This is a genomic window from Paraburkholderia sp. GAS32, assembly GCF_050434225.1.
GTDB lineage: Bacteria > Pseudomonadota > Gammaproteobacteria > Burkholderiales > Burkholderiaceae > Paraburkholderia > Paraburkholderia madseniana.
The window spans coordinates 113,986-171,177 of the sequence record NZ_JBNPVS010000015.1; the positions used below are offsets into that span (position 1 = coordinate 113,986).

Sequence of the window (57,192 nt, forward strand, 5' to 3'; positions counted from 1 at the left end):
CGTACGGAATCGCCGAGTACCAGCCAAGCCGGATCGTATCGTTGACGCCTTGCGACTTCACGATGGTAGGCAGCCAAAAGCTCATGGCATAGATCGACGCGATGATGCAGAAGTACGCGCACGCCAGCAGATAGATCTTGGGGTTGCGCAACACAGCCTTGAACGAGTGATCTCCAGCCGGGATCGCCACGAGTTCGGCCTCGAGCAGGCGCTTCTCGTCATCGCTCAGCCAGCGGGCCTGCGCGGGCCGATCCGACAGGACAAACAGCGTCAGCACACCCAGCACAATGCATGGCAAGCCTTCGGCGAGAAACATCCACTGCCAGCCGGCGAGACCCGCTGTGCCGGCGAAGGTGGTCATCAGCCAGGCCGAGACGGGGCCACCGACAATGCCGCCAATCGGGCCGGCGAGAAAAACGATCGCGATGGCCCGGGCCATACGCGAGGGACCGTACCAGCGCGACAGGTAAAAAATCATGCCCGGCGCGAAACCCGCTTCGAAGATGCCAAGCAGAAAGCGCATTCCGTAGAACATGTGAACGTTGCGCACAAACAGCATGCAAGCCGATGTGATGCCCCATAACACCAGGATTCGACAGAAGGTTTTCCGTGCGCCGACTCTCGGCAGCATGAGGTTGCTCGGCAGCTCGAACAGCACGTAGCCCAGAAAGAAGATACCGGCGCCCACACCGTAAGCGGCATCGGAAAACCCGAGGTCGCTTTGCATCTGCAACTTGGCAAAGCCGACGTTGACGCGATCCAGATAAGCGAACAGATAACACATCAGAAGAAACGGGAGTAGCCGCCAGTTAAGCCTGTCGTAGAGCGCGGAAACATCGTCCTCGTCGATTGTGGTTTGAATTGCTGCCATGCCTGTCTCCCTGTTCACCGTTTCGTCCGGCTCGTCTTCCGGATGAATAGTGGCAACGCCCAGCCGAACTAGCAACAGCAACTAAGTTCATGTATCGTTGCTCACAGGGCAACGGCAGCAATGAAAGGACAGCCGACATGCGAGAAATCAACCAGCAACGCCTCCGGTATTTCCATGAAGTACTGACTCACGGAACGATTCGCGGCGCCGCGGATAGCCTCAACACGTCCCCTTCCGTGATTACGCGGCAGATCAAGCTACTGGAAGACGAACTCGGCGTGATGCTGTTCGAGCGCCAGGCCCGCGGCGTCAAGCCCACTGAGTCGGCGGCGCATCTGCTCGAATTCTGGCGAGGGTATCGGTCACAGCAGGAGAAACTGGAAGACCAGCTTCATGCCTTGCAGGGCCTCCAGCAAGGCCATGTTCAACTGGCCATCAGCGAAGGCTATGTCGATGCGCTGGTCGATGAAGTGCTCACCCCGTTCTGTGCGCGGTATCCCAAGCTGGACATCGGCGTGGAGATCCTTGCTGTCGACGACGTGCTGAACGAAGTGGCCGAAAGCCGCGCGCATATCGGTCTTGCCTACAATCCGCCGCCGCATTCGCGCATCGAATATCGCGCGAGTTCAGCGCAACCCGTCGTTCTGCTGGTCCGCCCGGAGCATCCGCTGGCGGTGAGAGGCGGGCCAGCAAGCATCGAAGACGTGCTCGCCTATCCGCTGGCATTGATGCCGGCCACCTTCGGAATCGGTCACGCGGCAAAGATGTTGGCGTTCGCCGAGAACATCGAGATCCGTCCGACGCTCACCACGAATTCGCTGAGCGCGCTCAAGCGCTTCGTCGCGTCGGAAAACTTCGTGACGCTCGTTGGCGAATTTGCCGCGTATCGGGAGATCGCGGCGGGCGAATTAACCGTCGTGCCAATCGACCATCCCCTGTTCCGCGGTATCAAGGCGCGGCTGCTCGTCAAATCCGGCCGGCCGCTCGCGGCCGCCCCGCAGGAGATGCTCGAATGGATCCTGCGCCATATGACCATGTTCGCGGAGCCGGATAACGCCTAGTGCGTCGACGCATTCGCATCTGTCCCTGCTAGCGGAAAACCCGCGCTTCGTATCGCAATGTATCTGGGCCTCCAGGTGATACAGAACATTGCAATTGACCCGGTTTCTCGACACAAGTCAGATACGTCGGCACGTTTTAATGCATCAACGCCGGATGCAAGACACAAGCAAATCGCAGATGACGGACCGAATTGCTGCCCTTGCTCCTGACATCGCGGCGCCTTCCTTTTAATTTATTGGTTCACGGAGAACGACATGAAAACCTCAATGATCGCTTTGGCATTCGCTGCATTCGCTACCGCCGGCTTCGCTCACGCCTCTGAAGCTCCCGCAACAACCGCTGCTCAATCGGCCGCCACGCAAGTGCAGCAATGGAACCCGAGCCAAACCGGCGCGACGCAAAAGACGCGCGCAGAGGTCCGCCACGAACTGGTGCAAGCCCAGCGGGATGGTCAGCTCGCCCAGCTCAGCAGCTTGTATCGCGGTAGCTGATAATCTGAGCGCCGCAAGATTGAACTATGCTTCCAATACGGTAAGCAATCCTCTTGGTTCAAGATGCTTCACACGTTCCACTACGCCCATACCGAGCACGCTCGGCGTGGGCGTATCGCGTTCAATGACTCGTGAGATCACGCTGCTATTGATCAGGAACCTCGCTTTATCGCCCATCGGAAATGCCATGTCAGACACCATCCTTCCCCAATCGCCGTCTCGCCGTCGTTTTGTTAGCGTGGCAGCGGCAGCCGTTGCCGCGGGCTCGCTGAGTCAGCTCGCTTTTGCAGAAACGAATCATGCGATTACTGAGGTTGCCCAGCCGGCCGGCGGCGACAAGACCGCTATTCGTCCATTTCGCGTGCATGTGCCGGAATCGCAACTGATCGACCTGCGCAGGCGCATCAAAGCCACGAGATGGCCTGACCGCGAAACTGTTACGGATGACTCGCAAGGCGTGCCGCTCGCGATGATTCAGGAATTCGCGCGCCATTGGGCGACCGATTACGATTGGCGCAAGTGCGAGGCGAAGCTGAATTCGCTGCCGAATTTCGTGACCGAGATCGACGGGCTGGACATTCATTTCATCCACGTTCGCTCGAAACATGAAAATGCGATGCCGCTCATTGTCACGCACGGGTGGCCCGGTTCGGTCATCGAGATGTTGAAGATTGTCGATCCGCTGACCAATCCCACGGCATACGGCGCAAGCGCATCGGATGCTTTTCATCTGGTCATTCCGTCTTTGCCGGGCTACGGATTTTCAGGCAAACCTACCACGACCGGCTGGGGTCCTGAGCGTACCGCCCGTGCGTGGGTCGTACTCATGAAGCGCCTTGGATACGAGAAATTCGCGGCGCAAGGCGGCGATCTGGGTGGCGTCGTCGCGAATGTGATGGGTAAGCAGGCGCCGCCGGAATTGCTGGGCATCCACGTCAACTTCCCTGCGACTGTTCCGCCCGAGATTGCAAAGGCGCTCGCAGCCGGCGATCCGCCGCCATCCGGTCTATCGGACGATGAAAAGCACGCTTACGAGCAGCTAAGCAGCGCGGCCAAGAAACGGCGTGCCTATGCATTGGAGATGGGAACACGCCCGCAAACGCTCTACGGACTGGCGGACTCACCCGTTGGACTGGCAAGCTGGCTGCTCGATCACGGCGACGGGTATGTTCAGCCGGCGGCGGCGCTGACTTCGGCCGTGTTCGGGCGACCCGTCAACGGAGAATCCGCAGGCGATCTGACACGGGACGATCTCCTCGACGACATCACGCTCTACTGGCTGACGAACACGGGAATTTCCGCGGCGCGCTTCTATTGGGAGTCCCACTTCAACTTCCTGGCCGCCGCCGATGTATCCGTGCCGGCTGCCGTAAGCGTCTTTCCTCGCGAGAACTATCAGGCCCCGCGAAGCTGGACGGAGCGCGCGTATCACAACCTCATCTATTACAACAGGCTCGATAAAGGCGGACACTTTGCGGCATGGGAACAGCCGCAATTATTTGCCGAAGAGGTTCGCGCCGGTTTGAGGCCGCTGCGCAAATAGCGGATCATTGCCAGCTTTGGACCGACCTGGATGGCCGCACTGAGCGCCGCTGCTGCGCACCATTTGCATCGCCCCACCGCGACGGCTTCAAGTAACCTTCACTTTTTGGCCGGTTAACTGGAAAAAATGAATCTAAACGGCAAAAATTTGCCTGTTAGCAGGCAAGGTTCCCGGTGAATTGCTGGCGGAAAAACCCTGATTCGCATCGCAATGTATTGCAGAGGAGGCTAAGCGAGTGTCGAGCCCGCGTAGAATCACCCACTCGTTTCCAGCCACGCACACTCTCCGCACACATCGGACCCGACATGGAAATCAAGTGGATCGAGGACTTCATTGCGCTCTCCCAGTATCAGAGCTTCTCGCGGGCGGCGGAATTTCGGAATGTCACCCAGTCGGGGTTCAGCAGGCGCATTCAGTCGCTTGAGCAGTGGGTGGGCGCGGACCTCATCGACAGAAGCAGCTTCCCCCCAACACTGACGCCTGCCGGACAACTGTTTCGGGAAGCAGCGGTAGATATTCTTGGGAAGCTGTTCGATACGCGAGCCATCATTCGCATCGACCAACGCATGGCGGGCAAAGGCTTGCAAATTGCAGCGGGCCATACGATCGCGCTAAGTTTTCTGCCGGCCTGGTTGAAGGCACTCACTGCCCGTTTCGGCGAGGTACGTGCCCGGGTGATACCCACCAATGTCCACGACTCCATCCTGATGCTCGTGAACGGCAACTGCGAATTGATGTTTGCCTATCATCACCCGGAGCTGCCTCTCCATCTCGACCCAATCAGGTACGAGCATCTCACCGTAGGCGTCGATGTACTGATGCCTGTCTGCCGGCCAAACCCTCGTGGCGCTCCCATCTTCCGGTTGCCGGGAACGGCGGCGCGTCCATTGCCGTTGATTACGTACACGGAAACCAGCTATTTCGGCCGCTGCCTCGCACTCCTCCTGAGCCGGGTCGATGCCACCCCGGCTTTGCGGCCTCACTACGAGTCCGACATGGCCGAGGTCCTCAAGAAACTGGTCCTGGAAGGCGAAGGCGTTGCCTGGCTGCCAAAAAGCTCGATCGTCGCCGAGCTCGAAGCGGGCGAACTCGTCCCGGCCGGCCGGGATGCGTGGCATCTCGAAGTTGAACTTCGCGTCTACCGGGATGCATCCAATCGCAGCGAGTTTCTGGACACGCTCTGGCGCCACCTTCGCGCCGAATCGCAGGCTGTCGATTAAGGGTAATCCCGCGTTATGCGAGTCTCGCATATCCCCATGCAGGACCCGCATTGAGTCTTTTTTGATCATCTCTATCATCCGTCCATACACAGAAACGTCGCTCCTCTAGCGGCGTTTTTGCCCCCCTGCCAGCGTACGGTGGTCACGTCAGACCTTTGTGCGCCTTCCTCGGACTGATGGAAATGAAAAACCGCCTAACGTTCTATATTGTGGTCGGCATGGTGCTCGGCGTGATTGTCGGTTACGTGTGCCATCGGACCGTAGCCGATGCTGCGGAAGCCAAGACAATCGCCGGTTACTTCTCGATCATTACCGACATCTTCTTGCGTCTCGTGAAGATGATTATCGCGCCGCTCGTCTTCGCCACGCTCGTGTCCGGGCTCGCCGGAATGGAAGGGACGAGCGACGTACGCAGAATCGGGTTCAGGTCGGTGGGTTGGTTCGTGTGCGCCTCGCTTTTCTCGCTCGCGCTTGGCCTCGTCCTGGCGAATGCGCTGCAACCCGGCGCCGGCTTGCATATGACGCAGACCAGTTCCGATGTTGCCACCGGTCTCAACACCGCGGGTCTGAACTTCAAGGACTTCGTCACGCATGCGTTCCCTTCCAGCATCATCGATGCGATGGCTCGGAATGACATTCTGCAAATCCTCGTCTTTTCCGTGCTGTTTGGCGTGGTCCTAAGTGCCATCAAGACGGACCCGCGCGTCACACCGTTGATCGCAGGCATCGATGCGCTCGTCCCCGCGATGCTGAAACTGACCGACTATGTGATGCGGCTCGCTCCGATTGGTGTCTTCGGCGCTCTCGCCTCCGCGATTACGGTGCACGGCCTGGACGTGTTGACTACCTACGGCAAGCTCGTTGGAAGCTTCTACCTCGGTCTCGTCCTGCTGTGGGCTGTGCTTATCCTCGTTGGCCACGTCTTTCTGGGCAAATCGATCTGGAAGTTGCTAAAAGCGGTCCGTGAGCCCGCGATGCTCGCCTTCTCTACCGCGAGCAGTGAAGCCGCTTATCCGCGCCTGACCGAAAAGCTTGAACAGTTCGGCATCGACAAGAAGGTCGTCGGCTTCACGTTGCCGCTCGGCTACGCGTTCAACCTCGACGGATCGATGATGTACCAGGCGTTTGCTGCGATCTTTATCGCGCAAGCTTTCGGCATCGACATGCCGCTCAGCGCTCAAATCATGATGTTGCTGGTGCTTATGTTGAGCAGCAAGGGGATGGCCGGCGTCGCAAGAGGCTCCGTGGTGGTGGTGGCGGCCGTTGCCCCGATGTTTCATTTGCCCCCGTCCGGCGTGGTTTTGATCCTCGCCATCGATCAGATTCTCGATATGGGGCGAACCGCTACGAACGTGATCGGTAACAGCATCGCGACGGCCGTTATCGCGAAGTGGGAGGCCAAGCGGGTTGCCAGGCAGAACGACGCAGAGAACAGCGTTGTCCTGGGCCAACTGCAAGGCGAAGCAAAATGATCAGCGCCAACGTGCTGAGCGGGAAGAGGTTCGGTGTGGTGGGCGGCCTGGGTCCACTGGCGAGCGCGGATGTCTTTTTCAAGCTCGTCAAATCGACGCCCGCCTCGAGCGATGCCGAACACGTCGATGTCATTTTCGAGCAGCATCCCTTCCGAAGCGCGGCCATAGGGAGTGAGGCGACGACTCAACGGAAACTCTACATTTTCGACATGATTAGCGGTTTCGAGAAGAGGGGTGTGACGACCGTCGTACTCCCCTGCTTTCTCAGCCACACGTTTATCGACGAGCTAAAGGCTAACTCGCCCTTGCAGATCGTCGATATGGTGGAAGCCGTCCGCAGTCATGTTCGAAGAAAATTTCCGGCTGCACGGCGAATCGGTGTGCTGACCTCGGACTACACCCGTCGAAAGGGGTTATTCGAAAAGTATTTCGCGGAGCCGGAATTTGAAGTCATTCATCCCCGGCCGCGCGACAGTGTCGATCTCATCACCGAAGCCGTCTACGGCGCGAACGGCATCAAGAGCGGAAATCTGTCTGGCCGGCCCGTCGCGCTTCTGCGCGAGGCGTGCGAGGACCTCATCGCGCAAGGTGCACAAATCATCGTGCCGGGTCTGACGGAGATTGCGCTCGTGGCGGAGGAAATGGGCTCGTTTCGAGTGCCACTGATCGATTCGAATCTTGCGTATGCGCAGTACGTGATTGCAGGCGAATACGGTTTGCCCGAATCCATTTTCAAAGTGGGTGTGGTCGGTGGAGTTGGACCTGCAGCGACGGTGGACTTCATGCAGAAGATCGTGCGCAATACGCCGGCGAATCGGGATCAGGACCATATCAGGCTTCTGATCGAACAGAATCCGCAGATCCCCGACCGCACCGAAAACCTGATCGGTGACGGACCCGACCCGACGATTTCGCTTTACGCGACCTGCAAGAAGCTCGAGTCGGGCGACGCGGACCTCATCGCTATTCCGTGCAACACCGCTCACGCATTTGTTGAACGGATTCAGCCGTATCTCGGCATACCGATCGTCAACATGTTGACGGTTACGGTCCGCCACCTGCGCGAAACGTTTCCGCTGCTGCGCTCCGTTGGCGTGCTGGCCACCTCCGGCACGATCGCAAGCGGCGTCTACGAGAAAGCCCTCGAATCGCAGGGTCTGCGGCAAATCGTTCCAACCGCGGAATTGCAGGCCCGCGTGATGGATGCGATCTACGGCAAGGAAGGGGTAAAAGCGGGATTCACTACCGGGCAATGCCTCGATGACATCGCCGCTGCCATTGACGGACTCATAGCGGAGGGCGTCGAAGTCATCGTCCTCGGATGTACCGAGTTGCCGCTTTTATTGCCACAGACGAGTTTCGTGGGGACGACCGGCGCACGCGTCAGTCTCGTCGATCCAACCGATGTCCTTGCACAGCAATGCGTGGCCCTCGCGACGGCGGCCACGGAACGCCCCGTTTCTTTGCGCTGTTAAATCCTTTTAGGAGACTGGATATGAACATCAACACCACCCTTCAACGGGTCGCCTGTCTGCGCAGTTCGAGCACAACGCTCACCGCTGCGCTTCTCGTATGCGCCAGCTGCTTGTGCGGCACGAGCGTGTGGGCTGCGGACACCACTTCCGATAGTGCGGCAGCTACCGAGGCGACGAGTCCGGCAGCCGGATCTCCCCGGATTCTTGTTCTCGCAACCGGCGGCACGATCGCCGGCACAACTGACCCGCGTTCAGCCATTGGCTACAACTCGGGAAACGTCAAAGGCCAGGAACTGGTTCGGGCGGTTCCGGGCATTGAAAAACTCGCGAGCATCAGCTCCGAGCAGATTTCCAATGTCGGGTCGCAGGATATGAACGACGAGATCTGGTTCCGGCTTGCGCGCCGTATCCAGGAGGCCTTCGATCGAAACGAGGCAGATGGGATCGTGATCACCCACGGCACGGATACGATGGAAGAAACGGCGTTCTTCCTGCAAAACGTGGTGCGCTCGGACAAACCGGTGGTCCTCGTTGGGTCAATGCGGCCGGGCGGGTCGACGAGCGCGGACGGACCCGGCAATCTCTACGAAGCGGTGGAAGTCGCGGCGAGTCCGAAATCCCGAGGCAGAGGTGTGATGGTGGTCATGAATGACCAGATTCACGCGCCACGCTGGATCACCAAGACCAATACGACTGCCGTGCAGACTTTTGCGTCGCCGAACGCGGGTGTGATCGGCTATGTCGATCCGGCGAGCATTCGTTTCGTCGCGCCTGCTCCTGCGTCTGCGCTTGCGTCCACACGCGATGTGCTTAGCTTGCCGGCGAACGGCCGCCTGCCGCGTGTAGAAATCGTTTATGCCCACAGCAATATGGACGGCACCCAGATTGATCACGCGATTGCCGATGGAGCAAAGGGGATCGTATTGGCAGGCGAAGGCGATGGCGATGCGTCCAAGGAAGCACTGGCTGCCCTCGACCGCGCGGCGAAGAAGGGTATTGTCGTCGTCCGCTCGACGCGTGTGATGTCTGGATTCGTCAACAGAAATGTGGAGGTCGAAGACGACAAACGCGGCTTCGTCGTCTCGTTCGATCTGAATCCGCAAAAGGCCCGCTTGCTCACGCAGTTACTTGTCGCAAACGGCATCACTAACCCCGGCAAGGTTCAGCAGGCCTTTTCGGCTACCTTTTGACCGTGGTCCGGCAAGCTCTGATTAGCGGCGTGCGCCGCTAATCAGGCAGCGCACGTCGATGCCGCTCGACGCTGTCGCCGTCAATCGACCTATCCGACATGCAAATCACGAGTCGGCGCATGCGTGCGTTGCCGCGTCTCCCACCCCTCTGCCAAACCCACATCGGCATCGGACGCGGGCAACATGGACACCGCGCGAACCAGGTCCGAAGCGCGTTCAGCGAGCATGATCGTCGGCGCGTTCAGATTGCCATTGGGTTCAGTCGGGAAAACAGATGAATCGATGACTCGCAAGCCTTCGATGCCGCGAACCCGTAACTCGGAATCGACCACGGCCATGTCATCCTCTCCCATGCGACATGAACCGCAAGGATGCATCGTACTTTCAAGGTTCGCCCTGACGAAGGCATCGATCTGTTCATCCGTTTGCACGTCCGGTCCAGGAGCGAGTTCAGCATCACGAAAGCGGTCCATCGCCGGCTGCCCGATGATCTCCCGGGTCAAGCGCACGCAGCGTCGAAATCCTTCCCGGTCCTCTTCCCGATCCAGGTAGTTGAAGCGGATCTCCGGATGCGTATAGGGATCGGCCGACACCGCTCGCACATGGCCCCGGCTCTTCGGCTTGTTCGGCCCGGTCAGCACCATGAATCCGTGTCCTTTGAACGGCTTGTCGCCGTCATAGCGCATGGCGGCCGGCAAGAAATGGAATTGAATGTCGGGCCAGCGCAACCCGGCTTCGGAGCGGATGAATCCGCCCGCCTCGAAATGGTTGCTGGCGCCCAGACCATCCTTGAAAAGAAGCCAGCGCAATCCAATCATGAATTTGCTAAACGGGTCCATTTTCGCGTTGAGCGTGACGGGCTCCTTGCACGCGTACTGGATATAGATTTCCGCGTGATCCTGAAGGTTTTCGCCTACTCCGGGCAGGTGGTGCCGAACCTCGATCCCCGCTTTCCGCAGTACGTCGGCCGGGCCGATTCCAGAACGTTGCAGCAAGTGCGGCGAACCGATAGGACCGGAGGCGATCAATACCTCAGAACGGCACCGCGCGACATGCGTGCGTCCGCCTTGATCGTATGCGACCCCAACGGCGCGCTTGCCCTCGAGAATCACGTGACGTGTCATCGCATTCGTCACTACGGTCAAATTCGGGCGCTTCATTGCAGGGCGCAAGTAGGCGTTCGCGGTCGACCAGCGCACACCATCCTTGACGGTCATGTGCATTGCCCCGAAACCCTCCTGCATATGGCCGTTGCAGTCCTCCGTCTTGATGTATCCGGCTTCTGCCCCTGCCGCGATCCACGCACCGTACAGCGGATTCTCCATGTTGTTGCCGTTGTTGGTGCACAGCGGCCCCTCCGCACCCCGGTACTCATCCCCCCCGAACTTGTAACTCTCGGCCCGGCGAAAATAGGGCAAACAGTTGCGATAACCCCAACCTCGCGCACCCAGTTCCTCCCATTCGTCGAAGTCGCAAGCGTGGCCGCGAATATAGACGAGGCCATTGATCGACGACGAACCTCCCAGCACTTTGCCGCGCGGACAATGCAACTGGCGGCCATTCAAATGAGCCTCGGGCGCGGTCTGATAACGCCAGTTGTACTTGGCCGTATTCATCGGCATCGAAAACGCGCTCGGCATCTGAATGATGACGCTGCGATCGCTGCCGCCGTATTCCAGCACAAGAACGCGGACCGCCGGGTCCTCGGTAAGCCGGTTGGCCAACACACATCCGGCCGATCCGGCGCCCACAATGATGTAATCGAATTGCTCGGTAACCATGATATTTTCCTGATTTCCAGATCTTGACGGGGTCGTCCGTATTTCAGTATCGACCCTTGTCGCCGGTGGTGTATTGCGGTGATGTCTTCTCGATATGAGCGATCACCGATTCCTCATACTTCAGATCGAGCGAGCGCGACAAGGCGTAGTAGGCGATGCCCGAGACGAACAGACCGACCAGCCACGCCAGATCGACGCTACCCATGGCACGCGCAAGCGGGCCGACATACACCTCGTTTGAGCCGTCGAGAACACAGAAGAACGGAATCATCGCGACAAAGCCGATTGCGTATGCGATCAAACCGCGTGCACCCCATGTTCCGTACAGATTGTTGTGAGGCATGAAGAAGTGCGGAATGGCATAGCGACCCTTGCGGACGAAGAAGTAGTCCGTCAGATTGACAGCGGTCCAGGGCACGAGAAAATACAGCATGACGACGAGGTAAATATTCAGGACGGAGAGTCCCTTACCCGAGGTATAGATGCTGAGCGCAACACCCAGCTGAAGGATCACCACAAAGAGAATCGCCAGAATACGAGCCTTGGGCGTCGGCTGGACTTTATGGAACGAATCGAGTGCTGTGATGGCCGTCAATTTGGCGCTATAGATGTTCATTGCGATCACCGGCAGAAACGCCAGAATCGTGACGCCGACCACCACACTTCCCATCCCCGGCGCCAGGTCGTTACCCACCTGACTCAATGCGACCAGCACATCGGTCGCGTGCAGATGGTCCGCGAGCCAGCCGCCAATCGCGATCATCCACGCACCCGACAGGGATGCGCCGAGAAACACAGCCGCGATCAGCTTGCCGCTCGGCGTGTTTTTCGGCAGGTAGCGCGAATAGTCGGATACATACGGCGCGTAAGCGATGTTGTAGCTGGCGGCGGCCGCGAATTGCGCAATGAACGCAATCCAGTTGAAGCCCAGCGGTGGCGTCGGTGTCACGCCCGGTGCGACAGCGGCGAGGGGCACGTCAGGCACCCAGTGCATCAGGACGGCCACCGTGACCAGACCATAGAGGGGAAGCGACAGGTACAACGCCCATTTGAAACTGCGGTGCATCCAGTCGTGGCCGAGAATCGCCAGAACCGAAGCCGGCACGGTCACGGCCAACGCCACCTTGACGGGGTCCCAATTGAACAAGGCTTTGAGACCTTGCATCATCAGCACCAGGTTGACGATGTTGAATCCTGCAAACACGAATAGCGTCGCCAACAGGACGACGATGACCCCGCGATAACCGAATTGCGCTCTCGACTGGATCATCTGCGGCAAGCCGAGATGCGGGCCTTGCGAGCCGTGAAAGGCCATGAACAAGGTGCCGAACATGATGCCAAGCGTACCGGCTATCGTGGTCCACAGCGCGCTCAGACCAATGCTGGGACCAACAAAACCGATGGTCATGGTGAAGAATGTGAAGTTACCCAGAAACCAGAATGGCCCCTGCCTGGACAATCTGTCGGTTCTTTCGCTATCCGGAATGAAATCGATCGAGTGACCTTCGATCGCGCCATGCTCGACGCCAACTACCGTGCTTTTAACTACTTCGTCTGTTGCTTGCATCATGTACCCCTGACAGCAATGAGAGGTTGATGGAATAGATTTGATCCGGCATGCATGCTGGCCGCGGCGCCACGCTCGTCTGGAGACGCCTCCGGCGCATTGACGGTTCAGTGCAGCGTGATCCAGACCGCCTTGCTCTCCATCAGATGATCGAGTTGCTCGGGGCCGAGGTCTTTGCCAAAGCCGGATTCCTTGAATCCGCCGAACGGCATCGAAGGATCGATCGTGCTATGGGCATTGACGTAGACGGTACCCGCGCGCAGTTGCGGGATCAGTTTGTGAACGCGATTCAGGTCATTGGAGTAGATCGCGGCAGCAAGACCGTATGGCGAGTCATTCGCCTGCGACAACGCATCGCCCAGATCGTCAAAGGGCGTGGTCACCAGCACAGGTCCGAAGATTTCTTCACGGACGATCTTCATGTCGCTGCGGCAATGCGTAAAGATGGTCGGTTCGACGAAGTAGCCTGCCCGGTCCAACACGCGGCCACCATGCACGATTTCCGCGCCTTCGCGGCGCCCGGCTTCGATATAGGAAGCGACGCGATCCTTCTGCAGCGCGGAAACGAGCGGGCTGATGAAGCAATCGCGATCGAGGCCCGGTGCGATCTTCAACTTACGCGTGTGCTCGACTAGCGCGCCAATGAATCTGTCGTGAATGCCGCGCTGGATGTAAACCCGCGTACCCGCGTCGCAGACCTGTCCAGAATTGAAGAAGACGCCGTTTGCTACGGCCTGGGCCGCCGCTTCGATGTCTGCGTCCTCGAGCACGAGTACCGGCGATTTTCCGCCCAGTTCGAGTGTCATACGTTTGATGCCGCCCACAGCCGCTTGCCCGACAGTTCGGCCCACCTCGGTGGAACCGGTGAACGTGATCTTGTCTATGCCCGGATGAGCGGCCATAGCGGCACCAATTTCGCGCCCTCGCCCCGTTATGACATTCACGACGCCATCCGGAATTCCAGCCTCCTGCACCAACTCTGCGAAGCGAAGTGTGGACAGCGACGTGAGTTCGGCGGGTTTGATCACGGTCGTACAACCGGCAGCGAGCGCCGCCGCAACCTTCCACGCCATGGTTTGCAGCGGGAAGTTCCACGGCACGATAACGCCGACCACGCCGATGGGCTCCTTGCGCGTGTAAGCAACGTATTCACCAGGCAGGGAGGGTTCTACCGTACGGCCGTGGAGCTTCGACGCCCAACCGGCGAAATAGCGGAAGGTGTCGATCGTGCCTTGTACGTCGACGTCACGCGCATTGGCAACAGACTTGCCTACGTCGATCGATTCGATCTCGGCCAACTCCGTTGCATTCGCTTCGATCAGATCGGCGAGGCGATGCAGCAGTCGTTCGCGCTCAAGGGGTTTGAGCTTTCTCCACGGTCCACCGTCGAACTGCTTGCGGGCAGCGTCGACCGCACGATCCAGATCGGTGGTCGTACCCAGGGGAATGTGCGTGATCACGCCCGCGGTAGACGGTTCGAGCACTGTGCAGGATTCGCGATCGCCTTGTGGCACCCAGGCACCGCCAATTAACATCTTCTGCGGCCGGGTGAGAAAGCGTTGTGTCTCTTCCCGGATGCCGAACGTCTCCAGATAGGTTTGTACGACCTTGTCCATCATTGTCTCCTGTCTTACGGATTGACTGCTATTCGGCCTCTCATGAGCCGGTTTCGTGCAGAAAGGTCCGCCTGTTCCTGGCACGTTTGTTCGTGGATCCTGCGTTGTAGCCGACAGGTTCGGCCGTTCAAAAGCGACCGGGGTCCATCGATATAAACGCGGCTTGTGGCAGCGCGGTGTTTTGAGAGACTATGGACGACAAGGCCGGGGGTAAAAATAACGTGAATCAGATGTTCATATCGGGAATACCGAAGCAAGTGGCGCAAGGAGAGCAACGACCGTGATCCAGTTGCAGGACGTGGACCTCAAGCTACTGAGGGTTTTCATGACGGTGGTACGGTGCGGCGGATTTTCCGCTGCCCAGGCGACCCTGAACGTTAGCCAGTCGACAATCAGCGAGCAAATGACAACGCTCGAAACGCGCCTCGGACTCAAGCTTTGCGAGCGGGGCCGGAGCGGATTTCGCCTCACCGAACACGGCGTGGCCACTTTCGAGGCAGCGCAACGGCTGCAGGTGGCGGTAGAGAGCTTCTGTGTGGATACCGACGCGCTAAAAAAACACGTCTCAGGAAAGCTGTACCTCGGCATCATTGACAACACGGTGACCGACTCGGCCTCGCCGCTGCCGCAGGCGCTGCAAGCGTTTGTATCGAGAGGGCACGACGTGCATCTGGATGTCTACGTCGGCACGCCCGCCGAACTGGAAGAACGTGTGCTGGACGGCCGGCTGCATATCGCAGTCGGGCATTTTCCGCTTCACGTGCCGGGGCTGACCTACACCGACCTGTATTGCGAACCGGACGGTCTGTATTGCGGGAAGGGTCACGCATTCGCAGGCCGATTGCCTGGCGACGCCGCGCTCGACGAGGCCATCGCATCCAGCCGTGTGGTAGCGCGAGGGTATCTTCAGCAGCACGACCTGCGAATGCTGAAAGTGAGCAAAGCCGCAGCAACCGTCGACAATATCGAGGCGCAGGCCATCCTTATTTTATCGGGCGCCTACATCGGATTTCTGCCGATTCACTACGCCGCCCGTTGGGTCGCGCGCGGCGAGATGCATCAGATCTGCCCGGCGCAGCTCGGCTCGCATTGGCCATTTTGCGCGATCACGCGGCGGGCCGCCGCGCCGCCTACCATCCTGCAGGTCTTCATGATCGACCTGATGGAAAGCTACCGTATGGTTCAGCGGACGGCACCCATCGCATAGGGCTACCGCAGCGTCGTGCGGCACGACCCTTCGCCATGGTTGGGCGACATGAACCTACGGCTGCGTCGACGCCAGCGGCGTAGGCTCACCATTTCGATAGGTATAAATCGTGATTGGCGAGTCCGTCAGGTCGCGGTTTCTGTCAAACCGGTAGTGCCCGGAAACACCATGAGAATCGATGCCGGCGAGCGCGGCACGATACTGAGCCGGTTCGATCGAATTGGCTTTCTGCATTGCCTGCGCCACGATATTCACGCCATCGTACAAGGCCGCGCTGTAGGTCAACGGATCAGTATGAAAGCGTTGCTTGTAGTCCGCCTTGAACTGACGACCCTCGGGTGTCTGATCGAGCACCGGGCCGCCTTGTGGGCAATACACGCGTGTATCGACCGCATCGCCGCCGAGTTTCGCCAGTTCGGCGTTGCACATGGCATCGCCGCCGAGGAGATAGCCGTTCATCGCAAGGCGCTTCATCTGTTTGCGCAGCGCACCGGCTTGCGCGTAATAACCGCCGTAGAAAATCCCTTCCGCGTTCGCGCCCTTGACGTGTGTGAGGATCGAGACGAAGTCGGTCGCCTTGTCGGTCGTATATTCCCGATCGACAATCTCGATGCCGTTGGCTTTAGCGGCATTGACGAATTCATCGGCGAGGCCCTGCCCATATGCGGTGCGATCGTCAATCACCGCGATGCGCTTGATCTTCAGTTCCTTTGCCGCAAATTCACCCATCCGGCTGCCCAGTTGCGTATCGCTGGCGGAGATGCGAAACACGAACGGATAGCCGTGTTGCGTGATCGACGGATTCGACGCGACGGTCGCCATCACGATTCCGGACACGTTCACCAGGTTTGAAATCGGAATCGCGACCCCCGAATTGAACGGCCCGAAGATGACCTTCACGTTGGCGTCGACCAGGCTTTGCGCAACCGTCATGCCGGTACGCGGATCGGCGGCGTCATCCTGCGAAACCAGTTCGAAACGGGTTTTCTGGCCACCGATCACAAGCCCCTGTGCATTCAGACGCTCGATCGCCATCCTGACGCCGTTTTCGTCGTCCTTGCCGATGGCGGCCTGCGGACCGGTCAAGGGTCCGGTCAAACCGATTTTGACCACCTGCTCTGCCGCCGTCGCGCCCACCGACACCATGCTCAAAGCGACTGCTGCCAACCAGCTTGCACCTGCGTACGGCTTTTTCATCGTGCTCTCCTCACATCATGACGTGCCTGACCGCCTTGCCGCCGGAAGTGGCGAACGCGTGGCGCTTCGGCACAGAAAACATCGCTTTGGGGCCGCACTGTCCGTATGCCTTCGCCGAACGTTGGGCAGTGGGGTTGACAGCAATTCTGTGTAGCCAAATTCCTCAATAAAATGCACCATTGATGAAACACATTTCGGTAATTCCCGAAGTAATCGAGAGGCGGCACGATGCAAGTTCAGGACACGGATCTCAAGCTGTTGCGGATCTTCGAAACCATCGTGCGATGCGGCGGTTTCGCCGCGGCACAACCGATTCTCAACATTGGTGCATCGAGCATCAGCGAATACATGTCGCAACTGGAGACCCGCCTCGGGCTGCGCTTGTGTGAACGCGGACGCGCGGGTTTTCGCCTCACGGAAGAAGGCGCGGAGTTGCACGCCGCCGCGCAACGTCTGCTCGGTGCCGTCGATACGTTTCATATGGAAGCTGGCGCGTTGCGCAATCAGCTTTCCGGCGTGCTGCGCTTTGGCATGATCGAAGCGACCTTGACCGACAAATACTCGCCGCTGCCGGCCGCGATTCGCGAGTTTGGCCAGATGGCGCCCGAAGTCCGCCTGCACGTGCAGATCGACACACCGGGGAGCATGGAGCAGCACGTGCTGGACGGCCGCCTGCATCTCGCCGTGGGGCCGTTTCCCGCGCGTATCCCCGGCCTCGACTACGTGCCGCTCTATCGCGAGGAACAGGGGCTTTACTGCGCGTCCACCCATCCGCTGTATGAACGGGCAAGCGGACGCGTGCCCGTTGCGGTGCTCAGCAAACAGCGGCTCGCTGCCCGCGCGTATCTCGGCAACCAGGAGCTCAAGCTGCTGCGCATGCCGCAGGCCGCAGCCTCGGTCGACAACGTCGAAGGCCGAGCCATGCTGATCCTGTCGGGCAACTACATCGGCTTTCTACCGCCCCACTACGCGCAGCCTTGGGTAGACGGCGGTCTGTTGAGCCGCATCGATCCCGAGCACTATGTGACACATCTGGACTTTCAGATCATCACGCGCAAGGGCGGCGAATCGGCGCGGGTAGTGCTGGCCTTTTGCAACCAGTTGCGGGTTGCGGCCAAGCAGGTGAGCCGCGCCACGCGGAGCAGCAAATAGCGTGCGCCGCGTTATGCGATTGCGGTCCACGATGAGCGTGACCGGCAATCGCGTTCGCGTGGCGTAAGAGAATCCCGTTTAACGGGTGAGGTTTCGCTTGACCTTGCGTTGATGCATCACGCGGCCGATCGTGTTCAGCAGCAATTGCGCCGCCAGAATCGAAGTCGAACCGGAATGGTCGTAGTCCGGCGCGACTTCCACAAGATCGATACCGATCACGTCACCCTGCTCGGCGAGTCCTGCGAACAATTCGAGTCCTTCGTAATAGAGCAGGCCACCATGGCTCGGCGTGCCCGTGCCCGGCGCGATCGACGGATCGAAACCGTCGATATCGATCGTCAGGTAATAACGCACGCCCTTGGGAATACGGTCCAGAACGCCCTGGATGCCGAGGCGCCGCAGGTCGCGCACCGAGATGATGTCCGAACCCATCTCGCGCGCCTGTGCGTATCCTTCGCGTGCGGTGGACGACACGTTGCGGATGCCGATCTGCGTCATGCCCGACACCACGCTCTTCTCCGCTGCACGACGCAACGGATTGCCATGGCCGTGACGTACGCCGTGACGCTCGTCGACGAAATCGAGGTGGGCGTCGATATGCACGATATGAAACGGCTCCTGACCTTCGAACGCATTGATGCAGGGAATGTTGATCGAATGATCGCCGCCCATCACCACCGGCAACGCGCCCGCCGCCAGGATCTTGCGCACGCCGTACTCGATATTTGCGTGGCTCTTCTCCGTGTTGGTGTGCACCATGTCCGCGTCGCCGATATCGACGATCCGAACTTCGTAGCTGGGCAAATAGACGACGTCGTCTTCGAAATCGTATGCGCCGCCATGACCGAACGAAAACAGGGTCGACGCATCGCGAATCGAGCGCGGGCCGAACCTGGCGCCTGCCCGCCATTGCGTACCGCAGTCGAAGGGAGCGCCCATCACCGCGACATCCGCGTCGATCTTGTCCCAGTCAAGACACAACGGAGACTTCGCGAACGTGCAGATTCCAACAAACGGCAAATTCAGCCGACCTGTTTCGTAGCTGTTTTCAGACATGCTTATCTCCGTCCTGTTATGGATTCAGCTAGGTGCGGCGCACGCGCTACTGCCGTCTTCACGGCAGCAACGCCCGTTATGACGGGCCAGCGGTTTATCTGGAACGGAGTCTAGGCAAACAAATTCAACGGGAAAATGCCAAACATGAGAAATGCACTTCGGAAGATTCCGAAGCAATGTTACAGCGCGGCAGGCACTCCGCCACATCGTTACGCACGGGTGGCCCGGTTCGGTCATCGAGATGTTGAAGATTATCGATCCGCTAACCAATCCCACGGCCTACGGCGCGAGCGCAGCGTCCACCGCAGGCAGATAGCTGTTGAAGCCGGCTTCCACGAGGGCTGCACGCACACGCTCGAGTTCGCGCTGCATTTCTTCACCAACGTCGTCTTGCAGCGCGCGAGCGAGGACACGGCCGCGCGCCACAAACAGGTCCGCCCAAGGCAGCGGCTCGGCACGCGTATAGCCTTCGAGGGCAGCGGCATAGCGCAGTGCGCCAGCCGCGTCGCCGGCGGACATCATCGCTTCGATGGCGTCGCGATAGAACCACAGATGATTGTGACCAACCGCGCCGCGGTCCAACATGTCGGCGCCTTCGGCGAGCAGACGCACGCGTTCGCCGTCGTCCTCGACGGCGCGGCTCAGTACGCCCACCGCCTTGGGGGCGCTGAACTGCGTGCCTACCTCGCGGCAAATCGCCAGCGCTTCACGCAACAATTCCGTGGCCTCACGCCGATGGCCGTTCGCGAGCAGCACACGCGCCCGCATTTCCATATTTTGTGCCTCGAAGCGGCGAGCGCCCAGTTGACGGATGATCAGCTTCTCGCGCTCGAGATGGGCGAGCGTAGCCTGCATGTCGCCCAATTCGTAGCTGGCAAAGGCACCCAGCGTTTCGCACAGCATCTGCGCACGTGGCTGGCCGACCAGCGCAGCAGTGCGTGCAGCGGCGCTGACGTCCTCGTGCGCTGCACGTGCCTCGTTGAGATAGATCCTGCTGAAGCCCGCCATCGAACGATTCGCAACCTCGATGCGGCCGAAGCCGTGTTCGCGGCTTAGCGCAACGCACCGGCTGAAGTGCTCGAAAGCAGTACGCATGCGCCCTTGCGCGTAGGCCGCATCCGCAAGGCCGCCAAGCGCACGCGCCTCCGCTTCTGGCGCGCCGAGACGCCGTGCATAGGCGAGCCCGCGCTCATGTTCGGTGCAACAATCGTCGATCCTGCCAAGCGGAAAGAAGATGTTGCCGCGCAGGTGATGCAGGCGCGCAAGTTCAGGCACCTGATCCAGACGTTGCGCCACTTGCTGGGCCGCGTCGAGCAGCGCGAGGGCTTCGGCGAGGCCTTCGCTCACCCGCAGACCTTCGGCGAGCCCAAGCTGGGACTGGCAGAGACTCGCTTCGTCCGGAGCGGCGGCCACCGCCGCACGGTACGTCGCGATCGATGCGGCGATGTCGCCGAGATCTCGTTGGAGTTCTCCCCTGAAACAGATCAGCGCGTGGCGATCCCTATCCGTTTGCGCGATTTGCAGACCTCGCTCGACGAGCCGCAATGCCGCGTCGGCAAAGTAGGCCGCGCGTTGCGCGATCGCAGCGTCGAGGTAGGCGCGCGGTGCCCGCTCGTCCTCGGCGCGATCGAGATGCTGGGCGCGCAGTACGGGGTCCGTCGCCGCAAACCAGTCGGCAGCGAGGCGATGCAACTCGCGCCGGCGTGCCCGCAGCAGTGTCGAGTAAGCGCTCTCCTGGATGAGCGCGTGGGCAAACAGGAAATCTTCGCCCTCCGGCAAGACGAGTGCGTTGGCGACAAGCCCGTGACAGACGTACTCCGGTGCATCGATCAGCCGCCGCAGTAAGGGAAGGCCAAAGCGCTGTCCAATGACCGCGGCAGCCTGGAAGGCCTCGCGGTCGCGCGCAGTCAACCGGTCCATGCGCGCCAGCACGAGGCTCTGGATCGTCGCGGGGACCGCCTCCTCACTCCCTTCTTCGGCGTTATGCAGGAGCTGTTCGAGGAACAGCGGATTGCCGCCGGCCCGCTCGATGCAGGCACGCGCGATACGTTCGGTCGCATCGATAAAGCTGCCGGCAAGATTCAGCGCCTCGTCGCTGCGCAATGGGCCAAGGTCGATCGTGGCGAAGGGCGTGCCGCGGCAACCTGCCCGCCATGCCGCGTCGAGCGGATCGCCGTCCACGCGCGAAGTCATCACAAGCAGGCCCGGGCCGTTCGCGATCGCTACGGCGAAGGCGGCCAGGTAACCGAGCACCTGTGGGTCCGCCCAATGAAGGTCTTCCACGACAATCATGGTCGGCCCGCGCCGGCAGGCATCCTGCGCGATCGCCGCGGCAACCGTGCGCTTGCCGCGCGTCCGAGCGCTGTTGTCCATCGCGTTGTAAAGCGTGCGCCCTTCCCCGGTTTGCGCAAGGTCGAGGATGTCGTGGAGAAACATCAACTGATCCGGGCCGACGGCACCGGACGTGGCAAACCGCTCGGCGGCCGCGCGTCGTTCGTCGGAACCGGCCGCGGGCGGCAGGCCCAGCAGACTGCCGACAATGGTGAGAATGGGGTCCTGGCCTTTGCCCACGCCGAAATCCAGCACGAGGCCGCGGTGGCTGGCAAAGCCCAGTGTTTCGACGAAACGGCGCATTTCGTCGACGAGCCGCGTCTTGCCGATGCCCGCCTCACCGCGGACATAAACAACGTGGCCGGCTTGCTGCTCGAGGCACGTGCGGGCGACGCCCTTGAACTGCTCGAGTTCAGCCTTGCGGCCGACAAACACGCTGCGGCTTGCCATAACGGGTTCAAAGGCGAGACCGCGCAGACGCCACACCTGCACCGGCGAGTCGATCCCCTTGAAACGCATTGCGCCGACGGCGTCGCTCATCACGCCATCGCCCAGCGCGCGATGCACGCTATCGGAGAGCAGCGTTTCGCCGGGGCCGGCGGCGGCAACCAGCCGGGCGGCGAGGTTCACGGAGTCGCCGAGCACCGTGTAGTCCTGAACATCCGCGCGATCGAGCGGCCCCGCGACCACCTCGCCGCTGGCGATGCCCACATGCGCCCTCAGCGGAGGCGCGCCCTGCTCGCCCAGTCCGTTAAGTGCCTCATGAATCTCCAGCGCGGCACGCGCCGCGCGTAGCGGATCGGTATCGTGCGCGCGCGGCGCACCGAAGATTGCCATCACGGCATCGCCAATGTGCTTGTCGATCGTGCCGCCGTAACCGAGGACGATCCCATCGACGAGCGCGGTGTAACGACCTGTCAACTCGCGCAATTCTTCAGGATCGAGCGTCTGCGACAGCGCGGTGAAACCACACAGATCGGCGAAGAGGATGGTGACTTGCCGGCGCTCGCTGGCCGGCGCGTTCACAGCGGGCGGCGCTGCGCACAATGCAGCGCCGCGCTGATCGGCAATCGCCGCCAGCAGGCGCTTGCGGTGGCCGAGCGAGAGGACACCGAGTTCTTTCAGGTCCGCGTCGCCGAGTTGTGCCAGCATCGCGAGATCGATGTCGTTCCCAACAAATGCGGGTGCATATTGCTCAAGCCCCAATGCATGCAGCCACTGATCGATATCCATCGCCGCCGCCCAATCCGGTGCGTGTACGAACACGCATGCTGCGTCGCAGCTCGTTGCCGCGCGGGTTGTCGACCGTATGCCCGAACCGGGCCGCGTCGCCCGAACAATCATACGAATCGGCGCACCGCCTGGCGCCGCGCTGCGACGGGCGCAACGTATTCCGTGTTCAAGTCCTTCCCGCCTAAAATACAGTGTACGTCCAGCGTGAAAGAAACGGCCACCGGGCGAGATTCCATCCGCCCTCACCGGGAAGCACCGTGAAGCCAGCTACCACAGGTTCCTCGCCCGTAGCCCACTCCGGGCCACGCTTCACGGGCCTCGTCGGGGACCTGTCGGCCGGCATGGTGTCGACATTGGTCATGCTCTGCTACGCAATGAGCCTGGGCACCCTGATCTTCAGCGCGGATCTCGCCCGTTACGCAGTGCTTGGCGTACCCACGGCCTTTATCAGTTGCGTAGTGACGGCGCTGGTGATCGCTTTGACGAGTTCGATGCGCATGAACATCGCCGGCCCCGACGGCAACGCGACGGCGTTTCTTGCCGGTGTGGCGGCCGGCGTCGCGAGCAGCGTGCGCGCTAACGGCGGTACGCCGCAGACAATTCTGCTGACGGTGCTGATCGCCATCGCGCTGTGTTCAGTGGTGACAGGCGTCATTCTGTATGCGGTCGGTTCGTCGAAGCGCAGCCGTTCCCTGCAATTCCTGCCTTATCCGGTCGTAGGCGGCTTCCTTGCCGGTACGGGCTACCTCCTGCTAGCCGGCGCGTTTCGGGTCGTGACCGGCGAGCCCTTGAACTGGCACACATTGGCGCTGGTGACACACCTGAACTGGCTGGCGTGGGCACCCGCTGTGCTGGTGTGCGCGTTAGCCACGCTCCTGTCGCGCACATGGAAACACGCTGCGGCGCTGCCGATCACGCTTGCATTCGGCGTCGCGCTGTTTTACCTGCTTCTGCTTGCTGCAGGCTTGTCGATCGACGACGCCCGCAACACGGGATTATTGCTTCCGCGCGTGGCGCTGCACGCGATACGGATTCCGGAGCTGCATCTGCCGGCATCGCTGGCGCACGGGGGCGTCGACTGGTCGGCCATCGCTGCGCACTTGCCGGAGACACTCATGGTCACGTCGATTTCGGCAATCACGATCCTGATGAATTCGACGGCGATTGGCGCAGCCACGGGCGAAGACATTGACCTGAACCGCGAAATGAAGGCGGCCGGCATCGCCAACATCGCGAGCGGGATGTTAGGCGGGATGGTCGGTTATCAGTCGTACAACCGATCGATGCTCAACGCACGCGCGGGTGCGACAAGTCGTATGGCAGGCGTATTCGCCTCCCTCGCGTGTCTGTTCGTGCTGGCCGTCTCGCCGGACCTGGTGGCGCTATTTCCGGTGCCGGTGCTGGTCGGGCTGCAGCTCTTCATGGGACTGCGCCTGTTGATCCAGTGGCTAGTAGGCGCATATCGCCAGCTCAACTGGTATGAGTATCTGCTTGTACCGCTTATTCTGGGCGCTATTGCGTTCTACGGCGTCGTCCCGGGGGTGGTGGCCGGCGTCATCGCCGCCTGTGTGATGTTCGCCCTGCTGTACGGCCGTATCAGTTGCATTCGCATGGAGTTCGATGGCAGTACGCGCACATCGAATGTCGAGCGCAGTATCGAGGCAACCGGACGGCTTCACGAACTAGGTGCACGGGTGTGCGGAACGTGTCTGCAGGGCTTCCTCTTCTTCGGCACCGCCAATTCGATCTTGCAGCGCGTGCGCGAACGGCTAACCCGGCACGGGCCGGTACCCGTTCGCTTTGTCGTGCTCGACTTCGCTTCGACCAACGGCCTGGACGCGTCGGTATCGGTCAGCTTCGTCAAGCTCAGGCAACTGTGTGCGACGCTCGATGCTGACCTGGTGTTGACGGGGCTGCCGGCACGCTCGCGTGACCTGCTCCTGAAGACCGGCACGCTGAACCTCCGGATCCACGAGTTCGCTTCGCTGGATGCTGGGCTGGAATGGGTCGAAGATACGCTTCTCGCGTCGGATCCACGCGCGCTGCCGCGCGGCGAAGAGGATTTCCACGCGATGCTCGCGCCGCATTTCACGCCGCGCGCGCTTGAAAGGCTGTTGGCCCTTCTGGATGTGCGCGAGCTTGACGCGGGGCAGCCGGTGTTCCGTCACGGCGAACCGGGGGACGCCATGTACTTCGTCGAGCGCGGCCGTGTCACCGTCTTGCTGCGGCTTGCTGACGGCAGATCCCTCAGGTTGCGCTCGTTCGGACCAGGTACGATCGTCGGCGAAATGGCGGTGTACACGCAGCAGGTGCGCAGCGCGGATGTGCTTGCAGAGGGTCCCGCGCGTGTCCGGCGTTTGACGCTCGAGTCGTTGCGTGCGCTCGAGCAGGACGATCCCGAGACCGCGCAGCAAATTCATCGTTTTGTCGTCAAGGTCATGGCGTCACGGCTGGCTGTTGCGGACGAGGCATTGCGCGCGGCGCATTGACAGGCTCGTTCGATTGTCACGCACTGACGCGAGATGAACACTCCCCAACCAGATTACCCTTGATCAGGCACGCTGCAGTACGGTGTCGTCGTCCTGAGTATGTGGAGTACAAGTCGCCATGAAAAAACGTACCCGGTACGTAACGGCAATATTGGCCGCACTCGTTGTTATCGGGTTGCTCTTTTTGCCGTTACCGCAGCAGGTTGGGCTCGACACCCGCATCGTTACGGTTGCGTCGATTCAACGTCCCTCCAAAGTCGTGTTCGACTATGTCACGACACCCGCTCACTGGCCAGCCTGGCATCCATCGTCACTCGCGGTCAGTGGCGCCGTTGACCATTCGCTCGATCTGGGCGAGCAGGTCGTGGAGGAGTTCCGTGTGGCGGGCCGACGCGGCAGCGTGGTGTGGACCGTCACTGCGCGCGAGCCTCCAGGCAAATGGAAAATAGACGGAAAGATTGAAGGCAGATCGGCTGGCACTGTCACGTATTTACTGACATCGACCGCGAGCGGAACACGCTTCGAGCGAACGTTCACTTATCACGCGCCGTCGTTGTGGTTCGCGATACTCAACTGGCTTGTTCTGCGCGCGCGGATTCAAGCGGAATCCGACACGGCAGTGTTGCAACTTAAGGACCTTCTGGAAGTGACATCGCAGCAATAGCAATCTTGCTCGGCTCGCGCTTCAACTTGCAGTATTTCGACAAGCCACGATCGCCCGATACGAACCAGCCCCTACAGCGTGGCCGTCACGCCGCCATCCACGTAAAGGATATGACCGTTCACAAAGTTCGAAGCGTCGCTCGCCAGAAACACAGCAGCGCCGACGAGATCTTCCACATCGCCCCAGCGGCGCGACGGCGTGCGTCCGATCAGCCAGTTGCTGAACGTTTCATCCTTGACGAGTGCTTCGGTCAGCTCCGTCTTGAAGTACCCCGGCCCAAGTCCATTGACCTGGATGCCATGTTGCCCCCAGTCGATTGCCATGCCTTTCGTCAGCATCTTCACTGCGCCTTTGCTCGCCGTGTAGGCCGCGATGTTCGGGCGGCCCAGTTCGCTTTGCACCGAACAGATGTTGACGATCTTGCCGCGCTTGCGAGCAATCATGTGCCGCGCGACCGCCTGGCCGACCAGGAACACGCTGTCGACGTTGGTCTTCATCAGTTCTTCCCATTGAGCATGGGAAAACTGTTCGAGCGGCGCACGGCGCTGCATCCCGGCGTTATTGACGAGAATGTCGATCGAACCGATTTCGCGTTCGATATCGGCGATCGCCGCATCGACCTCAGCGGCCGACGTCACGTCGAAACTCGCGGCATGAACGGTCGCGCCTTCATCGCGCAAACGGCTGACAGCCTCTGCCAGTCTCGTCGCGTTGCGACCATTCAGAATCACTTCAGCGCCAGCACCTGCCAATCCTTTGGCCAGCGCATAACCGATACCCGTGCTCGACCCGGTAACCAGAGCACGACGCCCCGACAGATCAAACATCTTCAGATTGTTGTTCAACTCAACTCCTCTTCGACTCTAATTCGTCCGACTTCCATCCAGCACCGTCCGGCGTACCCAGCCATTGCATGACCTCTCTCAGACCGCACGCGCTGTGCAGCGAAGCGGGAAGGTGGAGCACACCATCTTCACCTACAGGTGACTCGAGCGTTGCGAATTGATTCGCCACCAATGTCGCTGGAAACTCATGATCCAGCCGCCTGGAAACCCGTGCAACCGCTGCGGCCAAGGTGATGTCGAGAAACACGAATCTCAGCCCGGCGACACGCGCGCGCATGCGCTCCCGATAGCGACGTTTCAATGCGGAACAGGACAGCACGGCCGTCCTGTGCATATCATCCACCTGCTCGGCGAGGCGGTCCAGCCACGGCTCGCGGTCACTATCGCACAACGCGATTCCGCGGCACATCTTGTCACGGCTTTCCGCCGAGTGATGCTCGTCTCCTTCGATGAAAACGCCCTCCAGCGCCACGGCCAACTCGCGTGCAAGTGTCGACTTGCCCGAGCCCGACACGCCCATCACCACTATTTTATGTGTCACGTTGCAAAATCCAGCTACGTCGTCACGGCACGCGATCCAATGAATCGCGCCGGCCATTCAACCGGCAGCGGAACGCGGATGAAAGCGCGCCGCTGCATCACACGCTTTCCGCCTCAGGACACCGGCGTGAACTTGAGCTTGTCGATCGGCGTGACCTTGTCGGTTCGCGTCAGGCCATACGGCGTCTTCGGTCCGAGCCACTTGTCGAAGATACCGCTCATCTCACCGCTCTGCTCCATCGAAGCCAAGGCCTTGTTGACCGCGCTCAGCATGGCCGGCTCGTTCTGGCGCAAGCCCACCGCGATCGGCTCGATCAGCATCGGCTCCGACGCAATCGCCACCGCGCCGTCCGTGCCGTCCACCTGCTTCGCGATCTTCGTGGCAGTCATCTGATTTGTCACGAAGCCTTTGACCTTGTTCTGCTCAAGTGCGAGAAACGCCGAGCTGGTATCGTGAAACGTCACCGCCTGGCCATCCTTGATCGAAATTGGAATCGACTGAGCGGAAGTGGAGCCGTCGGCAGCGCTGATTTTCTGGCCCGCGAAATCGGTCAGTTTCTTGCTCGCATCGGCCTTCTTCACGACAAGGACTTCCTTGGTCGAGTAGTACGAGTCGCTAAAGGCAATTTGCGTAGCGCGGGTTTTCGTGTAGGCCAGGTTGGCGACCACAATGTCGACACGCCCCAGCTTCAATTGCGGAATCCGCGCCTCGACAGCCAACGGTTCAAGCTTCGCCTTCACGCCCAACTGTTTCGCCACCGCGTTGCACAGGTCCACGTCCATGCCTTCGAGCTGGCGCGTCTGCGCGTTGGGATACGAGAACGGCTCGACGTTCGAATACACACCGCAGCTCAACTCGCCGCGGCCCTTGATATCGGCCAATTGATCAGCATGTGCCGGGGCAATCGATGCAACCGCGCCGCCAACGACCAACATCCCCGCGAAAATCTTCTTTACCTGCATCGTGATGCTCCTGAAGTTTGTGTGTAAAGCAATCGACTGCTGATCAACGGTGGTCAAACCGAATCTGAATCTGAATCTGTATCTGTGCCGCGAAAGCCATACCGCCTTGCTTGCCTCAATGCGAGCGAAGATCGGACAGGAATCGCTGCGCCCGCTCGTGTTTCGGCCGCAGAAAGAACTCCTCCGGCTCCGCCGTTTCGAGAATCTTTCCTGCGTCCATAAACCAGACGCGATCGGCAACCTCGCGTGCAAACCCCATCTCATGCGTGACGCACATCATCGTCATGCCTTCCTGCGCGAGGCTCTTCATCACGTTTAGCACTTCGCCGACCATCTCCGGATCAAGCGCGCTGGTGGGCTCGTCGAACAACATTGCCGGCGGATCCATCGCCAGCGCTCTCGCAATCGCCACACGCTGCTGCTGACCACCGGACAATTGCGGCGGAAACGCACTGGCCTTGTTCGACAGACCGACGCGCGCGAGCAAATCCGCCGCTTTACGTTCCGCTTCCGCGCGCTTGAGGCCGTGCACACGCATCGGCGAGAGCGTGATGTTGTCCAGCACCGACAGATGCGGAAACAGGTTGAATTGCTGAAACACGAAGCCGACACGGCTGCGGTAAGCATTCAGACCCAGCTTCTTGTCGTGAATGTTTTGACCGTCGAAGAAGATCTGCCCACGGTTGATCTCCTCGAGCCGGTTGACGGTGCGAATCAGAGTCGACTTACCCGATCCGGATGGTCCGCAGACCACCACGACTTCGCCTTTGCGAACTTCGACGTTCACGTCCACGAGAGCGTGATATTCGCCGTACCATTTGTTGACGCTGGAAAACTTGATCATGCGAAATACCTCGAAGTGATTGAGCGCCTAGTTCTCGGTGGGCAGCGGATCGGTCAGCGCAACGTTAGCCGCCTTCTGGGTCCTCGATGCGGCACCGGCCCGCTTGCGCGTCACGCGCCGCTCCAGATACTGCGCAAGCTGTGTGAGCGCATAACACAGCGCGAAATAACTCAAGGCGAGAATCAGATACACGGGAAAGGGTTTCGTCAGCAGCCGGTTGTTGATCTGATCCGCCGCGAAGGAGATCTCCTGGACGTTGATGATGTAGCCCAGCGAGGTTTCCTTGATTGTCGATACGAACTGCGTGACCATGCTCGGCACCACGTTGTAAAGCGCCTGCGGCAGGATGACCGCGCGCATGGTCTTCATGTAGCTCATGCCGAGCGCTCTCGAGGCTTCGGTCTGCCCTTTCGGCAACCCCTCGATGCCCGCACGGATGATTTCCCCGAGATAGGCCGAGTCATAGATGACGAGCGCGCACAGCATCGTGACAAACCCGGTGACCGGATAGCCGGTCAGAACAGGCACGAGAAAGTACACCCAGAAAATCACCATCAGGAGCGGGATGCCCCGCACCATGTAGACGAGACCTGTAGCCGGTGCCCGCAGAAACCGAAAAGGGCTGATGCGTGCCAGGGCGACCAGGATACCCAAGGGAAAGGCGATGACGAGTGCTGAGAGCGACAGCAAGATCGTCAGCACGATGCCGCCTAGCGGGCCATGCGGATACTGCCCGATGAGCAGCAGTGTCCAGTTGTCGCGCAGGATATCGAACATGTCACTTCACTCCCGGAATGCGGTAGTGCATCGCGATTTTGGCGCCGCACAGCATGATGACGAGGGAGAGGCCGAGATACACCGCCGTGGCGATGAAATACGACTCGAAAGACAGGAAGGTTTCGTTCTCGATCTGCCGGGTGGCATAGGTGAGTTCCGCCGCGCCGATCGCCATCGCGAGACTCGTGTTCTTGAACAGCAGGACTGCGTGATTGACCATCGGCGGAATTGCATTGCGCAGCGCTTGCGGAAGCACGACGAAACGCATGCCGTTCAGGAAGTTCAGGCCCAGCGCACGCGAAGCTTCGTACTGACCGTAGGGAATTGCACGCAATCCGCTGCGGATGTCTTCGGAGAGGTAGGCTGCACTGCACAGGCCGATCGCCACGACCGCAAAAATGAACTGGCCGTTGTAGTGGTTCAGCAGAGTCTGCAACGATTCCGGCAGGATGTTCGAAATTCCGAAGTACCAGAACAGGATCTGGACCAGCATCGGCACATTGCGATGGTAGGCCACGAATGACGCGACAAACGCCGTCGCGAGGCGATTGTTGGTCAGGCGGATCAGCGTGAGAAGAATGCCCACGACCAGTGAGAGTATCCACGCCAGCGCGGCCATCGCGAGGGTAAGCTCGATCCCATGGAGAAACAGCGCCCCATAGTCGCCTCGCAGCACTGTCACCAGGTCAAAATGAAGTTTCATGTAGCACGTCCCAATGATTCGGATCGAAGCGATGATCCCGGTCTGACTCGACCGGCGGCAGCATCGTCATCCCCCGGAAGCCGTCATTGACTTCCGTGTTGAATTGATACTAGCTCGCGAAAAAAGGCCGTTGCAGAGGCCTTTCTTCTGGTGCAATAAGTTTCGGGAATGATGAATCGGAGCGGCTTCCGGCAGTGGGACAGGCGCGGTTGTGCATGGTGTTTGTCTCCAGTATGTGGCGCCTCTGCGGGCGCCTCATCGTCAGTGGCGCGCTCCTCAATCGGGGCACTCAAGCTTGAGAAACAACGGCGGCATTGCGCCGGCGCAGCATGCTGCGCCGGTCATCGTTCAGGCTGTGGCTGTCGGGCGCGTCAGCACCTGCGGGTTCACCGGTGTCGGCGGCTTGCCGGCCGCTGCGCCGTACCCTAGAGCGGCGATCAAATTGTCTGCGCAAAGCGAGGCCATCGCACGCCGCGTGCTGACAGACGCGCTGCCAATATGCGGCGTAAGCACCACATTCTTTTGCGCGAGAAGCGCCGGGCAGATAACCGGTTCACCTTCGAATACATCCAGACCCGCCGCCGCGATGCTGCCTTCGTTGAGCGCTACCGCCAAAGCTGCGTCGTCCACTACACCGCCGCGTGCGATGTTGGTCAGCGTGGCCGACGATTTCATCTGCTTGAGCTCCGCGGCGCCAATCGCGTGATGCGAGCTCGCCGAGTAAGGCACCACGATGATCAGGTGATCCGACTCGCGCAACAGCGTTTCCTTGTCGACATAGCGTGCCTTGCAGCTCTCCTCGACATCCGGCGCCAGTTGCGAGCGATTGTGATAGATCACGCGCATGCCGAAGCCGAATGCGCCACGTCGCGCAATGGCCTGGCCGATACGTCCCATGCCGAGAATGCCGAGCGTCGAACCATGCACGTCGTTGCCGACGAACATGTCGTAGCGTCCGGTTTTGGTCCATTCGCCGGCACGCAGGAAATGCTCCGACTCGGTGATGCGGCGCGCCGTTGCCATCATCAGCGCGAAGCCGAAATCGGCGGTGGTATCCGTCAGGACGTCCGGCGTATTCGTCACCAGCACGCCACGCGCGGTACAGGCTTCCACGTCAACGTTGTTGTAGCCCACGCCGATATTGCATACCGCCTTCAAGTGCGGGCAAGCGTCGAGCAAGGTCGCGTCGATGCGATCGCTGCCGGCCGTCATGGCCCCCACCTTGCCTTGCAGCCTGGTAATCAGCTCTGGTTGCGTCCAGATCGTATCGTCCGGATTGTCGGTCACGTCGAAGTTCGCGCGCAGGCGGTCGACGATGTCCGGAAATGACGCACGGGTAACCAGTACCGATGCACGCATGGAAAACCTCCTTGTTGGACTCTGGATTGCACTTACTCGTTGTGGTCGGCGGGATCGCGCTTGATCGTCGTCAGCCCGCCCGGCACCTGCAGCGTGGGCAGGATTTCCATATTGCTAATGTTGACCGCGAGCGGCGCGGCGATCGCAAAGGCGATGGCATCGGCAATATCGGACGGCAGCGGCAACTCGAAGCCATCAATGAACTGCTTGCGCGCCGCCTCGATGTCGCCATGCACGTGGCCAAAAATATCGGTGGCGACACGGCCCGGACAGATCTCCGTCACGCGTACGCGTCTGCCGGTCGCGTCCACTCGCAACTGGCGCGACAACGCATGGATGCCGGCCTTCGTTGCGGCGTAAATGGAGTTGCCGTTGAAGTTGTAGATCCCTGCGATCGAACTGATATTGACGATATGACCGCGATCGCGGGCAACCATGCCCGGCATGGTAAGCCGCACGATATGCAGAACAGCTTGCAGGTTGACTTCCACCTGAAGGTCGATGTCTGCGGCAGCGGCATCCAGAATCGAGCCTTTGGTCGATACGCCGGCGTTATTCACGACGATATCGAACTGCACGTCCTGCGTCAGCTTGGTGACGGCCGGCAGATCGCACACGTCGATCGCGTGCGGGATGCAACCGGTTCGCTCCGCCAGCTCATTCAGACGTTCCGCGTTGCGGGCGAGCGCATGCACTTCGAGTCCTTCACGGCAGAAGCGCTCGACGATCGCAGCGCCCATTCCGGTCGAAGCGCCCGTCACCAGCGCGGTCTTATAGTCTGAAAACGGCATGAATGACCTCTATCTGTAGTTCTGAACTGTCGCCCTTTGAGGCGTGCGATAAGCCTGTTACCAATGTATACGCCGTGAAAACGTGGGGCAAAGACGGATTGGCTTTGTGGCGATAAGACTGGCTTATGGTTGATCAATGCAGGTTGATCGATGCAGGTCGGCCGGCGCGCGCCTAGCGTACGAGCTTCGACACCGGCACGACCCGGCCACCCGCCGATTCGATCACGCCGCGCACCGTGCGCGCGAGTTCGACGGCACCAGGCGTATCGCCGTGCAGCAGGATCGATTGGACCGCGATCTTGAGCTTGTTGCCCGTGATCGTCGTGATCGTGCCGTCTTCGAGCAACTCCTTGACGCGTGCGAGGACAGCCGCGCGGTCCTTGATGACCGCGCCTTCCAGCTTGCGCGACACGAGCGCGCCCTGATCGTCGTAGGCACGGTCGGCGAGAAACGTGTTGGCCGTGCGCATCCCGATGTGATCGGCGGCCCGTTCGATTTCGGTGTTCGTCGAAACGCTGATGATCAGATCGCGATCAAACTCGGCGAGCGCCCGCACCAGCGGCTCGGCCAGTTCATACGATGCCGCAGCCATGTTGCCCAGCGCGCCGTGAAAGCTCATGTGCGTGACGCGATGCCCGGCCCGCTTCGCGATGCCCGCAAGCGCGCCCATCTGATACACCACGTAATTCGCCAGTTCAAGCGGGTCCGCCTGAATCTGCCGCCGGCCGAAGCCCATCATGTCGGGAAAGCCGACATGCGCGCCGACGTCGATCTGGCGCGCGAGAGCCATCCGCACCGTCTTGTCCATGATGACGGGGTCGCCCGCGTGATAGCCGCATGCGACGTTGGCGGACGAGACGATGTCGAGCATCGCTTCGTCTTCGCCCATTCGATAGGGTCCAAAGCCTTCGCCAAGGTCCGCGTTCAGGTCGATTTCCACTATCCACTCTCCATTCTTTAAGCGGTCTGTGCCGGACTATCCGCAGCGGACCACACCGGCTCAGTGTCTATCTATCGATATGCGTCTACGCCGACGGCGAGAGTTCGAGCAAGGGCGTTCCGTAACCGACCGTTGTGCCATGCGAGACGCACAAGCGCATGACCATGCCATCCGCCGACGCGACCACAGGCACGCACAATTGCGCGATCTGCAGCAAGCCGACAATGTCGCCCGCTTTCACGTGGTCGCCCGCGCTAACCAACGGCGCGGAGCGCGCCGGATGCGTCGACAAAAAGATGCCGGCCGACTTCGCGGTGATGCTGACGGCCTGCGTCTGCGCGATTTCCGCTGCGCGCGCGAGTCCCCGAGGAACCACAGCCGAAACTGCCTGCGCCGACGCATCCGCATCGGCCGAGCAAGCCACCTGCTCCATCGTCAACCGAACCGTCGCCCCGGGTTTGCTGATTTCGATGAACTCGATATCGACTTCTGCCAGCCACGACGTGATCTGCCGAAGCTCGCCGATATCCACTTCGATTTTTTGTGTCATGTGTCAGTGTCGGGAAGGGCAAAACAGTGCAACGAGATTGCGCACCCTGACGAGATAACTGTCCAGTTCTTCCAGCGCCGTAACGGCTTCCGCGTACGTCGTCTGAACAAAGCGAATCTTCGTACCAATGCGCGCCTGCGCGAGCCGCCACAAATCGGCTTCGATCACGGTGCCGATCTTCGGATAGCCACCCGACGGTTGCGCATCCCGCAACTGAATGATCGGCTGGCCGCTATGCGGCACCTGGATCACGCCCGGCACGATGCCGTGCGAACGCTTTTCGATCGAATGCGTCGCGACCAGGGTCGGACCAGCGAGGCGATATCCGTAGCGATCGCTCTGCGGCGTCACTTTCCACCCGTCGCGCCAGAACGCTTCGAGCGATTCCGGCTCGTAGCAGTCGTATTCCGCGGCGGGCAGCACGCGCACCACGGTTTCGCCTGCCTCGGCTGCGGGCAGGGACAGCGGCGCCGGCAACGAGTACTCCGGCGGCACCGTGCCGAATCCTGCGGCGAGCACAGCATCTTGCGGCACGACGCGCTCGGCGAGACCCACTGCCTTCACCACATCACCCTTCTGCAACTGACGACCGTTGTAGCCGCCGAACTGGCCGCGCAATTGCGTACTGCGGGAACCAAGCACCACCGGTACGTCCACGCCACCCGCGAGCGACAGGTAGCAGCGCGTGCCGCTGGTCGGCACGCCGATCGTCAGCACGTCGCCCTGTTTCGCATGCACGGTCCACCACGGCAGCACCGGCCGGTCGCCTAAGCGCGCCGAACAATCGGCACCGGTGATGGCGAACGAAAGATCTTCAAGGAAGCGGATGCGGAACGGAAACATCGGAATTTCGATGCCGGCCGCGTCGTCCGGATTGCCGAGCAACAGATTGCCGACCGCGAGCGCCAACCGGTCCATCGCGCCGGCCGTTCCCACGCCGTAACGCAGATAGCCTTCACGCCCCTGGTCCTGCACCGTCGCGAGCGCGGACGAAGACAAGATCTCGATCATGGAACAATCCTTTCGACGCGAAAGCGGATCATGTCGCCGGGTGCGAGTGTGGCCGGGTTATCGCGCGTGGGGTCGAAGAACGACATCGATGTATGACCGATCGTGTTCCAGCCGCTCGGTCCCGTCGATGCGGAGACTCCGGTCTGCACTCCGCCGATCGACACCGCACCGCCAGGCAAACCCAGCACCGGCACCTTGCGCCGTGGCGTGGCGATACGCGGGTCCATGCCGCCCAGATAGCAGTACCCGGGATGGCTGCCGAGCGCATAGACCGTGTAGAGCGGCGCGCAGTGCAATTGCACGACCTCGTCGATAGACAAGCCGGTGTGATTCACCACGTCCTGCAGATGCGGCCCGAACTCGCCGCCGTATTCCACCGGCAAGTCCACCACCCTCCCTTCGATCTGCAACTCGCCCGCCGCGGCCCACGCGTCGCGCAACGCGGCGCCGAGCGAGTCCGGATCGGCGGGCGGCGTGGAAAACGTCAGCATCAGATTGGTCACGCCGGGTACCGCTTCACGCACGCCAGGCCATGATTCGACCTCGCGGGCGAGTGTCCAGATGCGGCGCTGCGCATGCAGATCGAGCGCGCCGGGCGCTTCGAACAGCATGGCCGTCGTACCCAGCATGCTGATGCAAAGCGCCTGCTCCGATTCATCCTGTTTCATTGCAAGGACAGTCCTCTGTGAATCCGGACGCAGCCGTTCGACTACGTCCCCGTGCGCAATCGACGCATGCTCAACAGTCAGCGTCATGTCTGTTTCCTCTTTGCGAGCCAACGCTCCAGATGATGAATATCGACGCCGCCCTCACCGAACCCTTCGTCCTCGAGCATGGCCTGATGCAATGGCACGTTGGTGCGAATGCCTTCGATGCGCATCTCCGAGAGCGCGATGCGCATGCGCGCCAGCGCCTCTTCACGGGTTGCGCCGTGGGTGATCACCTTGGCGATCAGCGAGTCGTAATACGGCGGCACGACTGCGCCGCCACTCATATGCGAGTCCACACGCACGCCGTTGCCGCCCGGCAGTTCCCAAACGGAAATCTTCCCCGGACACGGGGCGAAGGTGAACGGGTCCTCGGCGTTGATCCGGCATTCCAGCGAATGGCCAAGCGTGCGAATGTCCGACTGACGAATCGTCAACGCGTGTCCCTGGGCGATCCTTATCTGTTCCCGCACGATGTCGATGCCCGACGTCATTTCCGTCACGGGATGTTCGACCTGCAGCCGCGTATTCATTTCGATGAAGTAGAACTGGCCGTTCTCGAACAGGAATTCGAAGGTGCCCGCGCCGCGGTAATTCGTCTGCCGGCAGGCCTCGACGCAACGCTCGCCCACTTGCCGGATCAATTCCGGGTCGATGCCGGGTGCGGGCGCCTCTTCCAGTACCTTCTGATGACGCCGTTGCAGCGAACAGTCGCGCGAACCGAGCCACAGGGCATTGCCGTGCGTATCGCACAGGACCTGAATTTCGACGTGACGCGGATGCTCGAGAAACTTCTCGACATAGAGCTCGGGCTTGCCGAAGGCGCGGCGTGCTTCTTCGCGCGTCACCGACACCGCCTCAAGCAATTGCTCGGGGCCCGGCACGACGCGCATGCCTCGCCCGCCGCCGCCACCCGCCGCCTTGACGATCACCGGATAGCCGATCTCCTGCGCGACCCGCAGGATCTCCGTGGGGTCGTCCGGCAGACCGCCGTCCGGGCCAGGAACACAGGGCACGCCGGCCGCGCGCATGGCCCGTTTGGCGGCGACCTTGTCGCCCATCGTTCGAATGGAGTCGGGCTCGGGGCCGATGAAGGCCATGCCGGCAGCCTCGACCTGCGCCGCAAAATCCGCGTTTTCCGACAGGAAGCCGTAGCCGGGATGAATCGCCTGTGCGCCGCTCACGTGCGCCGCGAACAGGATCGCGGCCCGGTTCAGATAACTCTGCCCCGGTGCGGCAGGACCGATGCACAGCGCTTCATCGGCGAGCCGGACATACCGCGCATCGGCGTCTGCCTCGGAATGGACGGCGACGGTTTTCAGACCGAGTTCACGGCAGGCGCGCTGGATTCGAAGCGCGATCTCGCCGCGGTTGGCAATCAGTACTTTGTTGAACATGGTCGATCAGCCGATCCGGAACAGCGGCTGCCCGGATTCCACTTCGCTGCCCGGAGCTACAAGAATCTCCAGAACGGCGCCGCTGAGTTCGGACTCGATCGCGTTGAACATCTTCATTGCCTCGATCGTGCAGAGCACCTGTCCTTCCTTGATCGTGTCGCCGGGATTCACGAAGGGTGCCTCGCCGGGCGCCGGCGTCAGATGAACGACACCGAACATGGGCGCACGAACGAGTTGCGGCTCACTGGTGGTTGCGGGGGCTGCCTGAGGGGTGTCGACGGATTGCGCAGGCGCCGCGAGCGGTGATTGAGCCCCTTGGCTCCCTTGGGTGCCCGGGGTGGACGTCACGGCTACACGTTCATCGCCCGAAGGCGCCTCAGCCCGCTTGCCGCGCCGTTTCGCCTTCACTAGCTTGACCCGTTCCTCGCCCTCGATGACTTCGAGCTTGGCCAGCGGAGAGTCCGCCAACAGGTCGATAAGCGCCTTAATCTTCTGGAGATCCATCTTTGAGTCCGTAGCCGGTTGGACGCGCGCCGGTCGATTGGCGTGCGCGAAGCACCGCTGGGGCTGTATGGCAACCCGATTCAATCTCTGGTTGCCCCGCCCGCGTGACGGCTAGCCTCGTCGCGCCGGCTCACTGCGAACCGGGGCGATCGACGATGGACTCAATGTATCCGGCGCATAAAAAATGCGCCAAGACGGTTTGGCTTTGTAGCGATAAGGCGCGCTTATGTATCGGCGCTATCGGCGCCGGACTCGAAGCGCACGTCGAGCGCAAGGTCGCCGGCCAGTTCCAGCAGGATGTCCTTGACGGCCGCGGCGGGCTCGGAAAGCGGCAAATGGTCGGACAGACAGACCGAAAGCGGAATCTTGATGACGGGTGAAACGATCCGGCATTGCACGACGTCGCCCGCCGCGGCTACGACCCGTGCGGTGGAATCGGGCAGGATGGTCGCACCGATCCCCGCGCTCACCGCGGCCGACAACGTCGACGCGGATTCGATTTCAGCCACGACCTTGGGGATCATCTGCACGCGCGCGAAACCCTCGTCGACGTACTTGCGCAGATAGTTGTACGGACGCGGCAGCAGCAAAGGCACGTCGCGCAACTCCGTCACGGCGATCTGCTCCTGCGTGATCCCCATGCTGCGCGGCGCCACGAGGAACAGTTCCTCGTTCATCAGAAGCTGGAACGACAGGCCGTGGACGGGCTTGTCGCCATACAGCACGGCCATGTCCATACGCCCGTTCATGATCAGTTCGCTGAGCGTCGTGCCGAAATTCTCGTTGATATAGAGCAGGATGTCCGGATGGCGGGCGCGCACGGTCCGCAGCAGCGGCAGCGACAGCGCCGACGCGCCGGTGCCGGGCGCGAGCCCGACCGAAACCTGGCCTGACAGCGTCTGGCCGGCGCTCTTCACGTCGGCCTGAGCCTGCTCGTACTGGCGCAGTATCAACTGGGCGTGGCGATACAGCGTGGCGCCCGCCTCAGTGGCCGTGACGCCCCGCTTGGTGCGCACGAGCAGTTGTTGCTGGAACTCGTCTTCGAGTGTGATCAACTGCTGGCTCAGCGCCGGCTGGGCGATATGAAGCACTTCGGCGGCCTGCGTCAGGCTGCCGATATCGACGATCTTCACGAAGTACTTCAAACGCCGCAGGTTCACGGTAGTCGCGTCTCAACGTTAAGTGATGGCAACAATGATAGGGCAAGCGCCGCCCCGCGCACAGTGCTTAAAAAACCTCGCTCCCGCTCCTGCAACGCTAAAAGCGTGGCCTGTCAGCGTATTCCCGCATGAACCCCGATCGGTAAATGCCGGACGTGTACGCGTACCGTCCTGTCATAAGTGGATGTTATTGCGCCAGCGGAAAGACGTCTTGGCTTGAACTTTTTCGCGCGCTTAAGGTGAAGCCTCATCAAATGCCGTTGAGGAGTCAAGTGTGAGTGCATCGCGAATTGCCGCCCGCGTCCAACGAATCAAACCTTCGCCGAGCAGCGCCGCGGCGGACCGGGCCGCGGAACTGCGGCGGCAGGGGAAAACCATCGTCAACCTCGTGGTCGGCGAACCCGATTTCGACACGCCCGCGCACATTCGCCAGGCCGCTTTCGATGCGATGGAGCGCGGCGAAACGCGCTATACGCAAACCGCGGGCACGCCGGCGCTGCGCGCCGCCATCGCGGCGAAACTGCAACGTGAGAACGGTCTTTCGTACGATCCCAAACACATCATCGTGACGTGCGGCGCCAAACACGCAATTTTCAACGCGCTCGCCATCACCGTTGAAGCAGGCGATGAAGTTCTGATTCCCGCCCCTTACTGGGTGTCCTATCCGGACATGGTGCTCGCCTGCGACGGCGTGCCGGTCGTCGTGCCCTGCACCGAAGCAGACAGCTTCAAGCTCACCCCCGCCACCCTCGAAGCGGCGATCACGCCCAAGACGCGCTGGCTGGTCATCAATTCGCCGACCAATCCCACGGGCGCAACGTATAGCGCCGGCGAACTGCGCGCATTGGCGGATGTGCTGTTGCGTCACCCGCAGGTGCTGGTGATGATGGACGACATCTACGAACACATCCGGTTCGAAGGCGAAGCATCACAGCACCTCTTGTCGATTGAACCCGAACTCAGCTCGCGCACCCTGGTCGTCAACGGTGTGTCCAAGACCTACGCGATGACCGGCTGGCGCATCGGCTACGCCGCCGGTCCCGCCGACCTGATCGCGGCCATGGACACGCTCCAGTCCCAATCCACCAGTAACGCCAGTTCGATCAGCCAGGCCGCGGCGCTCGCGGCGCTGACCGGCGACCAGACATTCGTGCAGCAATCGGTGCGGACCTACAAGGAACGCCGCGACCACGCACTCGAAGCCCTTAACGCGATTCCCGGCATCAGTTGCAAAACGCCGGGCGGCGCCTTCTATCTGTATGTCAATTGCGGCGGCATGATCGGCCGCACCACGCCGCAGGGCAAACGCATCGAAGGCGACGTGGATGTCGTTCTGTATCTGCTCGAGCATGCCGGCGTCGCGCTAGTTGCCGGATCGGCCTATGGCGTTTCACCCTTCTTCCGGATGTCGATCGCGACAAGCATCGACATCATCGATGAAGGCTGCAGGAAGATTGCCGCCGCGGTCGCCGCACTGAACTGAGAGTACGGCGACGACGTGAATACGTCGCGTCGTCGCTTTGAAAAAAAGACATGCCGCGCCGCGAGGACGTGGCAGTCGGTTTGGAATTTTCCATTTTTCGTCAATCTGCAAGGGGATCTACTCGTGAAAAAGCATACATTAGGCATACTAACTGGATTAGGACTGGCAGCAGTTTCTGGGATCGCGCACGCGCAGTCGAGCGTCACCCTGTACGGCATCATCGACGAAGCGGTGCGCTACGACACCCACCAGAACAAATCCGGCGGGAAGCTTTTCACGATGGGTAGCGGCGGCGAGATTCAGGGTAGCCGCTGGGGTCTGCAGGGAACCGAGGATCTCGGCGGCGGATTAGCCGCCATTTTCCAACTCGAAGGCGGCTTTACACCGAATACCGGTGTGACGCAGCAATCCACGCCGTCCGGCGCGGCCCGCCTGTTCGGCCGCACCGCGATGGTGGGGCTGCGCAGTACCGACTACGGCACGTTGACGATGGGCCGGCAATACACGCTGGTGCATGAAATGGGCTGGACGCACGATATCTATGCGTTCGCCAATTACACCGGCACGGTCGGCTTTCAAGGTGCCGGTCTGACTGGCGGCGGCCGTCTGGACAATTCCGTGCGATATACCTCGCCGACGCTTGCGGGTTTCACCCTCAAGGGCTCGTATACGTTTGGCGGGGTAGCGGGAAATACTCACCAGAACTCGTCGCCGGCCGTCAGCCTTTCTTACGACCACGGCCCCTTGAGCGTTGGCGCGGCCTATCAGATCGTCAACGACATCGGCGGCCTGACGCCTGCGACCAGCACCTATGGCAGCACGTACTTCGGCGTGACGATCCCGGACAGCTCGCAAAAGATCTTCACCGCGGGCGCAACGTATAAGTTCGGCGCGGCGAAGGTGTTCGGCTCGTATATCTACAGCCACGTCTATCCGGCCGACTATCGCAACGACTCCTTCTCCACCGCGGTCCAGTACTTCATCACGCCGGGACTCGTGCTCGATCTGCCGTTCTACATCGACTTCGTTCATCACGCAGGTCAGAGCGGCACGCGCATCACGACCGGTCCGACGTTCGACTATTTCCTCAGCAAGCGCACCGACGTCTATGTCGGCGTGGACTACAACCACCTCACCGGCGCATGGACGACCCTCGCCGCCGCCTCCGGCTCGAACCAGCCGTTCTATGGCTTCAACTCGCTGTTCGAAGCGACGATCGGTCTGCGTCACAAGTTCTAAGGTTTGCGGTGTGGCACGTCTGTTCGGTGTCGCCCGACGCCGGCAGACCTCACCGAAAGCCGAACGACATCGGGACGCGAAGTCTTGTCCCGATCGTCAACAATGTCATCGAGAACATGACCAAGGCGCTCGAATGAGCATCCATAAGCGTCGACTATCGGCCCAGACAACTTTGATCTTTGTCGACTGGGCCTTGAGGCGCTACCGTATAGCGTGCTGATCCCGCATTCACCGTTATAGGCCCTCACCATGCATGCACTTGTCATTCACGCCCCACTCGATCTGCGCATCGAGGACGTTCCCACGCCTGAACCGGAAGCCAACCAGTTGCTCGTACGGGTTCGGGCCGGCGGTATCTGCGGTTCGGATCTTCACTACTTCAACCATGGCGGTTTCGGCACGATTCGCATCAAGGAGCCCATGGTGCTCGGCCATGAAGTCTCGGGCGCCGTCTCGCGTGTGGGACCTGGTGTGACGGATATGCCGGTCGGTACGCGGATCTCCATCAGCCCGAGCCGGCCGTGTGGCCTGTGCCAATACTGTCAGCAAGGGCTGCAGAACCACTGCCTGGATATGCGTTACTACGGAAGCGCGATGCGCACGCCGCACGTGCAGGGCGCATTCCGGCAGGAGATCGTGATCGACCGTTCACAGGCGCACGTCGTGGCGGACTCGTTGAGCGATGCGGAAGCCGCGATGGCCGAACCGCTTTCGGTTGCCCTTCACGCCGTTCGGCGCGCGGGTCCGTTGCTCGGTAAGCGGGTGCTCGTCACAGGATGTGGGCCGATCGGCGCGTTGATCGTGGCGGCCGCGCGCAGGGCCGGTGCAGCGATGATCGTGACAACCGACGTGAATGCGCTTCCGCTCGACAGCGCGAAAAAGGTCGGCGCCGACCTCGCGTTCAACATCGCGGAGACGCCTGACGCGCTCCAGCCGTTCACCGTCGACAAGGGCAGTTTCGACGTTCTGTTCGAGGCGAGCGGCAACGCAGCGGCATTGCGCGGGGCATTCGACGTGCTCAAACCGCGCGGCGTGATCGTCCAGGTCGGCCTCGGCGGCGACATCTCGTTGCCGATCAATGTGATCGTCGCCAAGGAATTCGATCTGCGCGGCGCGTTCCGCTTCCACGAAGAATTCGCCATTGCCGTCGAACTGCTGAACAAGGGATTGATCGACGTGAAGCCCCTGATCTCGGGCATTTTCCCGTATCAGGATTCGGTCAAGGCGTTCCAGACAGCGGGCGACCGTTCAAAATCGATGAAGGTGCTGGTGAGCTTCGATTAATTGATCCCGCACGTGTGGCGACGATGACGCGGCAAGCCGCATTCTCGTCGTCATGCGTCCACCCATCACGCGAATGGGCAATGAAAGGGCGATAAAAAAAGCCGACGTCGCGATGTAGACGTCGGCTTTTTCCTTCTCCCCACACGGTGCTCAGTTATTGCATCGTGCTTCGAGCGCATCGATAAACGCGCGGTTCCAGCGGCCTTCCTTCATCGCTCGCATCGTCTCAGCCTCTGCTTCCAGAACGGCCAGCGCTTTTTCGATGACGTGTTCGGCATCGCCTTGCGGAATGGCGAGCAAGCCATCCTGATCGCCGACCACGATATCCCCCGGATTGACCACCATGCCGCCGACCGACACCGGCACATTGATTTCACCCGGACCGTCTTTATACGGCCCCCGATGCGTGACCCCACGGGCGTAAACCGGAAAATCCCGATCGCGGATTTCCGCGACGTCACGGATCGCACCATCTACCACCAAACCAACAACGCCGATGTGGGCCGCGTAGAACGACAGAATGCCGCCGACCACGGCGTTGTTGAGATCACCACCAGCATCCACGACCAGTACGTCCCCTGGACGGCAAAACTCCAGGGCGCGCAGGTAAGTCAGGTTATCCCCGCCACGCGAGCGCACCGTGACCGCGGTACCGGCCATCGTCTTCTTGCCGGGCCGCTGATACGGGTGCAGGCCCACGCTGCCGATGTTGCGATGCATGTTGTCGCTGAGCGCAGAGACGGGGATGTCGCGCAACGCGCTAAGGATCGTATCGGCAGCCTGAGCCGCCGACGGGTTCTTCCTGATGGCTTTGTACATGGTCGATCTTCGCTTCCGGATATAAGGGGAGCGGCTCATGCAGATCAGGAACGAGTAGGCACGACACCGCTGCAACACGGATATAACGGTATATCGCCCCCGCAAATCGCGCCAAGACGGGTTCGTTCTTGCACGATAGGAAACGCTTATGAAACGCAATTGCCGAAGGAGGCGGCGCTGAGATACGCGGAGGTCGACTCTCGACGATAAGTCATAGGCAGCGAAAGCAGACATTGGTTAACATCGCTCATCGCCCCCTGGGATTTCACACCGATGCCCTCTTCCATCCGCAACTCGCTGGTCTGGATCTTCGACGCATTCGAGCGCGACACCACCTATATTCGCAAACGGATGTTCGGCAGCGATGCCGCCTATATCGACGGCCTGCTATGTCTGATTGCCGCCGATCGCGACAAGCCGTGGAATGGCTTGCTGGTGTGCACCTCGCACGAACGCCACGCCGCGCTCATTGAAGAAGTACCCGCTTTGCGGCCGCATCCAGTGCTTGGAAAATGGCTGTATGTGCCGCAAGACGATCCGGCATTTGAAACCACCGTCGAAACCATGACGGCGCTCGTGCTCGCACGCGACTCGCGCGTAGGTGTCGAACCGAAGCCGCGCAAACGGAGCGGCAAATCCACGTTGCCGAAGACATAAAGCATCGCTGCCGGCCGCCTCATCACATGACGTCCGCAAGCTAACTCGCTAACGCTGCAGTACGTTATCCCCGTTCAGAGGCTTATCTGAACCCGGCACGCTCAACGCGCAGCACGAAGCTCAGACGGCTCGAGATAGAAATCCCTGTTCCCCGCGAGGCGCTCGACCATAAAGTCGATGAACGTCCTCACGCGCAGCGGTTGCTCGGTTCGATGGCGATAGTAGACGTAGATGGCCTCACGCTGCGTGACATGCCTGACGAGCAGCGGAACAAGTTCGCCACGTTTGATGGGCAGGGTCGCCGAAAAGCTGCCGAGTTGACCGATTGCGAGTCCCGCCAGCACGGCTTGGGTCTCCGCGTCCGTGTCATTGACGCATAAGCTAGCTGCGACGTCGCGATAGGCGATCTCGTCACCGATCAGAAATTCCCACGGAGCCTGCTTGCCGGTATTCGCCCGTCGATAGCCGGTGCAACGGTGCCCGTCGAGCTCGTCGATGGTCCGCGGCGCGCCATAACGCTCGATATAGGCAGGCGAGGCACAGACAATCAACTGGATCGGCAACAGCCGTCTCGCGATCGTGCCGCCCGACGGCGGAGAACCACCGCGAAAGCCAACGTCGGCGCGATCGCTGACGAGGTCGGTGAAGTGATCGTCGAACTGCACGTCCAGTTGCACATTCGGGTCCAATTCGGCGAATTCCAGGAAATATGGCCATAGCACGGTGCGCCAGAATGCACTTGGCGCACTCACCCGCAACGGGCCCGCAATCGCCTCTTTCGATCGCCGCGCGTCGTCGAGTGCCGACGACAGTATCGCCAACGCAGGTCTCACGCTGTCGAGGAGCCCCTGCCCCTCCTCGGTCAAACTCAACTTGCGTGTGGTCCGGTGGAAAAGCCGAACCCCCAGCTCCTTTTCCAGTTGCATGACCGCGTGGCTCGCGGCCTGCGGCGAGATGCCCTGATCCACGGCGGCCTTGCGCAGGCTTCCCAGCGCCGCGGCCCGGACGAATATCGTGATCGCGCGTACTTCGTTCATGGCCGCCCGAATTAGCAAATAAAAGTTGATTATCAGTCTACCAATCAGCGTCTAGTTTATGCCAATCGACACTCCTATTATTCGTTCACTTTCACCCGAACCGTAGGAGAAACATCATGGCTAGCAACACGAACAATGGCTTCAAGCGCGTCTGGTTCATCACCGGCGCAACGCGCGGCCTCGGCGCGCTGATCGCCCAGGCAGCCCTGGCTGACGGCAACGCGGTCGTTGCCACTGGCCGCAATGTGGCTGCGATCGCCGAGCGCTTCGGTCACTCGCCGGCACTCCTTCCCGTCGCGCTTGACGTGCCCGACGAAGCTCAGGCGAAGGCCGCGGTTCAAGCCGCAGTTGATCGATTCGGCCGGATCGACGTTCTGGTCAACAACGCGGGCTTCGGTTTGCTTGGTGCCATCGAGGAGTCGAGCGACGCCGACGTGCGCCGCATGTACGACACGAACGTATTCGGCTTGCTGAATATCACACGCGCCGTTCTGCCGGTGATGCGCACGCAGCGGGCCGGTCACATCATCAATATGTCGTCGATCGGCGGCTATCGGTCAGCCGCCGGGTTCGGCGCCTATTGTTCGACCAAGTTCGCAGTTGAAGGCTTGACCGAGGCATTGCACGCCGAGCTGAAGCCGCTCGGCATTCACGCAACGGTCGTGGAGCCTGGATACTTCCGTACGGACTTTCTCGACGCGTCATCGCTTGTTGTTGCCGGGAACGTGATTGCCGACTATGACGAGACGTCAGGAGCTGTTCGCCGGCTCGCTACCGGCATGAACCACAACCAGCCGGGCAACCCGGAGAAACTCGCGGCCGCCATGGTCGATCTGGTCGACGCACCAACGCCTCCGCTGCGGCTGCCGCTTGGCACCGACACGCTGAAGGCGATCGCTGAGAAGAATGTCTATGTCACGCAGGAAACCGAAACCTGGAAGGCGTTGTCGGCATCGACTGACTTTGCTGACTAAATGCTGACACTATCCGCTTCCCATTTGCGTTGCGTAATGGGAAGCGGATCGGCCGATACGCAATGGGGGTTTGCACCGAAGTCGCCGCCACTAATCCTTCATCATGCGTTGTTACGGTAACCGGGTTGTCCGTGCTAGTCCGTCTGAAAAGAACTTCCACCTCCCCACCCGGAACCTACAGATGAAAACGACTCCCGTCTGCAACGCGACACGCCGCCTGTCATTTCGCCGACCAGCTTCCACGGTAGCACTGGTGCTCTGCGCCGCCGCCCTCAACGCACATGCCGAACAGTCCGATTTCCGCGGTGAAAGTCGCTTTGAGCCAGGCTTACTGGTTGTAAGTCGAAGCGTGTACGACAACCAGTCAAGCAACGTTCAGGTTGGCGCGGTCCTGCCGCCGAATTGCGGAGCCACTACGGGCGGCTGTAGCGCGGCCACTGGCGCGCCGAGCGACGGCACCTATCCGTACGTGTGGAATAACGACGGCTATGACGGCAGCTTCGGCATCACGTCGCGGATCTTTCTCGATCAGCTCACGCCGTCAGGCGAGTGGGTCAGCTCGCTCGAAGTGCCCAACAGTTTGCAGAAAACGCCGCGACGTGACCAACTCGTCACCAGCTTCAGCTCCAAATCTGAACTCGGCCTGCACCTTTCGCTCGACGGCCAGTACCTGACCTTTATGGGTTATGTGGCGCCGGTGAATACGCTGGACGTCTCCAATTCGAACACGCCTGGCGTCGTCGATCCCACTAATCCGGTGGGGCAGAATTTCTATCGGGCAGTCGCACGCGTCGACCGTGATGGGCACTTCCGCATCACCGAGACGAATGCATATAGCGGCAACAACGGCCGTTCGGCGATTCTGAATAACCGCGATGGCGAAGATTTTTTCTACACGGCCGGCAACGCGGGTAACGGTGCCAATCCGCAACCGGCCGGGGTGATCCTCGGCGCCGGCGCACAATTCATCGACGCCACGAAAAAGCATGAGGCGCAGCAGGACCCGGGCGCACCGACGCCGGTCGCCAGCTTCTCGGTCACTGAGCTTGGCAAGCCGGCGGACAAGATCGGCAAGGACGACAACTTCCGGGGCATGACCGTATTCAACAACGTCCTCTACTTTACGAAGGGTAGCGGCAGCAACGGCGTGAACACGGTGTACTTTGTGGATACCACTGGAAACGCCTGCCCGTCTGGCACGGGTGTGCCGGCCGCCAATGCGGCATTGCCCAGCAAGGCGCTTGCTTACGACGCCGCGACGGTCCAAACCAACGGACTGCCAAGCAATATGTGCGTGCTGGCCGGCTTTCCGTCGACACCCAACAAGACCGCGACTACGCTCTCCTTTCCGTTTGGCCTCTGGTTCGCCAACGCGACGACGCTGTATGTCGCGGACGAGGGCGATGGCTACACGGGCGGCCCCGACCTTTACACGCATGCGGCCGCGCAGACTGGCGCGGGTCTGCAGAAGTGGGTGTATAACGCCGGTGCGAAAAAGTGGACGCTCGCCTACACCCTGCAGGCGGGTCTAAACCTGGGCCAGCAATACACGGTGTCCGGATACCCGACCGGCCCCAATTCGGCAACTGGCCTCCCGTGGGCACCGGCGACGGATGGCCTGCGCAACCTGACCGGCCGCGTCGAACATGACGGCACAGTCACGCTCTGGGCAATGACCTCGACCGTCAGCGGCAACGGTGATGTTGGCGCGGATCCGAACCAGCTGGTTGCCATTCGCGAGCTGCTCGCAAATACGAGTGCGACGGGTGCCGCCCGCGAGAAATTCGTCACGTTGCGAAGCGCGGGCTTTGGTGAGGTATTGCGCGGTGTCTCGTTCACGCCGGGTACTGATCAGGACCACCGTTTCTGACGCACTGACAATAGGGTGAAGCCACGCCACGGTGCGTTCAGCCGTGCGTGGCCACCAGTTCACCCGGTTTGCACGACCCGTCAACGCATCACGCAGCGTGCCCCTGACTTCCCTGTTCGCTGTCGAGATGCGCCATCTGCGCCGCTGCGTAACGTTCACCTGCGGCGGCCCCGTGCGGCACTGCCTGCGCGATCGCGGCCAGATCCTCCGCGCTGAGCGTCACATCAACCGCACCGAGTGCTTCGGCAAGACGATCGCGCCGACGTGCGCCCACGAGCGGCACGATATCGCTGCCTTGAGCCGCGACCCACGCAATCGCAATCTGCGCAACCGAGACGCCTTTTGCATCGGCCACCTTGCGCAGCGCATCCACCAGCGCGAGGTTGTGATCGACGTTGTCGCCCTGAAAGCGCGGACTCATGGCGCGAAAATCGCCTTTCCCTGCGGAGTCCTTGCTCCAGTGGCCACTGATCAAACCGCGGGATAACACGCCATACGCCGTGACACCAATCCCGAGTTCGCGGCACGTCGGCAGGATCTCGTCTTCAATGCCGCGTGAAATCAGCGAGTACTCGATCTGCAGGTCACTCACCGGGTGCACCGCTGCCGCACGGCGAATGGTCGTCGCGCCCACTTCGGACAAGCCGACGTGCCGCACATAGCCGGCTTTGATCATGTCGGCAATCGCCCCGACCGTGTCTTCGATAGGCACGTTGGGATCGAGCCGCGCAGGGCGGTAGATGTCGATATGATCGACGCCCAAGCGCTGCAGCGAGTAGGCAAGAAAGTTTTTGACCGCCGCGGGACGCGCATCGTAGAGCGACCAGCCACCTGCGGGGTCACGCATGGCGCCGAATTTCACGCTGATGATCGCCGCGTCTCGGCGTGACGGCGGCGCGCTTTTCAGGGCCTCGCCGATCAGGATTTCGTTGTGGCCTGAACCGTAGAAATCGCCGGTATCGAGCAGCGTGATGCCGGCTTCGAGCGCGGCGTGGATCGTTGCGATGCTTTCAGCGCGGTCAGACGGACCGTACATGCCCGACATCCCCATGCAGCCAAGACCGATGGCGGCGCTTTGCGGACCCGTCTTACCCAGTTGAAGTTGCTTCATGATGTTCCTCGTTAGGCGCTTGGGCTGAAGTATCGGCCGATTTCCAGCGTGCGATAATCCACCTCAATCTGGACGACCCGTGCGGAAAGGCGAACAATGCAGGAACCCGACCTGTCCGATTTGAAAGCATTCGTCGCCGTCACACGGGCACGCGGGTTCCGCCATGCCGCACTGACGGGCGGCGTGTCAGCCTCATCGCTTAGCGAAGCGGTTCGAAGGCTCGAACAGCAGCTCGGCGTCAGGCTGCTCAACCGCACGACGCGCAGCGTCACGCCAACGGAAGCCGGGCAGCGCCTTTTTGAACGGCTTGCGCCGGCCTTCGGGGAAATCTCAATCGCGCTGGATGCGGTGAACCTCTTTCGCGAGAGTCCGACTGGAACACTGAGATTAAACGTTCCGTCGATCGCGGCAAGAGAAATTCTGCCTGCCCTCCTCTCCCGCTTCCTCGCCGCTCATCCGGGTATCACCGTGGACGTCGGCACCAACGACACGTTCATCGATATCCTCGCGGCGGGCTTCGATGCCGGCATCCGCTACGACGAACGCCTCGAGCGCGACATGATCGCCGTGCCGATCGGCCCGCGCGTTCAACATTTCGTCGCGGCGGCCGCGCCGTCCTACCTCGCGGCCCGCGGCATACCGCAACATCCGGGCGAACTATTGAACCACGCGTGTATCGGACACCGCTTCGACAGCGGCGTGCTTGCGACATGGGAATTCAAGCGAGGCGACGACGTCGTGCGGATCGAGCCAAACGGACCGATGATCGCCTCCGTGATCGAACTGGAACGCGGCGCGGCCATCGCGGGACTGGGAATCGTCTACTCGTTCGATGAATTTCTGCGGCCGGCAATAGAGCAAGGCGCGCTCGTACCTGTGCTCGGCGAGTGGTGTCAAACCTTCACTGGACCGTTTCTGTACTACCCGAGCCGGACGCATATGCCGGCTCCGCTCAGGGCGTTCGTCGACTTTATTCTTGCCGCTGAAGACTCAGGTAGTCATCCGTAGGCAGGGACGCCACGGTCAACCGGTATGGGTTACGGCGCGGACCGATATCACGCGATCCACGCCGCGCCGTGCAACGACGGCGCGCTCAGCCCGCTGCGACAACATCGATGCGCAACGCTTCCCCACCGGCCACAATCGCGAGCAGATGGTCGACGTTCGGGTGTGCACCCGGACGGTTGCGCGCGTCAACCGTATGCTCGGCGAACACCGCGAGGCCGTGTTCGGCTGCCTTGGCGTCCAGCGTGCCGAAGGCCTGCTGCAGATAGTTGTACACCGCGAGCGAACCCTGTTTGCCCGGCTTGTTCTCGATGCTGGCCACCACGGCGCCCTTGCCGTCGAGCAGATCGATACGTTCGATACCGTCGATGGCCGGCAGTTGGGCGAGGTTGTCTTTGAACACGTTGCTCGGTTGAATCACTGAAAACACTCCTTCTATTCGGAAAAATACGGCGAGCCGTATCTTATCCGATAGGGTGTTTTGCATCGCGCTGAACGGCGAGGCTTCGTTCAGTCTGCTGCGGAAGCTTCGGTTTTTCCGAATCTTCGCTCCCGGATTAGCAGATTTATCCGTTCCCCAACCTGACGCAGACTGAGGCTCATCACCACTGCGGACATTGTCCGCGCCAGGAGCCCAAACATGCGAACCTATCCGCGCAACAGTCCTCAAGCCGCCGCACGTATCGTCGCGCTGGCACTCACTTCCGACGGACACGTCAGCAGCTCGGAAGAGCTCGCCCTCGAAAACCTGGATATAGCGGGCCGACTTGGCCTCGCACCAGAGCAATTCGCGCAGATCGTGCAAACGCTGTGCGAGGACCAGTCGGTCGCGAACACGCCGTTCGCGCCGCCGGTCGGCCAGCTCGGCGCTGCCCTGCTCACCACGTTGTTAGATGAGATCGACGACCCCGCGCTGCGGCGCAAGGTGATGCGCCTGTGTATCGCCGTCGCGATCGTGGACAACTATCTGGCGGATGGCGAAATTGCCTTGCTCGCTGCTGTGTTCAACGCGTGGGGGCCTAAGCCGATCCAGGGAGCAAGCCGGCACATCCCGTTGCCAGACGCGCCGTACACTCACGCACGCCCGGCAGCGACCACCTGAGAAGCGAGCGCATGATGTTGCCCGCGCCGCGAGCGGATTGCGTGGATTTCTTCGACCACGCCTTCCGCTCGACCGAGCCAGCGCAGTCCGCGCAGCAGCGCCACATCCCCCGCGCCCAGTTCCGCGAGCGGAAACACGCCGAGGCCACGCGCGGCGAACACCGCCATCAACGCGCTGTCTTCGAATTCCCCGACGATCCGCGGCCGGATCCCTTCGGTTTCGAACCACCGGTCGAGCCGCGCGCGCAACGCGCCGTGCCCGGTGGGCAGGAGCACAGGCAGCCCGGCCAGGCATTGCGGAAAGCCGGTACGGGCGGACTTGCGGATGATCTCCGCTGGGCCATACCAGTCGACGGGCGAACCGACGAGGCGCTGGCTCACGACGCGCAGGTCCGCATTGTGCGGCGCAGGCTGGCACGCCAGCACGAGATCGAGCCGATGGAGCGCGAGCTCCGACAGCAACTGCGCATGTTCGCCCTCGTGGCAGAGCAGCCTGAGCGACGGCGTGTCGAGCACCGGCGCGAGCAGCGCGTGCGCGGCGAGCTTTGAGATGCCGTCGGAAAGACCCACTGCAAGCCGGGCAACACGTTCACCACCCGCCTCGCGCATCTCGTCGAGCAGCGCCTCGCCGATCTGAAAAATCTGTTCCGCGCGATTAAAGGCCGTCTCGCCGGCTTCAGTCATCGTGACGCCGCGCCCCGCCGGTTTCAGCAATTGGCGCCCGATCGATTTTTCCAGTTCGCGCACCTGCGCGCTGATCGTCTGAACCGCCATGTCGAGACGCTCGGCCGCACGCGCGAAGCCGCCCTCCTTCACGACGATCCAGAAATAGTAGAGATGGCGATAGTTGAGCATGTTGGCGATACTTCGAAAAAATCGATATATCGCTCAGATTATCACTGATTTATCCGAACCATGAAGGCAGCGATGATGACGGCATACCGACGTTGCCTGTCACCCTTTGCTTACGGACCCCATGGACTCTTTACTCATACTCGCTGCCGATCCCGCCGCATGGGCTGCGCTTCTCACGCTGGTCGTGATGGAAATCGTGCTCGGCATCGACAATCTGATCTTCATCTCGATCCTCAGCAACAAGCTGCCGGAAGCACAGCGCGCTCGCGTTCAGCGCATGGGCATCATGCTTGCGCTCGTGCTCCGGCTCGCCCTGCTCGGCACCGTCGCGTGGATTGCGCAACTGACCGCGCCCGCCGTGACGCTGTTCGGCCACGCGTTTTCATGGCGCGATCTGATCCTGCTCGGCGGCGGCCTGTTCCTCGTCTGGAAGGCGACAAGCGAAATTCGCCATCACGTCGTCCACGCGGAAGAAGTACGCGACAAGGCGAGCACAACCGTGCAGTTGACCGCCATGGCTGCGATTGGACAGATCCTCGTGCTCGATATCGTGTTTTCAGTCGACAGCATCATCACTGCAGTCGGCATGACCGAGCACATGCCGATCATGTTCGTTGCCGTGATTGCAGCGGTCACCGTGATGCTATTCGCCGCCAACCCGCTGTCGCGCTTTATCGATCGCAATCCGACCATCGTCATGCTCGCGCTCGGTTTCCTGCTCGTGATCGGCATGACGTTAATCGCAGAAGGTTTTGGTTCACACGTGCCGAAGGCTTACATCTACGCGGCTATGGCGTTCTCCGCGTTTGTCGAGGCACTCAACATGCTCGTGCGCCGGGCGAATTCGAAGCGGATGGTTAGCGCGGAGCAATGAGCGCGCGATGAATTTTTATACCCTTGAGGAGCAACGAAATGAAATGTCCCGTTTGCAAGACCACTGACTTGCTGATGACCGAGCGACGCTCGATCGAAATCGACTACTGCCCGGTCTGCCGGGGCATCTGGCTTGATCGCGGGGAACTCGACAAGCTGATTGCGCAGGACGCCGGGAGCGATGACGCGCAGACTAACGCTACCGCACGCACGAGTCGGGACAGCCATTCGGATCGAGATCGGGAACGGCATCGCGACCATGCGTACGACAACAACCGCACGTATGACAATCACCGGACGGATTATCGGGGACACAAGAAGAAACGCTCGCTTTTCGACATGTTCGATTTCGATTGACGGTGTCCGCGAGTAGAAGAACCAGGCAGCAGTTATCAGATCAAAAGCGCGCGCTGTTGTCAGCCGCGCCTTTTCATTTTCCCCTCTGACGTTGCCTCAGCCAGCGTCAAACCCTTCATACAAATAACAACGCGCCGCGTGTCATCGACAGAGCGAAGTGGCGCGTTAAGCCGTTAACGGTTTGAGCGCGGCTTAGGCACGATCCACACGCGCTGAATCCCCTGCGCCCGCCGCCATGATGTTCCCCCAAATTGTTTTCCTGCCTGTCTATCGTTCAGATGCCACTTTCTATCGTTTCGATTACAAAGACCGGCGCGCTTGCTGCGCTGACGTATTGCACGCTAACCATGGCGATGCCGGCGCAGGCAGCCGACAACGTGATCGTGCTCGACTCCGGCGAAGCCAAACTGACGCTGATCGATCCCGCCACGCATAAGGTGATCGGCACGGAGCCGACCGGTAAGGAACCGCACCATCTGATGATCACGCCCGACGGCCACTCGCTTATCGTCGCGGATTCGATCTCGAACGATCTGATGTTTCTCGATCCACACAGCGGCCGTGTGCAGCGCAAGGTCGACGATATCGAAGATCCCTATCAGCTCGGTTTCTCGCCCGATCACAAATGGTTCGTGACGGCAGGTCTGCGGCTGGATCGCGTCGACGTGTATCACTACGACGGCCAGAACATGACGCTCGCCAAACGCGTCCCGCTCTCGAAGACGCCGAGTCACATGACGTTCTCGTCCGACAGCAAGACCGTGTTCGTCACACTGCAAGACACCGGCGAAGTGGCCGCGATCGATCTGGCGACGCAGACGGTGCTCTGGAAACTGCATGTGGGCAATACACCCGCCGGCCTCTGGATGACGCCGGGCGACCGCTATCTGTTGATCGGTATGACGGGCGAAGACGATGTGGCCGTGGTCGACTGGCACAAACAGCAAGTTGTGAAAAGAATCCAGACAGGGCGCGGCGCGCACAACTTCCGCAATCTCGACGACGGCCAGCACATAGCGCTCACGAACCGTGTGGAAAGCACGATCAGCATTCTCGATTACAACACGCTGACGAAGACCGCCGACATCACAGGGCTCATGCCCGGCCCTGACGACATGGAACTGTCGGCGGATCACCGCTACCTGTGGGTCACATTCCGTTTTTCGCGGCATGTCGGCATCATTGATCTGACAACGCATAAACTTATCGACACGATCGCGGTCGGACGTTCACCGCATGGTTTGTATTTCGCCAACCGTGCGCCCGTGTATGCGCCCAATCCAGACTGAACAGGCTTTCGTTTTGATGACAGCACCCGCAATTTCAAGAGGTTTTTGATGATTCACGAAATCCTCGCCCTACTCGACAACAGCATCTCGACGCTGCAGACACTCCTGTACGTCGACGTGGTGCAGCCGTTTTTCTATCGCTTCGGCCTGATGGGATACGACGAGGACACTTACGATGCACTCTATTGGGTCATCGTCGGCGTGCTGGAAATCCTGGTCACGTATATCGCCTTGCGGCCGCTGGAAGCGCTGCGGCCCGTCGAGGCGTGGTCCGATCGAAAAGCGCTGCGCGCCGATGTGATCTACACGTGGATCGCCAAGCTCGGCATCATCAATATCGCGTTCTTCTTCATGCTGCAGCCGGTGTTCAATCACTGGCAGAGTCTGATGGCGATCTACAACGTGCCGAACATCGACATCGACGGACTGTGGCCGGGCGTCACCGATCAGCCGGTCGTGTCGTTCCTCATCTACCTGATCGTGCTCGATTTCTTCGGGTACTGGTATCACCGCTGGCAGCATCGCTTCGGCGTGTGGTGGGAACTGCACGCGGTGCACCACAGCCAGCAGCAGATGTCGTTGTGGGCCGACGATCGCAATCACTTTCTCGACGACATCATTCAGGCCGCGTTCTTCGCCGCGATTTCGCTGTTCATCGGTGTGCAGCCGACGCAGTTCGTCGTGCTGGTTGCGGTCGGCAACTTCATGCAGAGCGTGCAGCACGTGAACGCGCGCCTGCCGTATGGATGGCTGCTCGAACGCGTGATCGTGAGCCCGATTTTTCATCGGCGTCATCACGCAATTGGCTACGGCCATGAAGGCACGCGCTACGGCTGTAACTTCGGCGTGCTGTTTCCGTGGTGGGACATGATGTTCAGGACCGCGTCGTGGGACCGCACTGTTGAGCCGACCGGCATTCGTGACCAGTTGCCCGTGCCGCACGGCGCAGCGCGTTCCTATGGTGACGGGTTGATCGCACAGCAATGGCGCGCGTTTGGCCGTATCGCGATGCGTCTGCGGGGACAACGCAACTACGGCGGCGTGACGGACTGATTGTCATCGTCAAGGGGCGGGTGACTCATCCCAAGCCCACGGCTCGTGCGATCAGGAACACGCCTGCGCCGACGATACCGACCCCAATCACGCGCGCCGCCCGCTCACCACGCGGTGCAAGACGTTCAACGGTGATGGCCGCCGTCACAGCAGCCATCACACGCAAATCCATGCCCCCGGCAACGAGCAGGACCGTCGTCAGGCCGGCACAGCAGTAGCTGCAGTGGAGGCCGAGGCGTAGACCGTGGCGCCATGCCGTGGTGGCGTCGGCGGGCAATGCGGACGACATGAGGCAGCGCCTTGGTGTCTCGCGACAGCAGGCAAGGCGCCGGGTCTTCCACGCAGTGAACTGCAGCGCCCCGGCGATCAGCACAATCACACCGACTGCGAACGGAACGGCGCGCGCCAGCGCCGGCTGTTGCATCTCGAGCGCCGCCAGCGCGGCGCCGAGCGGAAATGCGGCTATGCCGAACGCGGTCCACACGAAGAAGTACCCCACGCCCACCATCACCGTCAGCCAGCCCAGGCCCGTTACGCCTGCCCCGCCGACGGCCTCGCGGTAGCGCCACAGCATGGGAACGAGAGATGGCAGCATCATCGCGACCATCATCACGATCCACATACCGAGGAACGACGCCGCGAGGCCTGGCCACTTCTGTCCGCACATCGGCATCCATGCCACCGACATCGTCCAGCCGCCGGGCATCGGCATCTCACCCATCGCCGACATGGACGCGGCGCCGGCGATTGTCACCGCCGTGCTGACGGTGAAGAGTAACGCCGAGACGCCGAAGAAAGCCCGCTGCGAAACTCGCGCTTCGATCGCACGTCCCGACATTTCGCAGCCCCCGGTTGCGCTAACGTGTTCCATCGCCCGGCTCAGCGCGTCGTCTCGTACTCGTCGTGACGCTTCCACCAGACGCCCGTCTCGTTGCGCCCCTTGGGCGCGCGGTCGAGCAACTGGTACATGCCCCAGATGCCGTCCACGCCGCGCGCATAGGTGGAATACGTGTGGTAGACGACGCCGTCCTCGAGTACGAACGCACTCAGGCCCGGCCTGTCGCGCGTGTACGTCGCCGCGTCAGTTCCGCAGGTGGCCGCGAACTGGGCGACGGGCTCCGGAACGACCTGCGTTTCGTCCATCGCGTGGCCGCCGCGCTCGTAGTTGTATTCGATGCTTCCTTCACGCTGCTGCGCCTCGGTGAACGCGATGTTGAAGTCGAAGTTGAAGTCGCTGCCAGCCGATGACGCCCAGGGGAACGTCCAGCCCATCCGGCGCTGGTACGTCTGCAGCTTCTCGAACGGCGCCCGCGACACCGCCGTCAGCGTGACGTCGTGATTTGCCAGATGAACGACGACGCCGTCGAACCCATCGGCGATCGATGAGCACGACGGGCACCCCGCCTTGTAGTCGGGTCCGAACATGAAGTGGTACACGAGAAGCTGCGAGCGTCCTTTGAAGAGATCCGCCAATGAC

The 57,192-nt window shown here is 61.0% G+C and carries 53 protein-coding genes and 1 pseudogene (2 of these 54 cut by a window edge); 24 read left to right on the top strand and 30 right to left on the bottom strand.

Features of this window, described 5'->3' with window-relative positions; genetic code table 11:
- Positions 1 to 871 carry the 5' portion of an MFS transporter gene (locus P3T25_RS19760; RefSeq protein ID WP_154559386.1) on the bottom strand. It extends 413 nt beyond the left edge of the window, so 871 of the gene's 1,284 nt are visible here — the first part of the coding sequence; it begins with the start codon at positions 869 to 871; its stop codon lies beyond the left edge, outside the window.
- A 137-nt stretch (positions 872 to 1,008) separates the two neighbouring features.
- On the opposite strand from P3T25_RS19760, the gene P3T25_RS19765 reads away from it, so the two are divergent.
- Together P3T25_RS19765 and P3T25_RS19770 are read left to right on the top strand one after the other, a co-directional pair.
- Positions 1,009 to 1,932 carry a LysR family transcriptional regulator gene (locus tag P3T25_RS19765; protein ID WP_154559387.1) on the top strand — a complete coding sequence of 308 codons (924 nt, stop codon included), beginning with the start codon at positions 1,009 to 1,011 and terminating at the stop codon, positions 1,930 to 1,932.
- A 255-nt stretch (positions 1,933 to 2,187) separates the two neighbouring features.
- On the top strand, positions 2,188 to 2,424 hold the full coding sequence (locus P3T25_RS19770) for a DUF4148 domain-containing protein (protein WP_429358741.1): 237 nt from the start codon (positions 2,188 to 2,190) through the stop codon (positions 2,422 to 2,424).
- Positions 2,425 to 2,448: 24 nt separating this feature from the next.
- Here the strand turns inward: P3T25_RS19770 and P3T25_RS19775 are convergent, their stop codons facing one another.
- On the bottom strand, positions 2,449 to 2,613 hold the full coding sequence (locus P3T25_RS19775) for a hypothetical protein (RefSeq protein WP_154559388.1): 165 nt from the start codon (positions 2,611 to 2,613) through the stop codon (positions 2,449 to 2,451).
- On the opposite strand from P3T25_RS19775, the gene P3T25_RS19780 reads away from it, so the two are divergent.
- The 5 genes from P3T25_RS19780 to P3T25_RS19800 all read left to right on the top strand — a co-directional run bounded on the left by P3T25_RS19780 (position 2,612) and on the right by P3T25_RS19800 (position 9,324).
- Complete coding sequence (locus P3T25_RS19780; RefSeq protein ID WP_429358742.1) at positions 2,612 to 3,967, top strand: epoxide hydrolase family protein; 1,356 nt, start codon at positions 2,612 to 2,614, stop codon at positions 3,965 to 3,967. The two genes, P3T25_RS19775 and P3T25_RS19780, sit on opposite strands and share 2 nt — an antisense overlap.
- Positions 3,968 to 4,272: 305 nt before the next feature.
- Entirely contained in the window at positions 4,273 to 5,187 is a 915-nt protein-coding gene (locus tag P3T25_RS19785; protein ID WP_266242093.1) for a LysR substrate-binding domain-containing protein, read from the top strand.
- 182 nt (positions 5,188 to 5,369) lie between these two features.
- A complete protein-coding gene (locus P3T25_RS19790) occupies positions 5,370 to 6,659 on the top strand; it encodes a dicarboxylate/amino acid:cation symporter (protein WP_429358743.1) in 1,290 nt (429 codons plus the stop codon).
- Positions 6,656 to 8,134 carry an aspartate/glutamate racemase family protein gene (locus tag P3T25_RS19795; protein WP_429358744.1) on the top strand — a complete coding sequence of 493 codons (1,479 nt, stop codon included), beginning with the start codon at positions 6,656 to 6,658 and terminating at the stop codon, positions 8,132 to 8,134. Before P3T25_RS19790 ends, P3T25_RS19795 begins: the two co-directional genes overlap by 4 nt.
- A gap of 20 nt (positions 8,135 to 8,154) precedes the next feature.
- Positions 8,155 to 9,324 carry an asparaginase gene (locus P3T25_RS19800; RefSeq protein WP_429358745.1) on the top strand — a complete coding sequence of 390 codons (1,170 nt, stop codon included), beginning with the start codon at positions 8,155 to 8,157 and terminating at the stop codon, positions 9,322 to 9,324.
- A gap of 89 nt (positions 9,325 to 9,413) precedes the next feature.
- On the opposite strand, the gene betA is transcribed toward P3T25_RS19800, so the two are convergent.
- The 3 genes from betA to P3T25_RS19815 all read right to left on the bottom strand — a co-directional run bounded on the left by betA (position 9,414) and on the right by P3T25_RS19815 (position 14,288).
- The gene (gene betA / locus P3T25_RS19805; protein ID WP_429358746.1) at positions 9,414 to 11,105 is read right to left on the bottom strand and encodes a choline dehydrogenase; all 1,692 of its coding nucleotides are present in this window, start codon (positions 11,103 to 11,105) and stop codon (positions 9,414 to 9,416) included.
- Between the two features lie 43 nt (positions 11,106 to 11,148).
- Positions 11,149 to 12,675, bottom strand: coding sequence for a purine-cytosine permease family protein (locus tag P3T25_RS19810; protein ID WP_171929126.1), 1,527 nt, complete (start codon positions 12,673 to 12,675; stop codon positions 11,149 to 11,151).
- 104 nt (positions 12,676 to 12,779) lie between these two features.
- Positions 12,780 to 14,288: an aldehyde dehydrogenase family protein gene (locus P3T25_RS19815; protein ID WP_154559395.1), complete on the bottom strand. Its 1,509-nt coding sequence runs from the start codon at positions 14,286 to 14,288 to the stop codon at positions 12,780 to 12,782.
- A 280-nt stretch (positions 14,289 to 14,568) separates the two neighbouring features.
- On the opposite strand from P3T25_RS19815, the gene P3T25_RS19820 reads away from it, so the two are divergent.
- A complete protein-coding gene (locus P3T25_RS19820; RefSeq protein WP_266259950.1) occupies positions 14,569 to 15,495 on the top strand; it encodes a LysR family transcriptional regulator in 927 nt (308 codons plus the stop codon).
- Between the two features lie 54 nt (positions 15,496 to 15,549).
- On the opposite strand, the gene P3T25_RS19825 is transcribed toward P3T25_RS19820, so the two are convergent.
- Positions 15,550 to 16,692 (bottom strand): branched-chain amino acid ABC transporter substrate-binding protein, encoded by a 1,143-nt coding sequence (locus P3T25_RS19825; RefSeq protein WP_154559396.1) that lies wholly within the window; start codon positions 16,690 to 16,692, stop codon positions 15,550 to 15,552.
- A gap of 228 nt (positions 16,693 to 16,920) precedes the next feature.
- Between P3T25_RS19825 and P3T25_RS19830 the strand changes: the two genes are divergently transcribed.
- On the top strand, positions 16,921 to 17,844 hold the full coding sequence (locus P3T25_RS19830; protein WP_154559397.1) for a LysR family transcriptional regulator: 924 nt from the start codon (positions 16,921 to 16,923) through the stop codon (positions 17,842 to 17,844).
- A gap of 78 nt (positions 17,845 to 17,922) precedes the next feature.
- Here the strand turns inward: P3T25_RS19830 and speB are convergent, their stop codons facing one another.
- The gene (speB, locus tag P3T25_RS19835) at positions 17,923 to 18,900 is read right to left on the bottom strand and encodes an agmatinase (protein ID WP_429358747.1); all 978 of its coding nucleotides are present in this window, start codon (positions 18,898 to 18,900) and stop codon (positions 17,923 to 17,925) included.
- 148 nt (positions 18,901 to 19,048) lie between these two features.
- Here speB and P3T25_RS19840 point away from each other — a divergent pair.
- Positions 19,049 to 19,198, top strand: a pseudogene (locus P3T25_RS19840) (epoxide hydrolase); the annotation flags it as partial.
- On the opposite strand, the gene P3T25_RS19845 reads toward P3T25_RS19840, so the two are convergent.
- The gene (locus tag P3T25_RS19845) at positions 19,180 to 22,497 is read right to left on the bottom strand and encodes an adenylate/guanylate cyclase domain-containing protein (RefSeq protein ID WP_429358748.1); all 3,318 of its coding nucleotides are present in this window, start codon (positions 22,495 to 22,497) and stop codon (positions 19,180 to 19,182) included. The pseudogene P3T25_RS19840 and the gene P3T25_RS19845 sit on opposite strands and share 19 nt — an antisense overlap.
- 224 nt (positions 22,498 to 22,721) lie before the next feature.
- Here P3T25_RS19845 and P3T25_RS19850 point away from each other — a divergent pair, with 224 nt between their 5' ends.
- Both P3T25_RS19850 and P3T25_RS19855 read left to right on the top strand, forming a co-directional pair.
- Complete coding sequence (locus P3T25_RS19850) at positions 22,722 to 24,953, top strand: SulP family inorganic anion transporter (RefSeq protein ID WP_266259955.1); 2,232 nt, start codon at positions 22,722 to 22,724, stop codon at positions 24,951 to 24,953.
- Between the two features lie 118 nt (positions 24,954 to 25,071).
- A complete protein-coding gene (locus P3T25_RS19855) occupies positions 25,072 to 25,617 on the top strand; it encodes an SRPBCC family protein (RefSeq protein ID WP_266242069.1) in 546 nt (181 codons plus the stop codon).
- A gap of 71 nt (positions 25,618 to 25,688) precedes the next feature.
- Here the strand turns inward: P3T25_RS19855 and P3T25_RS19860 are convergent, their stop codons facing one another.
- From P3T25_RS19860 to nac, 15 genes are all read right to left on the bottom strand, one after another.
- On the bottom strand, positions 25,689 to 26,444 hold the full coding sequence (locus tag P3T25_RS19860) for a glucose 1-dehydrogenase (RefSeq protein WP_171928679.1): 756 nt from the start codon (positions 26,442 to 26,444) through the stop codon (positions 25,689 to 25,691).
- Between the two features lie 19 nt (positions 26,445 to 26,463).
- A complete protein-coding gene (locus P3T25_RS19865; protein WP_429358749.1) occupies positions 26,464 to 27,060 on the bottom strand; it encodes a gluconokinase in 597 nt (198 codons plus the stop codon).
- A 56-nt stretch (positions 27,061 to 27,116) separates the two neighbouring features.
- Complete coding sequence (locus P3T25_RS19870) at positions 27,117 to 27,965, bottom strand: transporter substrate-binding domain-containing protein (RefSeq protein ID WP_154559402.1); 849 nt, start codon at positions 27,963 to 27,965, stop codon at positions 27,117 to 27,119.
- 115 nt (positions 27,966 to 28,080) lie between these two features.
- Positions 28,081 to 28,809: an amino acid ABC transporter ATP-binding protein gene (locus P3T25_RS19875; RefSeq protein WP_429358750.1), complete on the bottom strand. Its 729-nt coding sequence runs from the start codon at positions 28,807 to 28,809 to the stop codon at positions 28,081 to 28,083.
- A gap of 27 nt (positions 28,810 to 28,836) precedes the next feature.
- Positions 28,837 to 29,586 carry an amino acid ABC transporter permease gene (locus P3T25_RS19880; RefSeq protein ID WP_171928653.1) on the bottom strand — a complete coding sequence of 250 codons (750 nt, stop codon included), beginning with the start codon at positions 29,584 to 29,586 and terminating at the stop codon, positions 28,837 to 28,839.
- Between the two features lies 1 nt (position 29,587).
- Positions 29,588 to 30,289: an amino acid ABC transporter permease gene (locus P3T25_RS19885; RefSeq protein ID WP_429358751.1), complete on the bottom strand. Its 702-nt coding sequence runs from the start codon at positions 30,287 to 30,289 to the stop codon at positions 29,588 to 29,590.
- Positions 30,290 to 30,637: 348 nt separating this feature from the next.
- Positions 30,638 to 31,648 carry a 2-hydroxyacid dehydrogenase gene (locus P3T25_RS19890; protein ID WP_429358752.1) on the bottom strand — a complete coding sequence of 337 codons (1,011 nt, stop codon included), beginning with the start codon at positions 31,646 to 31,648 and terminating at the stop codon, positions 30,638 to 30,640.
- A 32-nt stretch (positions 31,649 to 31,680) separates the two neighbouring features.
- Complete coding sequence (locus P3T25_RS19895) at positions 31,681 to 32,439, bottom strand: SDR family oxidoreductase (protein ID WP_429358753.1); 759 nt, start codon at positions 32,437 to 32,439, stop codon at positions 31,681 to 31,683.
- Between the two features lie 172 nt (positions 32,440 to 32,611).
- On the bottom strand, positions 32,612 to 33,379 hold the full coding sequence (locus P3T25_RS19900) for a LamB/YcsF family protein (RefSeq protein WP_168435624.1): 768 nt from the start codon (positions 33,377 to 33,379) through the stop codon (positions 32,612 to 32,614).
- Between the two features lie 85 nt (positions 33,380 to 33,464).
- Positions 33,465 to 33,929: an acetyl-CoA carboxylase biotin carboxyl carrier protein gene (locus P3T25_RS19905; RefSeq protein ID WP_429358754.1), complete on the bottom strand. Its 465-nt coding sequence runs from the start codon at positions 33,927 to 33,929 to the stop codon at positions 33,465 to 33,467.
- Positions 33,930 to 33,932: 3 nt separating this feature from the next.
- Positions 33,933 to 34,940 carry a biotin-dependent carboxyltransferase family protein gene (locus tag P3T25_RS19910; protein WP_154559409.1) on the bottom strand — a complete coding sequence of 336 codons (1,008 nt, stop codon included), beginning with the start codon at positions 34,938 to 34,940 and terminating at the stop codon, positions 33,933 to 33,935.
- Entirely contained in the window at positions 34,937 to 35,608 is a 672-nt protein-coding gene (pxpB, locus tag P3T25_RS19915) for a 5-oxoprolinase subunit PxpB (RefSeq protein ID WP_233464789.1), read from the bottom strand. Before pxpB ends, P3T25_RS19910 begins: the two co-directional genes overlap by 4 nt.
- Before the next feature lie 83 nt (positions 35,609 to 35,691).
- On the bottom strand, positions 35,692 to 37,044 hold the full coding sequence (accC, locus tag P3T25_RS19920; protein ID WP_154559411.1) for an acetyl-CoA carboxylase biotin carboxylase subunit: 1,353 nt from the start codon (positions 37,042 to 37,044) through the stop codon (positions 35,692 to 35,694).
- 6 nt (positions 37,045 to 37,050) lie between these two features.
- Positions 37,051 to 37,548 carry an acetyl-CoA carboxylase biotin carboxyl carrier protein gene (gene accB, locus P3T25_RS19925; RefSeq protein ID WP_154559412.1) on the bottom strand — a complete coding sequence of 166 codons (498 nt, stop codon included), beginning with the start codon at positions 37,546 to 37,548 and terminating at the stop codon, positions 37,051 to 37,053.
- Between the two features lie 224 nt (positions 37,549 to 37,772).
- Positions 37,773 to 38,708: a nitrogen assimilation transcriptional regulator NAC gene (nac, locus tag P3T25_RS19930; RefSeq protein ID WP_073430279.1), complete on the bottom strand. Its 936-nt coding sequence runs from the start codon at positions 38,706 to 38,708 to the stop codon at positions 37,773 to 37,775.
- Between the two features lie 274 nt (positions 38,709 to 38,982).
- Between nac and P3T25_RS19935 the strand changes: the two genes are divergently transcribed.
- The 3 genes from P3T25_RS19935 to P3T25_RS19945 all read left to right on the top strand — a co-directional run bounded on the left by P3T25_RS19935 (position 38,983) and on the right by P3T25_RS19945 (position 42,714).
- Positions 38,983 to 40,191, top strand: coding sequence for an aspartate transaminase (locus P3T25_RS19935; protein WP_429358755.1), 1,209 nt, complete (start codon positions 38,983 to 38,985; stop codon positions 40,189 to 40,191).
- A 123-nt stretch (positions 40,192 to 40,314) separates the two neighbouring features.
- A complete protein-coding gene (locus P3T25_RS19940) occupies positions 40,315 to 41,430 on the top strand; it encodes a porin (protein WP_233464787.1) in 1,116 nt (371 codons plus the stop codon).
- A gap of 249 nt (positions 41,431 to 41,679) precedes the next feature.
- Entirely contained in the window at positions 41,680 to 42,714 is a 1,035-nt protein-coding gene (locus P3T25_RS19945) for an L-idonate 5-dehydrogenase (RefSeq protein ID WP_429358756.1), read from the top strand.
- Between the two features lie 150 nt (positions 42,715 to 42,864).
- Here the strand turns inward: P3T25_RS19945 and P3T25_RS19950 are convergent, their stop codons facing one another.
- Positions 42,865 to 43,533, bottom strand: coding sequence for an RraA family protein (locus P3T25_RS19950; RefSeq protein WP_201126719.1), 669 nt, complete (start codon positions 43,531 to 43,533; stop codon positions 42,865 to 42,867).
- 273 nt (positions 43,534 to 43,806) lie between these two features.
- Between P3T25_RS19950 and P3T25_RS19955 the strand changes: the two genes are divergently transcribed.
- Entirely contained in the window at positions 43,807 to 44,190 is a 384-nt protein-coding gene (locus P3T25_RS19955) for a hypothetical protein (RefSeq protein WP_429358757.1), read from the top strand.
- A 101-nt stretch (positions 44,191 to 44,291) separates the two neighbouring features.
- Here the strand turns inward: P3T25_RS19955 and P3T25_RS19960 are convergent, their stop codons facing one another.
- On the bottom strand, positions 44,292 to 45,227 hold the full coding sequence (locus tag P3T25_RS19960) for a LysR family transcriptional regulator (RefSeq protein ID WP_429358758.1): 936 nt from the start codon (positions 45,225 to 45,227) through the stop codon (positions 44,292 to 44,294).
- A gap of 116 nt (positions 45,228 to 45,343) precedes the next feature.
- Between P3T25_RS19960 and P3T25_RS19965 the strand changes: the two genes are divergently transcribed.
- Positions 45,344 to 46,201, top strand: a complete 858-nt coding sequence (locus P3T25_RS19965) for an oxidoreductase (protein ID WP_429358759.1) — start codon at positions 45,344 to 45,346, stop codon at positions 46,199 to 46,201.
- Positions 46,202 to 46,382: 181 nt separating this feature from the next.
- Complete coding sequence (locus P3T25_RS19970) at positions 46,383 to 48,071, top strand: hypothetical protein (protein ID WP_429358760.1); 1,689 nt, start codon at positions 46,383 to 46,385, stop codon at positions 48,069 to 48,071.
- Between the two features lie 88 nt (positions 48,072 to 48,159).
- Here the strand turns inward: P3T25_RS19970 and P3T25_RS19975 are convergent, their stop codons facing one another.
- Complete coding sequence (locus tag P3T25_RS19975) at positions 48,160 to 49,182, bottom strand: aldo/keto reductase (RefSeq protein WP_429358761.1); 1,023 nt, start codon at positions 49,180 to 49,182, stop codon at positions 48,160 to 48,162.
- Between the two features lie 96 nt (positions 49,183 to 49,278).
- Here P3T25_RS19975 and P3T25_RS19980 point away from each other — a divergent pair, with 96 nt between their 5' ends.
- On the top strand, positions 49,279 to 50,190 hold the full coding sequence (locus P3T25_RS19980) for a LysR substrate-binding domain-containing protein (RefSeq protein ID WP_429358762.1): 912 nt from the start codon (positions 49,279 to 49,281) through the stop codon (positions 50,188 to 50,190).
- 85 nt (positions 50,191 to 50,275) lie between these two features.
- Here the strand turns inward: P3T25_RS19980 and P3T25_RS19985 are convergent, their stop codons facing one another.
- Positions 50,276 to 50,608, bottom strand: coding sequence for a DUF2322 family protein (locus P3T25_RS19985; RefSeq protein ID WP_429358763.1), 333 nt, complete (start codon positions 50,606 to 50,608; stop codon positions 50,276 to 50,278).
- Between the two features lie 219 nt (positions 50,609 to 50,827).
- On the opposite strand from P3T25_RS19985, the gene P3T25_RS19990 reads away from it, so the two are divergent.
- Positions 50,828 to 51,289, top strand: coding sequence for a TerB family tellurite resistance protein (locus tag P3T25_RS19990; protein ID WP_154559422.1), 462 nt, complete (start codon positions 50,828 to 50,830; stop codon positions 51,287 to 51,289).
- On the opposite strand, the gene P3T25_RS19995 is transcribed toward P3T25_RS19990, so the two are convergent.
- On the bottom strand, positions 51,262 to 52,143 hold the full coding sequence (locus P3T25_RS19995; RefSeq protein ID WP_154559423.1) for a LysR family transcriptional regulator: 882 nt from the start codon (positions 52,141 to 52,143) through the stop codon (positions 51,262 to 51,264). The genes P3T25_RS19990 and P3T25_RS19995 overlap by 28 nt on opposite strands.
- Before the next feature lie 121 nt (positions 52,144 to 52,264).
- Here P3T25_RS19995 and P3T25_RS20000 point away from each other — a divergent pair, with 121 nt between their 5' ends.
- The 4 genes from P3T25_RS20000 to P3T25_RS20015 all read left to right on the top strand — a co-directional run bounded on the left by P3T25_RS20000 (position 52,265) and on the right by P3T25_RS20015 (position 55,715).
- Positions 52,265 to 53,017 carry a TerC family protein gene (locus P3T25_RS20000; protein ID WP_154559424.1) on the top strand — a complete coding sequence of 251 codons (753 nt, stop codon included), beginning with the start codon at positions 52,265 to 52,267 and terminating at the stop codon, positions 53,015 to 53,017.
- Between the two features lie 38 nt (positions 53,018 to 53,055).
- Positions 53,056 to 53,373, top strand: a complete 318-nt coding sequence (locus P3T25_RS20005; RefSeq protein WP_154559425.1) for a zf-TFIIB domain-containing protein — start codon at positions 53,056 to 53,058, stop codon at positions 53,371 to 53,373.
- Positions 53,374 to 53,651: 278 nt separating this feature from the next.
- Entirely contained in the window at positions 53,652 to 54,662 is a 1,011-nt protein-coding gene (locus P3T25_RS20010; RefSeq protein WP_154559426.1) for a beta-propeller fold lactonase family protein, read from the top strand.
- A gap of 48 nt (positions 54,663 to 54,710) precedes the next feature.
- Entirely contained in the window at positions 54,711 to 55,715 is a 1,005-nt protein-coding gene (locus P3T25_RS20015; protein ID WP_429358764.1) for a sterol desaturase family protein, read from the top strand.
- A 25-nt stretch (positions 55,716 to 55,740) separates the two neighbouring features.
- Here the strand turns inward: P3T25_RS20015 and P3T25_RS20020 are convergent, their stop codons facing one another.
- Complete coding sequence (locus P3T25_RS20020) at positions 55,741 to 56,586, bottom strand: DUF2182 domain-containing protein (protein ID WP_429358765.1); 846 nt, start codon at positions 56,584 to 56,586, stop codon at positions 55,741 to 55,743.
- A gap of 8 nt (positions 56,587 to 56,594) precedes the next feature.
- Positions 56,595 to 57,192 carry the 3' portion of a DUF899 domain-containing protein gene (locus P3T25_RS20025; protein ID WP_154559429.1) on the bottom strand. The gene runs 176 nt beyond the window's last position, so 598 of the gene's 774 nt are visible here — the last part of the coding sequence; its start codon lies off the right edge, out of view; its stop codon occupies positions 56,595 to 56,597.

Bases quoted from the DNA above. Each gene is read 5' to 3' on its own strand.
- P3T25_RS19950 (WP_201126719.1), bottom strand. From the start codon at position 43,533: ATGTACAAAGCCATCAGGAAGAACCCGTCGGCGGCTCAGGCTGCCGAT.
- pxpB (WP_233464789.1), bottom strand. From the start codon at position 35,608: ATGAAACAGGATGAATCGGAGCAGGCGCTTTGCATCAGCATGCTGGGT.
- P3T25_RS19785 (WP_266242093.1), top strand. From the start codon at position 4,273: ATGGAAATCAAGTGGATCGAGGACTTCATTGCGCTCTCCCAGTATCAG.
- speB (WP_429358747.1), bottom strand. From the start codon at position 18,900: ATGTCTGAAAACAGCTACGAAACAGGTCGGCTGAATTTGCCGTTTGTT.
- P3T25_RS19910 (WP_154559409.1), bottom strand. From the start codon at position 34,940: ATGATCGAGATCTTGTCTTCGTCCGCGCTCGCGACGGTGCAGGACCAG.
- accB (WP_154559412.1), bottom strand. From the start codon at position 37,548: ATGGATCTCCAGAAGATTAAGGCGCTTATCGACCTGTTGGCGGACTCT.
- P3T25_RS19970 (WP_429358760.1), top strand. From the start codon at position 46,383: ATGAAAACGACTCCCGTCTGCAACGCGACACGCCGCCTGTCATTTCGC.
- P3T25_RS19875 (WP_429358750.1), bottom strand. From the start codon at position 28,809: ATGATCAAGTTTTCCAGCGTCAACAAATGGTACGGCGAATATCACGCT.
- P3T25_RS19790 (WP_429358743.1), top strand. From the start codon at position 5,370: ATGAAAAACCGCCTAACGTTCTATATTGTGGTCGGCATGGTGCTCGGC.
- P3T25_RS19980 (WP_429358762.1), top strand. From the start codon at position 49,279: ATGCAGGAACCCGACCTGTCCGATTTGAAAGCATTCGTCGCCGTCACA.
- P3T25_RS20005 (WP_154559425.1), top strand. From the start codon at position 53,056: ATGAAATGTCCCGTTTGCAAGACCACTGACTTGCTGATGACCGAGCGA.
- P3T25_RS19860 (WP_171928679.1), bottom strand. From the start codon at position 26,444: ATGTTTGATCTGTCGGGGCGTCGTGCTCTGGTTACCGGGTCGAGCACG.
- P3T25_RS19795 (WP_429358744.1), top strand. From the start codon at position 6,656: ATGATCAGCGCCAACGTGCTGAGCGGGAAGAGGTTCGGTGTGGTGGGC.
- P3T25_RS19870 (WP_154559402.1), bottom strand. From the start codon at position 27,965: ATGCAGGTAAAGAAGATTTTCGCGGGGATGTTGGTCGTTGGCGGCGCG.
- P3T25_RS20015 (WP_429358764.1), top strand. From the start codon at position 54,711: ATGATTCACGAAATCCTCGCCCTACTCGACAACAGCATCTCGACGCTG.
- P3T25_RS19855 (WP_266242069.1), top strand. From the start codon at position 25,072: ATGAAAAAACGTACCCGGTACGTAACGGCAATATTGGCCGCACTCGTT.
- P3T25_RS19815 (WP_154559395.1), bottom strand. From the start codon at position 14,288: ATGGACAAGGTCGTACAAACCTATCTGGAGACGTTCGGCATCCGGGAA.
- P3T25_RS19765 (WP_154559387.1), top strand. From the start codon at position 1,009: ATGCGAGAAATCAACCAGCAACGCCTCCGGTATTTCCATGAAGTACTG.
- P3T25_RS19890 (WP_429358752.1), bottom strand. From the start codon at position 31,648: ATGCGTGCATCGGTACTGGTTACCCGTGCGTCATTTCCGGACATCGTC.
- P3T25_RS19990 (WP_154559422.1), top strand. From the start codon at position 50,828: ATGCGAACCTATCCGCGCAACAGTCCTCAAGCCGCCGCACGTATCGTC.
- P3T25_RS19880 (WP_171928653.1), bottom strand. From the start codon at position 29,586: ATGTTCGATATCCTGCGCGACAACTGGACACTGCTGCTCATCGGGCAG.
- P3T25_RS19905 (WP_429358754.1), bottom strand. From the start codon at position 33,929: ATGACACAAAAAATCGAAGTGGATATCGGCGAGCTTCGGCAGATCACG.
- P3T25_RS19975 (WP_429358761.1), bottom strand. From the start codon at position 49,182: ATGAAGCAACTTCAACTGGGTAAGACGGGTCCGCAAAGCGCCGCCATC.
- P3T25_RS20020 (WP_429358765.1), bottom strand. From the start codon at position 56,586: ATGGAACACGTTAGCGCAACCGGGGGCTGCGAAATGTCGGGACGTGCG.
- P3T25_RS19965 (WP_429358759.1), top strand. From the start codon at position 45,344: ATGGCTAGCAACACGAACAATGGCTTCAAGCGCGTCTGGTTCATCACC.
- P3T25_RS19955 (WP_429358757.1), top strand. From the start codon at position 43,807: ATGCCCTCTTCCATCCGCAACTCGCTGGTCTGGATCTTCGACGCATTC.
- P3T25_RS19885 (WP_429358751.1), bottom strand. From the start codon at position 30,289: ATGAAACTTCATTTTGACCTGGTGACAGTGCTGCGAGGCGACTATGGG.
- P3T25_RS19810 (WP_171929126.1), bottom strand. From the start codon at position 12,675: ATGATGCAAGCAACAGACGAAGTAGTTAAAAGCACGGTAGTTGGCGTC.
- P3T25_RS20000 (WP_154559424.1), top strand. From the start codon at position 52,265: ATGGACTCTTTACTCATACTCGCTGCCGATCCCGCCGCATGGGCTGCG.
- betA (WP_429358746.1), bottom strand. From the start codon at position 11,105: ATGGTTACCGAGCAATTCGATTACATCATTGTGGGCGCCGGATCGGCC.
- P3T25_RS20010 (WP_154559426.1), top strand. From the start codon at position 53,652: ATGCCACTTTCTATCGTTTCGATTACAAAGACCGGCGCGCTTGCTGCG.
- P3T25_RS19770 (WP_429358741.1), top strand. From the start codon at position 2,188: ATGAAAACCTCAATGATCGCTTTGGCATTCGCTGCATTCGCTACCGCC.
- P3T25_RS19830 (WP_154559397.1), top strand. From the start codon at position 16,921: ATGCAAGTTCAGGACACGGATCTCAAGCTGTTGCGGATCTTCGAAACC.
- P3T25_RS19825 (WP_154559396.1), bottom strand. From the start codon at position 16,692: ATGAAAAAGCCGTACGCAGGTGCAAGCTGGTTGGCAGCAGTCGCTTTG.
- P3T25_RS19865 (WP_429358749.1), bottom strand. From the start codon at position 27,060: ATGGCCGGCGCGATTCATTGGATCGCGTGCCGTGACGACGTAGCTGGA.
- accC (WP_154559411.1), bottom strand. From the start codon at position 37,044: ATGTTCAACAAAGTACTGATTGCCAACCGCGGCGAGATCGCGCTTCGA.
- P3T25_RS19995 (WP_154559423.1), bottom strand. From the start codon at position 52,143: ATGCTCAACTATCGCCATCTCTACTATTTCTGGATCGTCGTGAAGGAG.
- P3T25_RS19945 (WP_429358756.1), top strand. From the start codon at position 41,680: ATGCATGCACTTGTCATTCACGCCCCACTCGATCTGCGCATCGAGGAC.
- P3T25_RS19800 (WP_429358745.1), top strand. From the start codon at position 8,155: ATGAACATCAACACCACCCTTCAACGGGTCGCCTGTCTGCGCAGTTCG.
- P3T25_RS19775 (WP_154559388.1), bottom strand. From the start codon at position 2,613: ATGGCATTTCCGATGGGCGATAAAGCGAGGTTCCTGATCAATAGCAGC.
- P3T25_RS19895 (WP_429358753.1), bottom strand. From the start codon at position 32,439: ATGCCGTTTTCAGACTATAAGACCGCGCTGGTGACGGGCGCTTCGACC.
- P3T25_RS19960 (WP_429358758.1), bottom strand. From the start codon at position 45,227: ATGAACGAAGTACGCGCGATCACGATATTCGTCCGGGCCGCGGCGCTG.
- P3T25_RS19780 (WP_429358742.1), top strand. From the start codon at position 2,612: ATGTCAGACACCATCCTTCCCCAATCGCCGTCTCGCCGTCGTTTTGTT.